This window comes from Streptomyces sp. NPDC013187 (assembly GCF_042899705.1).
In the GTDB taxonomy this organism is placed as follows: Bacteria; Actinomycetota; Actinomycetes; order Streptomycetales; family Streptomycetaceae; genus Streptomyces; species Streptomyces hawaiiensis_A.
The window spans coordinates 1-56454 of record NZ_JBIBAF010000014.1 but is presented as its reverse complement, the minus strand read 5'-3'; the positions used below and the strand labels follow the sequence as shown (position 1 = coordinate 56454).

Genomic DNA, 56454 nt, shown 5'->3' with positions numbered 1-56454 from the left:
GCCGTGGCGGCCTTGAGGTCCTCCCCCGTGTGCAGCGCGCGGGCGCGGGTCAGACGCAGCTGGGCCACGAGCCGGTCGTCCAGCTCTCCGGCGGCCACGTCCGGTTCGGCCAGCAGGGAGTCGAGCAGCGCGATGCAGTCCTCGACGCGTCCCAGGTCGAGGCTGAGCTGGGCGGCGTTGCTGTAGGTGCAGTACGCGTCGGTCCGATTGCCGTGTCGCAGGTCCAGCTCCGCCGCACGCGTCAGGTGCCGCAGCGCCTCCTCGGGCCGGCCCAGGTGCATGCAGGCCTCGGCCAGGTCGGCGTGCAGGCGGGTGGCGCCGACCGCGTCGGCCGGCCAGTCGGCGGCCAGGCGCAGGCCCTCGGCCAGATCGTTGTACGCGGCCTGGGGGTCCTGCAGGACGAGCCGGATCCGGCCGCGCAGTCCGAGCGTGCGGGGCAGGTGCCAGGCGGGACCGTGCGCTTTCAGCCGGTCCAGGAGAGCATCGGCCTCGGTGACCGCGGCGGGCAGGTCGCCGGAGATGGCGTACGTGGTGGCCCGCAGCATGTGCGCGCCGGACACCTGCCCTGCGATGTCGTGCCGGGCGGCGAACGCGCGGAGCAGTTCCGCCTCGGCGAAGACCGGCGCGATGTGCTCCTCGCTCCGGGTCGTCTGCAGACGCAGGGCGAGCGCGGTCGCCCGCAGCCGCAGCAGGCGTGCCTCCTGGTGCGGGGTGAGGCCGGGCGTCTCCTCGTGCGTGCGGACCATGGACGCGTGGGCGTCGGTGAGGGCGGTGGCCTTCGCCTCGGGTCCGCCTGCGCCCTCCGCGAGGATCTCGGCGTTCGCGAGCAGGACGCCGGCCCGGGCGAGCGCGGCGTCGCCCGGCGCGCCGGCGTCGTCGTACAGGCCCGCGGCCTCGTCGTTGAGGGCGGCGGCGTCGGTGAACCGGTCCTTCTCGTGCGCCCGGTTCGCCTCTTCGGCCAGCAGGTCCGCGCGCAGCCGGGCGACCGGTCCCACGGCCGGGTCGTCGGGGTGGGTGTAGTCGCGGGCGGTGACGAGGGTGCGCAGCCGCGCCCAGCAGGCCCGCGCGTCCGGGTGGCCCTGCTCGTCCAACGCCCGTGCGCGCAGGATGAGTTCGGTGAGCGACTCGGGGACGGCGGGCGCCGTGCCGACGGCCGGCCGGGCAGCGGGGGCGGCCGGGGTCACGTCGTCGAGGCTGCGGGTGCGCAGGGTCAGCTCCAGGGTGTCCAGGAGCGGGGCGCGCTCCAGGCGCTCCCTGCGGCGGTCGGTGTGGGCGGAGGTTCCGTTGCGGGCGTCGAAACGGGCGGCGAGGTCGTCGGCGCGGCCTCGCACCTCGGCGCGCAGGCCGGCGGCGGTCCAGGCGCGGCCCGCGTATCCGGCGGCGGGCAGCTCGCCATGGCCGAGGAGCTCGACGCGCTGGAGGAGGACCTCCACGCCGGTGAGGAAGTCGAGTTGGTCGAGGGGCGAGTCGACCTCGTCGAACAGGTTCCGGTTCTCGGCGAGCAGCTCCAGGCCGCGGGCCTCGTTGCCGGTCAGCGCGCAGAACTCCAGGTGCCGGCCGACCTCCCCGGACATCGAGGGGGTGCGGCGGCAGCCGCGGTAACCGGCGAGGTGCAGTTCGCGGGCCCGGTCGGCGCGGCCGGTGCGCAGCAGGGGCAGCAGCGCGTACGACAGGGAGCGGGCGGGCTCCTCCTGGCACGACTCCTTGCCGGCCAGGACGGGCTCCCAGGCGCGCAGTGCCCCCTCGTCGTCGCCCTCGGTGAGGTGGTGGCGGGCGCGCCGGCAGATCTCGCATGCCTCGCAGTCGCTGAGCCGGGTGCGTGCGCGGGCGGCCCACAGCTCGTAGGCGAGGGTGGTGTCCTCACCGACGTGTGCGGCGAGCTGGTACGCCTCCCCGTAATAGGGCTGGAGGCCGAGGCCGGCCTTCTCATAGCGGTCGCGCATCTCCGTCAGCCACTGGCGCAGGCTGCTCAGCGGTATCTCGGGCAGGGCGCGCAGGGCGTTGGACACCCACTTGAACCGCCAGAACAACAGGTGGCGCAGGGGCTCGTCGAAAACGTCGGGCTGCTCGTCGAAGAGGGTGAGCAGACGCGCGAAGACGACGGGCGACTTCCGGGGTTCGGAGCCGTAGGTGTACGCCTCCTGGAGTTCGAGGAGGGTGCGGAAGAGCGGCAGGGGCTCCGCGAACTGCTCCGCGGCGTCGACGAGTTCCTCGGCGGTGACGGTGCGGGTGCGGCCGTAGGGGCGCCGTTGGTTCTCCTGGAGCGCCTGGTACAGCTCGTCGGTGTTCTGGGGGTGGGGTGCGGTGGGCATCGTCAGCTGTCCTTGCGGAGGGCGTGGGCGAGCAGGTCGAGGAAGGAGCGGTTGATGAGGCTCGATTCGGCGGGCCGGAGCGGGCGCCGGGACAGCATCGCGGCCTGCCCGTACAGGGCTTCGGCGCTCGTGCGGGCCAGCTCGGGCTCGTCGATGGCGACGGCGGTGCGGACCAGCGGGTTGAGCTGGTTGAGGATCAGCTGCGCGCGCGGTGCCTCGTGGCGCAGGGCGCCCAGGATGTCGCCCCACAGGCCGCCCTCCTGCTCACGGGCGAGCTGGGAGCGGGTGCGTTCGTGCCGGGCCTCACGGCTGTCGATGAGGAGGGCCGGCGCGGAGACGGGCTGGAAGGTGCGCAGGGCGACGTCGCAGTCGAAGACGGACAGGGCGTCGCGGGCCTGCGCGAGATAGGCCGCGGCGGCGAGCTCCGTCTCCCGGTCCACGGGGTCGAGGTGGGCGGTGAGGGTCGCCGGGTCGAGGTCGGCGACACTGGCTTCGGGCCTGATCTCGGGCAGCCGGTGGACCAGTTCACGGTCATAGGTGTAGCCGCCGTTGACCACGCCGAGCCCGGCGGCCGAGGCGATCGCGGCGACCTGGCGGAACTCCTCCACGCTCGACGTCACCAGCACGGTGCGGTGGGTGCGGGAGAACTCGTCGAGGGTGCAGTGCCCGTCGGTGGTCTCGAACGGCAGCCAGGGCAGCAGCATCCGCAGGATCTCGTCGTCGTGCACGGCGAGGGACTTCACGGCCAGGTGGTGGGCCTGGAGGAAGCGGCCGAGCAGGTCCGGGTCGCCGGCGGCGGTCCGGGCGATCCAGTCGCGCAGCCGCTCGGCGAGGGCGTCGCGGACGGCGGCGAGGGTGGCGTCCTCGTAGAGGGACTCGCGGGACGCCGTCGGGCGCAGGCTCTCGGCGTCGACGACACAGCGGACGAAGAACGCCCAGTCGGGCAGGATCTCCTCGGCCTGCTCGGACAGCAGCATGCCCTTGACGTGCACGCGGTGGCCGTGGCGGCGCCCGGCCGGCACCGTCTCGGGCAGGATGCAGGCGATGCCCTTCAGGCCTACGGCCGGCAGGTCCAGCTCGATGGTGTCCAGCGGCTTGAAGCCGAAGACCTCCTCGCCGTACGCGGCCAGGGCCCGGGAACGTGATCCCGGTGTGGGGTAGGTGCGCGCCCAGGGGGCGGGCTCGGGATTGACGGAGGTGCCGGAGCGCTCCGAGCCGCCTGTGCCGTCGTCGAAGGTGACCGGGTGGCGCAGCAGGGAGCCGAAGTGGCGGGCCAGCGCGTGCACTTGTGCCGGCCGGGTCCACTCCCCCGCGTCGGCGCGCGGCGTCAGGGTGACGGTGGTGCCGGGACGGGGGCGGGCGGACGCGGGCAGGGTGCGGACGGTGTAGCTGCCGTCGCCGCGTCCACGCCACTCCACGGCGGGTGCGTCGGGGATACGGGCGGAGCGGCTCAGGACGTGGATCTCGTCCGCGACCAGGAAGCAGGAGAGCAGGCCGATGCCGAACTGACCGATGAAGTCGCCCCGTTGCTCGGCGATGCGGTCGGCGCGCTTGCTGCTGCGGCCGATGGTGGCGAGGAAGCCGTGCACATCGGCCTCGGTGAGACCGACGCCGTCGTCCTCGACGCGTACCACCGAGCCGTCGGCGTGCAGGCGTACGCCGAAGGCGCCGGCGGGAGCTGCCGGTTCGAGGGCGTGCCGGGCGGTCAGTGCGTCCACCGCGTTCTGCATCAGTTCACGCAGGTAGACGCGGGGGCTGGAGTAGAGGTGGTGGGAGAGGAGGTCCACCAGGCCGCGCAGGTCGACCTGGAAGGTGCGGTCGGTGGCGGCGTGGTCGGTGGCATGGTGACGCAGGGGCATGGGGCAGTCCGGGGTGAAGGGAACGGCGGGGTGGGCGATGGTCCGCGGGACCGGCCGGGGACGGCCGGGGCGGGGCGGCCGGCGGCTCAGAAGGCCTTGCGGAAGCGCGCGTACACCTTCTGCGGGTCCGCCATGAAGGTCCACGGCCACTCGGTGAACACGCCTTCCAGCTCGCGGAAGACATTGGAGGCGGTGCTGCTGCCCGCCAGCGAGAGGGCCATGGCGAAGATGTTGTAGTCGCCCTGCCAGCCCAGGCGGCGCTCGTACGCGTGGTGCAGGATGCTGCGCTCCGCCGCTTCCCTCAACTCGGTCCGGATCCGCGGGTGCTGCAGGCAGTCGCGGTTGTCGGACTCCACCCAGTCCTCGATGTGTGCCATGGCGACGGCACAGCCGAGCCGGTGCCCGTCGGGCGCGCCGGCGAAGGCCTTCCGGGCGAACTCGAGGGCCTGGCCCGGCTCTCCGCCCCAGCGGGGCTGGAGGTGCGACACCCACTCCAGGTGGAGGTCCAGGTTCAGCGGATCACGCCGCAGACCGGCTGCGAGCCGGGCCTCCTGGACACTGTCGTCGACGGACATGCCGCGTCCCGAGGTGAGCAGATGGCGCCACGGCGTGACCCAGTCGGGCCGCAGCTCGGCGGCCTCGAGCAGGTGCTCCTCGGCGATGCGCAGCCGCTGGTGGAAGACCTGCCACTGCTCGCGGCTGACGTCCACGGCACGGGCGGACGTACGCGCCTCCCAGCCCCAGGAGACATGGCGCGCACCCGAGATCAGCAGGGCGGTCGCCCGGAGTTCCTTGTCGTCCTTGTCTTCCTCGGCGGCCCGGACGATCCATTCCTCCAGACCGTCCACATCGGTCAGTTGCCCCAGGACGGCCTGCTCGCGGCCGAGGTCGAAGGGGGCGAGGGCCGCCTTGACCGCCGCCCAGTCAGCGGCGTCGGCCGCTTCCACGAGGGCGAGCACCCGCGCGTCCCCGAGCGCGCGCAGCGTGTACACCCCGTTCTTCTGCCTGCGCGGGGCGGGCAGGACGTGCGGATCGGCCGCCGGTCTCTCCGCACCCCTGCCGAACAGCTTGCCGAACATGCCGCGCCCTCCCCTGGTACCGCGTGATCTTCCGGTGCAGCATAGGCGCACCCACCGACATCTCCTCCACCGGGTTTTCACCGGCACTTCACGAGGGGGCAGGCACCGCGCCCGGTCCTCCGCCCGGTCAGCCGACCGTAGTTGCGTGCGTCCTCCGGTCTCGGGCGCGGTGGCGCCGATCGGCCGCGGTGTTCGCTGCGGGCCTCGGGCGCGGTGGCGCCGATCGGCCGCGGTGTTCGCTGCACCGATGACGTTCCCCGACTTCCTGGCGGAGCGTTCCTGGAGGGCCAGGGCTGGGGCTGCGGCGGCCGGAGTCCTGCCCTCGCCCCTCAGGTCAGCTGTCGGGGACGCGCAGGACCAGGACGGCGACGTCGTCGTCGTTGCCTGCGGGGCGGACACGGCGCAGGAGCAGGTCGGTGAACGAGGCGAGGGGCCGGTGGGCCAGGGCGGCGGCGTGCTGGCGCAACCGGTCCAGTCCCTCGTCGAGGGTGCGGCGGGGCGCTTCGACGAGTCCGTCCGTGTACAGCACCAGCGTGGAACCGGGCGGGAGCTGCGCGGTGGCGTCCGGGCGGCGGGTGCCGGTCTGGGTGCCCAGCAGGATGCCGTGGCCGTCGGTGAGGTAGCGGGCCAGGCCGTCCCGGCTGATCAGCAGCGGCGGAGGGTGGCCGGCGTTGGTCCAGGACAGCTGCCATCCGTCGTCGGCCGGTTCGATCCGGGCGAAGATCGTCGTGGCCATGGTGACGTCGGTGATGTGCTGGATCGCCTCGTCGAGCCGTTCGACGATCCTGCTGGGAGGCTCGTGCTGGGACCAGGCGTAGGCACGGAGCATGTTGCGGACCTGCGCCATGCCGGCCGCCGCCTCCAGGTCGTGGCCGACGACGTCTCCGATGGCCAGCGCGGTGGACGCGTCGGACAGGGAGAAGGCGTCGTACCAGTCGCCGCCGACCTGGGAGGCATCGGGGGCGGGGAGATAGCGGACGGTCATCTGCAGGCCGGAGACGCCCGGCATCTGCGGCAGCAGATGGTTCTGCATGGTCTCGGCGACCTTGCGCTGGCGCTGGTAGAGGCGGGCGTTGTCCAGGGCGAGGCCGGCCCGGCGCGCGATGTCCTCGATCAGGGGGAGGTCCACGGGCGTGAAGGCCGCCGATTTCTCGTCGCGGCCCAGGGTCAGCGCTCCGAGGACGGCGCGGGTGCTGCGGATGGGCGCGATCGCCGCGGAGCGCATCCCGGTGACGTCGAACAGGCGGCGCTGCTCGACCGCGATGCCGGAGTCCGGTGCCCCCTGATAGGTCTGCGGGCCGGCCAGGTTGGAGGCGACCCCACGCAAAGCCCTGGACAGGGGCATCGGGGATTCCTGGGGGATCGGCGGCATCGGTCCCTGCAGGTCCTCGTGGTGCGTGAGCGTCTCGCCGTCGGCGTGGACCACGACGGTGCGCCACACCTCGTCGCGCTCCGTGATCAGGTCGACGACCGCCCAGTCCGCGAGGCGGGGCAGGACCAGGGTCACCAGCCGCCGCAACGCCTCGTCCACGTCGAGCGTGGAGGTCAGCTGTGTGGTGGTCTCGGCCAGCAGGGCGAGTCGTGCCAGCTCCGGCAGCGGCCCCGCCGCCGGCTCCGGCTCCGGCTCCGGCTCGGCGGCCTCCGCGTGGCCGGGGGCGTGGAAGACGACGAGCGTGCCGTCGTGCCGGCCATCGAGGTCGTACGGCGTGATCAGCCAGGAGATGCGCAGCACGGTGCCGTCGGCGCGCGCGAAGTAGTCCTCGTCGGCCTGAGCGGTGCGCCCGGCGTGGAAGGCCTGCCGCATGGCGCACTGGGTTCTCGGCAGGGGCTGCCCCTGCGGGCCGCGGTGCAGCAGGTCGTGCGCGTCATGTCCGATCAGGTCGGCGGCGGGCCGGCCCAGCAGGCGCTCGGCGTGGGCGTTCACGGCGAGGATGCAGCCCTGCTCGTCCACGATGTAGGCACCGGCGCCGATGGCTTCCAGGGATGCGGTCGGCGCGACGGACGCTGTCGGCACGGACGGCCCGTGAACGGTCTCCGTGTACTCCGGCCCCGTCATCGCGGCCTCCCTGCTGATCGGGCCGGCGTCCCGGTCGCCGACGTCCCCTGCTTGCTTGCTTTCCCCGTATGCCCATACGAGGGAAGATTCCACGTGACGGTGCGACGTCGCTGCTTCTGGAACGTCGTGCGGGCCTTTGATCTGCGGTCCCGGGAGAGCGAACCGTCCGGTCGAGGGCGGGCCGGGCAGGGCGTGGCCGGCCGCTGAACGTCCTCAGCTCAGGTCGAGGTCGGCGTGCAGCAGGTCGTGGTCCGAGTACGAGGTCGGATGCACGCGGTGCCTGAGCGGGACGATGCCTCGCAGGAACACGTAGTCGAACTTGCTCTGCCAGTCGGTCGTCGTCCGGCAGCTGCCGGTGGGCGCCGGACGGCACTGCGGATCGGCATCCGTGGCCAGCGCCCAGATACCGGACAGCTCGGGGGCCTCCGGCACGGCGTTGAAGTCGCCGAGGAGGATCGCGCGGTCGTGCCGGGCGACCTCCGCTGCGAGCACGCGGGCCTGCTCCGCCCGGACCGCCTCCTGACGCCGCTGGGCGAGATGGGTGTTGAAGACCCGGACGGACCGGCCGTCGACGGTGGTGGTGACGGCCATGTACCCGCGGTCCTCGGAGCCGCCGTCGGGATACTCCACGGTGACCGGGTCCGTCATCGGCGCGGCCGACAGGATCGCCTGGCCGAAGGCCCCCGGGCTCCACGGTGTCCCCCCGCAGCGGCCCCACTTGCGCAGCACCGATCCGTACTCGACGTGGTAGGCCAGCCCGTGCAGGTTCTCCAGGTACTCCCGGATCCACTCGACGTCACGCACGCATGCTTCCTGCAGGCCGATGACCTGGGGCGCGTAGGCGGCGATCTCCGCGGCCTTGTCGACGTCGCTCGCCTCGCAGGGGTTGCAGATGTTCCACGTCATGACCCGGTTCGGAACGACGTCCCTGGCGGCTACGGCGGGCTGGGCCCCGGCGAGGAGGGCGCCGTCGGGTGCACTGGGTCCGACGAGCACCACGCAGATCGCCAGCATGACGCCCGCGAGCAACCGCGGGCCCCTACGCCTGTCGAGCACCATCGCCTCCTCATGGTGGAGATGTCCGGCCTCTGACGCCTCCAAGCACGAGGTTATGGGACGGGATCGTCGGCAACCCAGGTGTTGCGTGATCTCGTCCCGCGGCCCCTGCTCACCATCGCTCGGTCCACGGGACCGAAAGGCGCGGCGGCTCGCGCCACGCTCGGTGGTCCTGGCGCCTTCGACGGTGAGGGGCAAGGCTGTGCGTAGGGTGGCCGGACTGGTGATCGATGCGGGCGGTGCGACATGGAGTGGCAGAAGTTCGCCGAGGAAATGGCCGTGCTCGCGCGGACCCTGCTGAAACAGGACTCCGTGCAGCAGACGCTGGACGAGATCGCGGCATCGGCCGTGAGGCTGGTGGACGGCTGTGACGCGGCGGGGATCCTCGCGGTGCGCAAGGGCCGTGCCGTCACGCTGTCCTCGTGCGGCGACATGGTCCAGGAGTCCGACCGTCTGCAGGGTGAGCTGGGCGAGGGGCCGTGCTTCGACCTCGCCCGCCGCGCGGAGGACGAGCGCGTGTTCCGGGTCGTGGACATGACCCGGCCCCAGCCGGACTGGCCCCGGTACGCCGAGGCCGCGCGCGAGCTGGGCATCGGCAGCATGACCGGGGTCCTGCTCTACACCCACGAGGAGGACTTCGGCGCCCTCAACCTGTACGCCCGCCGCCCGGGCGCCTTCACCGAGGACATCGCGACCGCGGGCTGGCTGCTCGCCTCGCACGCCGCCGTCGCCCTCGCGGACGCCCGCACCATCGACCAGCTCGAGCACGCCCTGGAGACCCGGCACGCCATCGGCGAGGCCATGGGCATCCTCATGGAGCGCCACGGGATGAGCGACGAGGACGCCTTCAGCGTGCTGCGCAACATCTCCCAGCACCACAACGTCAAGCTGCGCGACGTCGCCCAGCGAGTCCGGGACAAGCGCTCCGGCAACCAGCCCTGAGGGCCCCGAGCGCAACGCGATCAAACACCCCATGCAGCGAGGCCAGGTCATACGACGCCACCTCCTCGACCTGGACCGACGGTTTACTGCGCGGCAACGGCGAGTACGGCGCCGTCTGCTACGGAGTACCGACGCTCGAGAAGATGATCTTCAACCACCACCGGTTCGTTCTGCCCAACGGCAGCCGGGACGTCATGCCGCCCTTGATTGCGGGCCACCTCGAGTCCGCCCGTGACAAGGCCCCGGCAGGTGACTACTCCGGTGCCACCTCGGCCTTCGCCCACGGGTGGAACCTGCGCTGGACGCAGACCTGCCACCCCGGTTACGAACTGCGGCCGTCCACCCCGGGCATGACCACGGTCAACGGCTTCGGCCGGATCACCGACTTCCGCACCGGCGAGGTCACCCACACCTGGACCGACAGTCACGGCACCTCGAAGCGGCACGTCTTCGTCTCCCGCGCCGATCAGGTCATCGTCCACGAGGTGCTGCCGGCCACCGGCCGCACCGTCGACACCACGATAAGCGTCAACACACCAAGCCTCTGCAGACCGCGCCCGCGGCGCTGACCCCCGACCACGCCACCCTGCTGGGCCGCATCGCCCCGAAGCACCAGGCGATGTACGACCGTTCCAGCCTCGACCTGAGCGTCTCCACCGCCGACCGGCAGCTGTCCACCAGTGCCCTGATCGCGCGACAGAAGAGCAACTCCTCCACGATCGACCGCGTCCTGCTGGAGCGCATGCACGACTCCGGGCGCTACCTGTTCGTCAGCTCCAGCGGCGTCCTGCCACCACGCCTGACCGGGATCTGGAGCGGCACCTGGAGCGGTTGCTGGGCCGACGACATCACCACCGACGCCAACATCAACATTCGATCTGGAGAGAACGGGCTGTCCGCGGACGTGCAGGGCAATTCCACGGACAACCGCGCGAAAGTCATCCAGTGGCCCGCCGGCAGCGGCTGGAACCAGGAGTGGTAGCTCGTAGGGCTGTGACGGGTGTCACGCATCCATCTCATATTGATGGGATGGATCTTCCCCTCGTGCTGCGCAGCAGCCCAACCCCAGACCGCTTAACGCGCCTTATCTGCCACTTTAATCAAGCCTCTAGACGGCCCGAGTGAAAACCATCTATAAACATCCCATCTCTTCACGAGCGACGCACAGCTGTCGTGTCGGCGTGACAACTCCCGCTACGGGACCAGCGCGAGGAATCCAACGATGAGACTCGGAACCGTTCGTTCTGTGCTCAACCGTCTCCGTCGTCTCCGCCATGGCGCTGCTCAGCGCCTGCGGCGGCGGCTCCACCACCGCCGCGTCGTCGCGCGACAAGCCGCTCGTGGGTGTCGACTACCCCCGCTCCGACACCGACTTCTGGAACTCGTACATCAAGTACACCCCCCAGTTCGCCAAGGACCTGGACCTGGACCTGAAGACCACCAGCTCCAGACCGACCTGACCGCCCACCCGGACATCAAGGGCGTCTACATGCAGTCCAGCTTCGCCCCCTGTCCGGCACGCTCCAGGTACTCAAGCAGCGCGGTCTGCTGGTCGACCCGAAGAACAAGAAGCACGTCTTCGTGGTCTCCAACGACGGCATGTCCGAGGAGCTCAAGTCCATCGCCGCGGGCAAGATCGACGCGACCGTCTCCCAGCCGGCCGACCTCTACGCCAAAACGCCTCCTGTATTACCTCAAGGCCGCGATCGAGTCCTGGTCGCCCTGACCATCTCCCGGATCACGGGCGGCAAGGTCCAGGAGTGAACCGGGCGGCCGTCGCCGCCGACACCGATGACCGCCTCACCCTTCCCGCCGCAGGGGGCCACGCGCCCCACCCGCCCCCACAGGAGTTGCTGCCATGTCCTCCGCCGTGCCCTCAACCGCCCGCATCATCGCCCTGGACGTCCTGGACGTCCGCTTCCCCACCTCCGAGCATCTCGACGGCTCGGACGCGATGAACCCCGAGCCCGACTACTCGGCCGCCTACGTGGTCCTGCGCACCGACGTCGGCGACGGTGCGGAGGGCCACGCGCTGGCCTTCACCACCGGCCGGGGCAACGACGCGCAGGCCGCCGCCATCGCCACCCTCACCCCGCACGTCGTCGGACGGTCGGTCGAGGAGGTCTGCTCCGACCTCGGCGCCTTCTCCCGCTCCCTCGTCCACGATCCCCAACTGCGCTGGCTGGGGCCGGAGAAGGGCGCCATCCACATGGCGACCGGCGCCGTCGTCAACGCCGCCTGGGACCTCGCGGCCAAGCGCGCCGGAAAGCCCGTCTGGCGCTTCCTCGGCGAGATGTCCCCCGAGGAGCTCGTCGCGCAGGTGGACTTCCGCTGGCTGTCCGACGCGCTCACTCCCGAGGAGGCGCTGGAGATCCTGCGCCGCGCCGAGCCGGGCCGTGAGCGGCGCATCGGCCTGCTGATCGACGGCGGCTACCCCGCGTACACCACCACCCCGGGCTGGCTCGGGTACTCCGACGAGAAGCTGGCCCGGCTGTCCCGCGAGGCCGTCGCCGACGGCTTCACCCAGATCAAGCTGAAGGTCGGGGCGTCCCTGGAGGACGACGTCCGGCGCATGCGCGTCGCCCGCGAGGCCGTCGGCCCGGACATCCGCGTCGCGGTCGACGCCAACCAGAGATGGGACGTGCAGCCCGCCATCGACTGGATGCGCGAGCTGGCCCCCTACGACCCGTACTGGATCGAGGAGCCCACCTCCCCCGACGACATCCTCGGCCACGCCGCCGTCCGCAAGGCCCTCAGCCCCATCAAGGTCGCCACCGGCGAGCACATCGCCAACCGGGTCGTCTTCAAGCAGCTGCTGCAGGCCGGCGCGGTGGACATCGTGCAGATCGACTCGGCGCGCGTCGGCGGTGTCAACGAGAACATCGCGATCCTGCTGCTCGCCGCGAAGTTCGGCGTGCCGGTCTGCCCACACGCCGGCGGAGTGGGCCTGTGCGAGATGGTGCAGCACCTTTCGATGTTCGACTACGTCGCCGTCTCCAGCACCACCGAGGACCGCGTCATCGAGTACGTCGACCATCTGCACGAGCACTTCGTCGACCCGGTGCGCCTCACCGACGGCCGCTACCTGGCCCCGACCCTGCCCGGCCTGAGCGCGCAGATGCACCCGGAGTCCCTCAAGGAGTACTCCTACCCCGACGGCCCGGTCTGGTCCTCCCGTGTCTGAGTTCCTGCCTCTCGTCGACCCCCACCACCACGTGTGGGACCTGGACCGGCGCCCGCAGCCCTGGCTGGACGAGCCGGGTCTCGAACCGATCCGCCGCGCCTACGGCGTCGAGGACCTGCGGCGGGAGGCGGTCCGGCCGATCGCGGGCCGGTGGCTGACGAGGACGGTGCTCGTCCAGTGCATCGCGTCCCTGCCGGAGACGGCGGAACTGCTCGCGCTCGCCGACAAGGACCCGCTGGTCGGCGCGGTCGTCGGGTGGGCGGATCTCGCCGGGGCCGACGTCGGGGACATGCTCGACGTACTCCTCGCCGGTACCGGGGGCGCGTACGTGCGGGCGGTGCGGCACGTGGTGCAGGGGGAGCCCGATCCGGAGTGGTTGCAGCAGCCGGTCGCCGAACGGGGCCTGCGCGCCGTTCAGAACCGGGGCCTCGGCTACGACGTGCTCATCCGCAGTCATCAGCTCCCGCAGGCCATCCGCCTGGCCCAGCACTTCCCCGAGCTTCCCCTGGTCCTGGACCACGCGGGGAAGCCGCCCATCGGCCCCCAAGCCCACCGCGACACCCTGCCCGACTGGCAGCGGAAGGTGCGCGTGCTGGCCGGCTTCCCGCAGGTGCGGTACAAGGTCTCCGGGCTGATCACCGAAGCCGACCACTGCGAGTGGACCATCGCCGACATCCGGCCGGTGTGGGACACCCTGCTGGCCGCCTTCGGCCCCGACCGGCTCATGTTCGGCTCCGTCTGGCCCGTCTGCGTCCTGGCCGGCGGCTGGGCACGCTGGGCGACCACCGTGGAGGAGCTGCTGCACGGTTTCTCCGAGTACGAGAAGCAGGCGCTGCTGTGCGACACGGCGGCCGGCTTCTACCGGCTGTACGAGACGTAGGAAGAGGCCCCTTCATGCTGCTGACCGAACTGCTCCACCCCGGCATCCTCGAAGCGCTCGCGGGAGCCGGGCACGGTGCCCGGGTCCTGCTCGCCGACGGCCACTACCCCGCCAGCACCGCCGTCGGGGAACGCGCGAGGACCGTCCACCTCAACCTCTCCCCCGGCGTGCTCGACGTCACCACCGTCCTCGACGTCCTGCTGCGGGCCCTGCCCGTCGAAACGGCCCACGTCATGGTGCCGCCCGAGACAGAGCCCGAACCGCCTGCCATCGCCGAGTACCGCTCCCGGCTCGCGCCCGTCCCCGTCCAGACGCTCGGCCGCTTCGAGTTCTACGACGCCGCCCGCTCACCCGACCTGGCCCTGGCCGTCGTCACCGCCGACATCCGTACCTACGCCAACCTGCTGCTGACCATCGGCGTCCGCGCTGAAAGGACCCTGACCACGCGATGACTCTCGCCGTCCGCTATCTCACCGCCCGCATGAGCCGGGCACCGACGTCGAGAAGGACGTCACCGCCGCGGGCCGCGCCCTCCTCGAAGGCATCTCGGGCCGCACCCTGCGCGCCCGCATCTGGCACGGCCTGGTCGACGGACCCTCGCGGAGCACGAGGCGACCACGCCGCCCTGGCCGCTCGGGACGCGGCACTCGGGCACGCGGCGGCACTGCTGCACGTCAGCAACACCGAGCAGTGGTTCCGGGAGCACCTGGGCTCCATGAGCGGTCGCCCGAAAGCGGCACGGCAGGCGGACTCGCCTCTTGAACAGGGCCGCCCGGCGCCGGGTGCGAACCGTCAGGACGACCCGGACGACCGGCCCCGACGTGACGTGCTGCCCCGGACACCTCCAGGGATCTTCGACCGGTCCTGCCGGTACCATCAGCGTCACATGTGACGGCCCTCCTGCCGGTTTCGCGTAAGGGGCCTGTAGAGCGAGGCGCTCACGGAGGGAGCTCAGGTTGTCCCTGACGGACAAGGCCATAGAGCAGATCCGTGAGCTCATCCGCTCAGGTGCGCTTCCCCCGGGCGCGAAACTGCCCCCGGAGCCGGAGCTGGCGGCGCAGCTGGGGCTCTCGCGCAACCTCGCCCGCGAGGCGGTCAAGGCTCTGTCCGTCGCCCGGGTGCTGGAGGTCCGACGAGGAGACGGCACGTACGTGACCAGTCTCCAGCCGAGTCTGCTCCTGGAGGGCCTGGGCGGCGCGGTGGAGCTCCTCCAGAGCGACAAGGGCGCGCTGCTGGACCTGATGGAGGTGCGGCGGCTGCTCGAACCGCTCGCCACCGGGCTCGCCGCCCACCGGATCACCGACGAGCAACTGGACGATGTGAAGCGGCACTTGGACGCCATGCGCGAGGCGCGCGACGACGTCGAGCAGCTCAACGCGCACGACGCCGCCTTCCACCGGGCGGTCGTCGCGGCCACCGGCAACGAAACCCTGCTCACCCTGCTCGAAGGCATCTCCGGCCGCACCCTGCGCGCTCGCATCTGGCGCGGGCAGGTCGACGACCGGTCGTCGACGCGGACCCTGGCGGAACACCAGGCGATCTTCGACGCCCTGTCCACCCGCGACCCCGCCCTCAGTCAGGCCGCCGCCCTGCTGCACGTCAGCAACACCGAGCACTGGCTCCGGAAACACCTGCAGTCCCTCGACCTCCAGGCCTAGCGCATCCCCGGAGCGGGGACCGGACTCCGCGCCTGGGTGGGGTTCGGCCGCATCTGGGCAGCGGGGCGCGCCGCGTCCCCCGGTACGCGGAGTGCTCCTCCGGCCAACCGGTCGTGTGGGCCGCGTTCGACGAGGGCCACATCGCCGCGCCACAGGACGGGGCCGCCGGTGACAGCGGCTCCCGCGCGGCGCGTCATGTCCACGACTGCTCCGCCACCGAGTCCAGCCGGATGAGAACGGCGGTGTTCCCGCGCGGCAGCGAGACGGTGAGCCGCCCCGCGCCCGCCTCCCACTCCACGGCGGCATCGGCTGTCGGGGGGTACAGCACCGTGGGCTCGACCTGAGCACCACGCAGGTGGGGAATGGCGAGCGTGCGGTCGGTTTCGCCGGAGCCGTTCCGGCCGTGGCCGCTCGGGGCGGGTGCTCCACCGTTGTCCGGTTCCCTCCTGCAGACGGAGAGGAACGTGGCCCCTCGGCCCCGAAGTCCGTGAGCGACCCAGTCGTCCTCCCAGCCGGGAAGCCCCAGAGGCCAGAACGGCCTGGCCCGGCCGAGCTGCGGCCGCAGCTCCTTGTACACGGAGATCGCCGAGCGGACGAGGCCGGACTGCGCGGGGCTCATCAGGTTGAGGAAGCCGGAGAGGTGGACCCGGCCGAGCAGGGCCCCGGTGAGGGTGAGGGCGATCTCGTCGAGGGTGTGGTCCGGCTGGGGGTAGGCCCAGACCGCGGCCTGCTCCGGTGTCACGGCGGTGGCGGCCGCGGCGGCGATGGGCGGATAGCGCAGGAGGTCCTGCTGGTCGCTGGTGGACTGCAGTTGGGCCACGGCCAACTGCGCGTAGTCCATGCGCAGGCCGCCCGATCCGCAGTTCTCCAGGACGAGACCGGGATGCCGGTCGAGGAGCGAGGCCATCCAGTCGAGGTGGGCACGGTGGTGCCCGAGCAGACCGGCACCCGCGCTCTCGCAGCCGTTCTCCGTGCCGGGACCGATGTTGATGTTGTAGTCGAGCTTCAGGTAGCCGACGCCCCACTCACCGACCAGCCGGTCCACGACCTGGTCGAGATGGGCGCGGGCGGCCGGGTGACGCAGGTCCAGGTGGTGCCGCCCGTGTTCGGTGACGCGCACACCGCCGCGCCGGAAGAACGCCTCGGGAGGCAGAGCGCGGGCCAGGGGGCTGCGCACACCGACGACTTCGGGTTCGAGCCAGAGCCCCGGGGTCATCCCGTGCGCTCGGATGGCGTCCAGGACCTCCGGCAGACCGCCCGGGAAACGGCGAGGAGCGGGCTCCCACGCGCCGACGGCGTCCCACCAGCCCTGGGCGTCGTCGTCGTACCAGCCCGCGTCGATCACGAACACCTCGGCACCGGCCGCACCCGCCGCCTCGATCAGCGGCAGGAGCCGTTCGGTGGTGGGGTCGCCCATCAGGGTGTTCATGTAGTCGTTGTAGATCACCGGCAGCGCGCGGTGGTCGGGGTGGTCGCGGCGGATGCTCCGGCGGTAGTCGGTGAGTTCCCCGAAGGCCGCGTCCAGTCCGCCGGTCTCCGTGTGGACGAGAACGGCCGGGACGGTGTGGAACTCCTCGCCGGGGGCCAGGGTGTGCCGCCACTGGTGGTGCGCGTCGTCGGGGCCGAACAGGGCCACATAGGCGGCTCCCTCGCGTTCACCCGTCTCGAAGCGCCAGCCCGCGCTGGACTCGATCTGCCAGAGCCAGGCGCGGCCTTCCGCGTCGGTGAGGCCGGCCACGGGAAGGTGGCGGCCGGTGGACCAGCTCCCCTGCGAGTACCGCTCGAAGCAGCCCCGGCCCTCATGGCCGTGGGCGGAGCGGCTCAGCGGGACCACCCGCTTGCGGAACTGGTCCTGCCGCCACCGGCATTCGGCGAGCCAGTCGTTGTCCGCCCAGTGCAGGGTCAGGCCGTCGAGGCCGCCCTCCGCGTCGACGACGCCGCCGAGGGCCAGCGTGGAGACGCTCTCCAGCCGCAGCGCAGCGCCGCCCTCGTTGACGAGGCGTACCCGGGCCCGCAGGCAACCGCTGCCCGCACGGGTTTCCAGGGTGACGTGGGCGGCCAGACCGGTCCCGGGATCCGTGAGCCGGATCGTCGTACGATCCACGCCGCCGCGCCGGACCGTCTCGTGCCCCCGGTAGGTCAGGCGCTCGCCGATGGCCGTCTCGATGAATCGCTCCCCCGACCACATGCGTCCGTGGCCGGTGGCCGTGACCTCGACGAGGGGCACCAGGCGGGCCCAGTCCTGACCGGGTCTTCCCAGCCTCACCGCTCCGGTGGCATCCATGACGGCGTGCAGGCCGGATTCCGGATGCGACCAGACCCAGGAGCCCTCGGCCGTTTCGACGGTAGCGGTCAACGCGATTCCCCTTCCGGGATGATTCGGTCCTGCGGCGGTCTGGGTGGGGCTGATCTGGGGATTCACCAACGGCGCAGGGGCCGGGCCCCCTGCGGCGGATGTACCGGAGAGCAGATTGCGCACTCACGGTCTCTTGACGCCCGCGTTGTGACCGCTCACAATCCTCGCATGTTTGTGACCGGTCACACAAGGTCGGGCAGCTCCGCCGACGCCCCTCAGCAACAGCAGAAGGCCGCGAGCATCCGCGATGTCGCCCAGGCGGCGGGCGTCTCCTACCAGACCGTTTCGAGGGTCATCAACGGCCACCCGAACGTCCGGGAGGAGACGCGAAGGCGGGTGCGGGAGGCCATCGCCGCACTGGGGTTCAGGCGCAACGCCACCGCGTTCGCGCTGGCCAGCGGCGTGAACCGGTCGATCACCGTCCTCACGTCGAACACGCTGCTCCACGGTTACGCGGCCACCCTGCAAGGCCTGGAGGAGGCGTCCCGCGCAGCGGGCCACACGCTCGGCGTGCGGGTCCTGACTCCCGAGGACGACCTCGACCGCACGATCGCTTCGGCCGCCGACGCCGGTGGCGGCCTGGTGGTCATCGGCTTCGACCGCCTCGGCGCGGCCGCCCTGGACCGCGTACCGGCACACGTGCCGTGCGCGGCGGTGGTGGAGGCTCCGCCCCGGGGGAGCTCACCGGGTCTGCCCGCCGTGTGGGCAGACGACCGCGAGGCGGCCCGTGCCGCCACCGAACACCTCTTGGCGCTGGGGCACGACACCGTCCATTACGTGGCGATTCCCGCCTCGACCGGGTCCCGGCACTCGATGGGACCCCGCGCCGAAGGCTGGCGCCAGGCCCTGGTCTCGGCCGGTGTCGCCGCTCCCGAGCCGTCCGGCAAGGGCTGGGACGCCCAGGCCGGATACGAGGCCGGGAAGAAGCTCGCCCGGAATGCGGAGGCCACCGCGATCCTCTGCGGCAACGACGACCTGGCGCTGGGAGTGCTGCGGGCCCTGCACCACGCGGGCCGGCGGGTTCCGGAAGACGTCAGCGTCATCGGGTTCGACGACGCTCCGCACTCCGCCTACGTGACACCGTCCCTCACGACGGTCCGCATGGACTTCCAGGGGCTGGGCCGCGCCGCCTTCGGTCTGCTGCGCACCCGGCTCGACGCCGATCAGCGGGCACCCGCGGCGCTTCCGGCCGCACCCGCCCTCGTGCTCCGGGAGAGTTCCGGCCCGCGGCGCACATGAGCCGGCCCGCACACCCGCGCCCCACGTCTTGTTCCGCCCCCCTCCGGTTCCCCGCAGTCATCGCCCCTCTCCACAGCACCGCGCCGCCTTCCCGCTCCTCACGACCAAGGATCTCGCCATGAGAAGAGCCGTCTCCGTCCTTGTCACCGCCTGTCTGCTCGGCCTGACCGCCACCGCCTGCAGCGACAGCACCGCCGGCGGAACCGGCGCCGCTCCCGAGGGATCCGTCGACCCGACCGCCGACCTCAAGGGCGTCGAACTCACCATGTGGACGGCCCAGAACAGCGTCGGCCAGCCCAAGCAGGCCATCGAGGCGTTCGAGAAGGCCACCGGGGCGAAGATCAACACCGAGGTCATCCCCGACCCCTACGAGTCGAACGTCCCGACCAAGCTCGCCTCGGGCGTCAAGCCGGACCTGATGTTCTGGCAGCCCACGGGCAGCACACTGCCGTTCATCCAGCCGCAGCAGAACCTGCTCCAGCTCGACAACGAGGACTGGGTCCCGAAGCTCGGCAAGACGGAGCAGGGCCTCGGCCAGGTCGACGGCCACCGCTACGCGGCCATCGTCACCAGCCCCGCGGTCCTCGGCGTCTACTACAACAAGGGCGTCTTCAAGAAGGCCGGCATCACGACGATGCCGAAAAGCTACGACGAGCTCCTCGCCACCGCCTCAAAGATCAAGTCCAGGACGGGCGTGGCCCCCTTCTTCGAGGTCGGCGGCGACAAGTGGCCCCTGCAGTGGCAGGTCCAGGTGCAGATGACGGATCTGCCGCAGACGTTCTGGGACAAGCTGAACAAGAACAAGGCCGACTGGACCGACAAGACCGTCGTCGACGCCATCACCACGTACAAGACGAAGGTCCTCGACGGCGGCCTGGCGCAGAAGAACTACAAGACGGCCACGTTCGTCGACCAGGGCAAGGCGATCATGGACGGCAGCGCCGCGATGGCTCTCAACGTCACCTCGCTCCAAGCCCAGATACAGGCCACCTCCAGTACGCAGGAGATGGACGAGAAGCTCGGCTGGTTCCCCATCGCCAACAGCGCCGCCAAGGCCGAGTACTCGCCCGACCAGACCAACGGCGTCGTCGCCTTCAAGACCGGCGACACCGAGCGGCAGAACGCCGCCAGGCAGTTCCTGTCCTTCTGGCTGGGCAAGGACTACCCGGACTACATCAAGGCGAACAGGCTCGTCTCCGTGCAGCCGTCGGTGCCCAACCCCGACGGTCTGCCGCAGACCGCGATCGCCCAGGCCGAAGCGCTGTCCTCCGCCACCGGCGTCTTCCAGGTCAAGGCACTGACCGCGCCCGACATGCACCTCGCCCTCGCCGACATGATCTACGGCAAGAAGTCGCCCCGGCAGGTCGCCCAGGCCGCCCAGGACCAGTTCGAGCAGGTGCTCAAGGCGCGTGGCGTCTCCGGCTTCTGACCGGCGCCCTTTCGTCAGCCCTCTCCCCCGGGCCGCCGTCGGCGGTGCGCCCGGGGCCCGCATTCGGAGGTGAGAAAGTGGCGGACACCGCCACCAGGGGCGCCATCGACGCCATGCGCGCGAGCCACCGGAGCGCATCGCCCCGCCGCACCCGGCGCGAGCGCCTCCGCAGGAAGGCCGACCAGCCGTGGTGGTTCGCGCTTCCCGCGCTCGCCGTGTTCGGTGCGTTCTTCCTGCTGCCGAACCTGCTGAACTTCGTCTACCCGTTCACCGACTGGTCGGCGTTCCACCCGCAGATCGGCTTCGTGGGCCTGTCGAACTTCGAGACCATCCTCGACGACGGCTCGATGGCCCGCGACATCCGCATCACCCTGGAGTACGCGGTCCTGGTGGCCGTGTTCCAGAACGGATTCGGTCTGGGCCTGGCCCTGCTGCTGGAGCGGGACACCCGCTTCAACCGCTTCTTCAGGGCGGTGTTCTTCCTGCCCGTACTGATCTCCGCCCTGGCCGTGGGCTACATCTTCCGGGCCCTGCTCGCGCAGGACGGAGCACTCAACAGCGTGCTGTCCGCCCTCGCGGGGCACCAGGTCGACACGCCCTGGCTGGGGTCGACGACCTGGACCCTGGTCGTGGTGACCCTCGTCCACGGCTGGAAGTGGATGGGCCTGGCCATGCTGATCTACCTCGCGGGCCTGAAGAGCATGCCCGGTGACGTGCTGGAGGCCGCCCGGATCGACGGGGCCGGCGCCTGGCGCACCTTCTGGTCGATCCGGTTCCCGCTGCTGGCACCCGCGGTGACGTTCAACGTGACGACCGCCCTGATCGGCTCCATGAACACCTTCGACATCGTCCAGGCCACCACCGGGGGTGGTCCGGGCAGCGAGACAGAGGTCTTCAGCATCTACATGTTCCGCATCTTCGGTCAGGGGCTGTACGCCCAGGCGTCCGCGATGAGCCTGGTGCTCTTCCTCGTGGTCGTCGTCCTCGCCGTGCCCGTGATCGTCGGCCTGCGCCGGAGGGAGATCAACCAGTGACCACCGCCACCGTGTTCGCTCCCGCCCGCCGGCGCGCCCCGCGCTGGTTGCAGCCGGCCGCCGTCCTGCTCATCGCGGCCGTCACCATCGGCATCCCGCTCTGGCTCGTCGCGGTGACCTCCGTGAAGCCCCAGTCGGAGGCGATCAAGCCCAACCTCTCACTGCCGCACCGGGTGCAGGCCGCGGAGAACTACCAGCAGACCTTCGACCAGGGCAAGGTCGTCCAGGGCTTCGTCAACAGCCTCCTGGTCGTGGTCCCTTCCGTGGTCCTCGTGCTGCTGCTGGGCGCCGGCGCCGCCTGGGTCTTCGCCCGCCGCAAGGGGCGCCTGGCCGGCACGCTGTACGCGTTGAGCATCAGCGGCCTCCTGCTGCCGCCCGCCGTCATCACCATCGTCATGGAACTGCGTCAACTCGGCCTGGCGGGCACCCAGCTGGGCATGATCGCGGTCTACACGGGGATGTACCTGTCCACGTCGATCTTCTTCATGACCGGCTTCATCCGGAACCTCCCCGAGGAACTGGAGGAGGCCGCGCGCATGGACGGCGCCGGTCCGGCCCGGGTCTTCTTCCAGGTGATCCTGCCGCTCCTGCGCCCCGTCATCGCCACCGCCACGATCATGGTGATGCTCTTCGCCTGGAGCGACATCTTCTACGCGTTCTTCGTGCTGGGCGGCGGGGACAAGGCCACGCTCCCGCTCAACCTCTACCAGGTCGCGAGCGCCCAGCTGTACCTGAACAACTGGCACCTCATCTTCGCCTACGTCGTGATGATGAGCCTTCCGATGGTGGCCGTCTTCGTCATCGCCCAGCGCCGGATCGTCGCCGGCATCACCAGCGGCGCCGTCAAGTAGCGCGCGCCCACGCTCTGCGGGGCGCGACTCCCCGCGCGCCCCGGCCCTCACCCTCCGGTGCGCCCGGTCCGTCCGGGCTCCCGAATCCACTCACCATCCTCCCGCGGCGACACGGGAGGCGGAGGACGCACATGCCCCGAACCGAGCACACCTCACGCAACACCGCGCGCCTCATGGGGGCGGTCGCCTGCGCCGCCGCGCTGATCGGCACGGCCGTGACCGCTCCGGTCGCCCATGCGGCCACCCCGCGGGTCACCGTCGACCTGGGCAGAACCACCGGTGACGTGATGCACGGCGCCAACGGAACGCTGTACGGGCTCAGCGACGACGGCGTCCCGGGCGACGAGCTGGTGGCCCCGCTGCACATGACCACGGTCGTGCAGAAGGCGCCGGACGGTGCGCAGCACCCCAACGGGGACGCTCTCGCGATCAAGAGGGGCTACGACCGCAACGGCGGCGGCGAGGTCCACATCTACATGCAGGACGTCTACGCCCAGTGGCCGTACGAGAACCTCGGTCTGGACGACTACCTGGCCAAGGTCGACACCATGGTCCGCAAGGTCGCCGCACGCCCCGACCGGGACGACTTCGTGTGGGTGCCGTTCAACGAACCGGACGGCAACTGGTATCCGGACCTGGGCAGTTCCGACAGCGCCAAGTACGCGAGCGCGCTGGGCAGGTTCCGGAGCGACTGGCGCACCGTCTACGAGAAGATCCGCTCGATCATCCCCGACGCCCGGATAGCAGGGCCCAACGAGACCCACTACGACGCCAGGCTCATGGGTGACTTCTACCCGTGGGCCAAGGCCGCCGGAGTGCTCCCGGACGTCACCACCTGGCACGAGCTGGGCCCGGACTCCCTGAAGGACTTCGAGTCCCACCTCGCCGACTACCGGGCCGTCGAGGCGAAGGCCGGCATCTCCGAGCGGCCGGTCGGCATCAACGAGTACGGCAACCGGCGTGACCAGTCCGTGCCCGGCCAGATGGTCCAGTGGATGTCGATGTTCGAGCGCAACAAGGTCTACGCCGACCAGGCGTACTGGAACATCGCGGGCAATCTCAACGACAACGCCGCGCAGACCAACATCCCCAACGGCACCTGGTGGCTGCTGCGCTGGTACGCGGGCCTGACCGGCAAGACGGTGCAGCTGGACCCGCCGCAGCCGAACACCATCGACACGGTCCAGGGCATCGCCTCACTGGACACCGGCCGCACACAGGCCCAGGTACTGCTCGGCGGCACCTCCGGCGACGTCGAAACGGTGATCCGCAACGTCCCCTCGCGCTTCGGCAAGAAGGTCAACGTCACTGTCGAGCGCATCGGCTGGAGCGGCTACGAGGGCGCCGCCGAGCCCAGTGTGGTGTCCCGTACCACCCGTAAGGTCGCCGCGAACGGCAACGTCACCGTGCCCTTGACGAACCTGGACGCCATGTCGGCGTACCGCGTCACCGTCAACCCGGCCGGCAGCGGCTCACCCACCGCTGCGAGCCTGCCCTGGTCCGCGTCGTACGAGGCGGAGAACGCCGCGATCACCAGCGGCACGGTCTACTCCCAGGGTTCGCTGAGCAACCCCTACGGCTTCGCCACCTCGGGCACCAAGGACGTCGGCAGCTTGAACCAGCAGGACAGCAAGGTCACGTTCACCGTCGACGTTCCGAAGACCGGCACCTACGACCTGGACGTCTTCTACGGCAACCAGTCCGGCGGGCCCGCCACCCAGACCCTGACGGTCGACGGCGGCGCGCCGAAGACCCTCACCTACGGATCGACCTTGAACTGGACCTACCGCGCCACGGCGAGCACGCCCGTGTCCCTGACGGCCGGCAGGCATACCCTGACCCTGGGCAAGGGAACGAACGAGGTCACCCTCGACAAGATCGACCTCACCGCGTCCCGGACCGCGGACTCCGTCTACCCCGCGGCCTACGCCGACATCAGCGGGTCCCCGTCGTACGACTACGGCGCCTCCGGCATCAGCGGCGCGGGTGCCCTGGTGCTGGATCGCGGCGACCGGGCCGCCTTCGACGTCTACGCGCCGTCCGACGGCTACTACACCGTGCACGCCGACTACGCCGCCACCGGCGAGGGCACCCTGAGCCTGGACGGCGCCACCGCCGCCACGGTCCCCTCCACTCGGGGCCGGGTCAGTGACAAGTCCCTGCTGCTGTACCTGTCGCAGGGCAACAACCGCATCACCGCCGCCGTCCCGGGCGACGGCAGCCTCACCCTGCGCGACCTGCGCGTCACCGGCGCGGTCAGCACCTCGGGGGTCACCGCCTACGAGGCCGAGGACGCCACCCCCGCGGGCACCGCGTCGGTCTCCGGCAACTCCTGGGCCTCGGGCGACAAGTACGTCGGGCACGTCGGCCGGGGCGCCGGCAACACGCTCACCTTCCAGGTGAACGCCCCCTCGGCCGGGCGCCACGTCATGAACGTGCGCTACGCCAATGCCGAGGTCGCCGGGTCCGGGAACTACAACACCAATGTCATCTCCCGTGCGGCGGACATCACCGTCAACGGGACCTCCCAGAGGGTCATGTTCCGCAACTCCTACAGCTGGTCCGACTTCTGGGACCTGCCGGTCCCGGTCACCCTCAAGGCCGGCCCCAACACCATCATCTTCGGCAACGCGACGGCGTACGCACCGGACATCGACAAGGTGACCGTCGCGCCCCTGAACGGCTGACGACACCGCAGGCACTGTGCAGGCTCTTGGCCCGGACCTGGTGGGTGAAGACCAGGTCGTGCGTGGTCAGGGTGGCATCGCCGGACGGCCCTGGCGGATGTGTGACGAGCTCGATCCGGGCGAGGCGGAGGCGCGCGGCATCCACGCGCCCGTCCGCGCCCTGTCCGACAGCCCGCCCGGGGCGAGTGTCATCGCACCCGGCGATGTCCTGGGGACCCGGCTGACCCCTGAGACGGGCGGCGGTGCCTGCTGTGGCCTCGACGGGGCCGAGGGGCCCAACATGGCCTGCACCCCTCTCGTGGGCGGAGGTGGCGGACAAGGCGGCGCCGGTTCCCGCATCGGGCCGCATACCCCGAGACGTCCTCCGCGACGACCCGCTCCCACTGCTCCCCGACCATCTGTTCCGGGCCGACCGGGGAACGTTCCAGCACACCTTGGTCCGGCTACCGGCAGTTCGCAGCACGTGGCTGCTCACCGTCCTGGAAAACCTCACGCAGCCTTGGCCGATCTCTTCCAGTGACTGCGGCGGCAGGTCGTGAACTTCCCGTCAACCACGGGGCCGGGCCGGGACCGCTCGACCAGCGCGCGCCAACGTGCGGCCTCCTCCCTGTCACCCGGTCCGCCTGTCCATATGCCGGTCAAAGGTCCCACCATGCGGACGCGTTGGCCCCGACGATCTTGGTGCGGGCAGGATGCCTCTCATGACTGAGGAGATACGCAAGGCATACCTGCTGGGCGCCGAGCGGGCTGTGCACCTGCTGGCCGCGGAAGACGTGGCGCGTCGCTGGGACGAGGAGTCAGTGCTGCCGGGGATGACGGTGGGTGGACTTGCTGGTCACCTTGCGCGCAGCGTCCTGCAAGTCGAATGGTTTCTCGACGGCGAGACAGTCGGCGCGGAGCCGGTATCGCCGGTGAGCTACTACGCGCGGCTCGTCGGCACGTCTTTGCCTGACTCCGCCCTCAACGTCGGCGTGCGTGCGCGGAGCGAGGAGACGGCAGCCGCCGGCCCCGCCGCCGTGGCCGCGCAGGCACGCGCCGCATGGCAAAGGCTGGCACCACGGCTGGGTCAGGAGCCGGCCGATCGGCGAGTGGCCGTCCTCCACCGGCCTGGAGAGGAAATGCTGCTCGATGGCTACCTCCGAACCCGATGCGTCGAACTGGCAGTGCACCTTGACGACCTGGTTCTGAGCGTGGGCGCTCAGAACCAGACACCTGAAGCCACGCTCGCCATCGCGGTCGATGTCCTTGTCGCAGCCGCCCGTGAACGGCACGGCGATCAGGCCGTGCTCCACGCGCTCGCCAGGCGTGAACGCGACGCCGACCAGGCTTTGCGGGTGCTGTAAGAGCCCTCAGCCGTCGCCTTGTTCACGGTGGGCACCGTCGCGAGGGCGGCGCTCGGTCGAGCGATCGTCGGTCGAGACATGTATGAGGGCGGGGCATCCTGTCCGGCTCGGGATCGCTGGAGTTCCCCGGAAGGTCCACGGCTCCCCGATGCCGCGTTCGGCGGCCTCGCCCGGCTAGCGGTTGACGGATCGCATCCCTGCCTCGTCATACCGCTCACCCGCCGCTTCCGGCAGCTGCGCGTCGATGCGGGCCAGGTCGTCCGCGGTCAGGGTGACGTCGACCGCGGCGGCGTTCTGTTCCAGGTAGGTGCGCCGCTTGGTGCCCGGGATCGGCACCAGGTCCTCGCCCTGGGCCAGCACCCAGGCGATGGCCAGCTGTGCCGGGGGCACATCCTTCTCCGCGGCGATCTCCTTCACCTTCGCCGCCAGGCGCAGGTTCGCTTCCAGGTTGACGTCCTGGAAGCGCGGGTTCTCTCGGCGCCAGTCGTTCGCGTCCAGCTCGTCCGGCGAGGTGAAGCGCCCGGCGAGGAAGCCGCGGCCGAGTGGCGAGTACGGCACGAAGCCGACGCCCAGCTCCCGGCAGGCGGGCAGCACCTCGGCCTCCACGTCCCGTGACCACAGCGAGTACTCGCTCTGCACCGCGGTGATCGGGTACACGGCGTGGGCGCGCCGGATGGTTTCCGCGCTCGCCTCACTCAGCCCGATGTGCCGTACCTTGCCCTCGGCGACCAGCTCGCCCAGCGCGCCGACCGTCTCCTCGATCGGCACGTTCGGGTCGACCCGGTGCTGGTAGTACAGGTCGATGTGGTCTGTCCCCAAACGCCGCAGGGAGCCGTGGACCGAGCTGCGGACGTGCTCGGCGGAGCCGTCCTGCCGGCCGACCGTGGTGATGTCGCCGGGTACGGCGTCGTCCATCCGGTAGTTGAACTTCGTCGCGATCACATACTCATCGCGATGCCCCCGGATCGCCTCGCCGACGAGCGACTCGTTCGTGAGCGGCCCGTACATCTGCGCGGTGTCGAGGAAGTTCATTCCGAGCTCGAGGGCGCGCCGGATGGTCGCGATTCCCTCCTCCTGGTCGGCGGAGCCGTAGAAGGCGGACATGCCCATGCACCCCAGGCCGATGGCCGACACCTGAAGATCCCTCAGACTGCGTTTCTGCATGCCTGTCCCAGCCTTTCCCTGCCCGATCGTCGTCGTCCGGACGTCACGAATCCCTCATCCGTCCAGCGGCCGTCCCACTGCCCGGCATCCCGCGACGGGCACCGGGTGGGACGCGACTCGTGCGCCGCGGTCACTACCGACGCTACGACCTGGAGCGCACTCCAGCGCAAGTCGACCCGTCCAGGCGTGCCGACGGTGAATGACCTGGGCCCGTCCCCGGAATTGTGGCTTCCACAAGGCGCATACGGTCTCGTCCTGATGAGATCACCGGATGCTCGGCTTCCTCGTTCGTCTCCTGCCCTTCTGGGTCCGTGAGCCCCCGCTCATCGTGGTCGGATCGGTTTTCGGCGTACGCATCATGTATCCCCCGCCCAGGCCGGGACCGGGCCGCGTCCCGGCCCGGACACCGCGGAGAAGGAGCCCAACGCGTGGGGTCAGGCCATCGCCGCCGTGGCCGTGTTCGGGGCGCTCGGGGCCGCGGTGTGGGTGGCTCCGCAGGTGATGCCGTCCGAGGACAGCACCTCCCAGCCCGCCTCGTGCTCGGACGGCGAGCAGGAGGAGCTGCCTAAGGCCTACAAGAAGACGCCCTGGCCTGTGAGCGGTGATGAGCTGTGCAAGGCGCTCAACCGGCCAGACCTGGCCAAGCTCCTCGGCACGCCCGGAGAGATCGCGACGACGGCGTCCGGCAACAGCAACACCGCCCCCCTCACTGATGGCAAGGTCGCCCAGCCGGAGGCCGAGGTCAAGTTCGACACGTACACCGTGAATGTGTCGGCCACTTACAACGACTTGACGACCCACCAGTACGAGAAGCTGATGAAGACCGGCGGTGAGCGGGCCGTCGAAACGGTTGCGGTGCTCGGCCGGCCTGCGCTCTTCTCCTCGGACCACACCATGAGGTTCGAGATCGACCTCGGCAGTGGCGGATCCGGCGGACCGGTCCAGCAATGCCCACTGGCCAGGACGCTGACCGTGGCTCTCGAGCGTGACGACCGGGGCGGCTGCTACGACATCACCGTGTGGAGCGAGTCCGGAGCGGTCCCGGACGACAGCGTTCTCCTCGGCATCGCGGAGAAGGTCCTTCCGACGATCCCCGAGCGCGCTGCGCGATGACACGCCGAGAAGTGAGTGCGCACCCCGCCGCCAACGCCGTCCCACAGCTCACCCACGACCGGTAATCCTGCCCTGGCGCCCGGAGTCATCCTCGAGAGGGAGGCACCGGGAAGAGCATGCAACTACTGGTGGCATGGGCGAGCAAGCGGTCCGTCGCGTCGAACAACTGGGCTTGCGCGAGGGCGGTTTGACGGCCGCTGCTGACAACCGTGCCGATGGCACGCACCGTGCCCGTGTCCACGGTGATCCGCCGCAGGAACTTCACGGTCAGATCGAGCGAGGTGTACGCCACGCCCTGCGGAAGGGTGGACTGGACAGCGCAACCCGCCGCCGAGTCGAGCAGGGTGGCGAATATTCCGCCGTGCACGCTGCCGATCGGGTTGTAGTGCTCCTCCCCCGGCGTCAGCGAGAAGACCGCCCTGCCGGGCTCCACCTCGTCCAGGGTGAAGTCGAGGGTGTAGCTGATGGGCGGCCCTGGCAGCCGTCCCGCCTGCAGCTCACGCAGGAAGTCGATGCCGGCCATACGGCCGGCGGCTTCCGCCAGTATCGCGGGATCGTCCCACTGATACGTACGTGTTCGTCCCACGGCCTGACACCTTCCCCGCTGACTTTTTCAATTGAAGCTAGCCTGGCGCTCACCTGACTGTCAATGGCGAAGCCAGGGCCTTACGATGTCAGGATGGAGTGGCTTGAGGCGAGCACGGAGAACTGCCCCGTCCAGCGCACGCTCGACGTGGTCGGGGAGAAATGGACGCTGCTGATCCTGCGTGACGCCGTCAATGGAGTCCGCCGTTTCGACGACTTCCACCGCCACATCGGCCTGTCGGAGGCCGTCCTCAGCGACCGCCTCCGAAAGCTGACCTCGGCGGGGATCCTGAGCACTGCCCCCTATCGGGAGCCCGGGAGCCGCGTCCGCAACGAATACCGCCTGACCCGCAAGGGCTGGGACTTGTGGCCCGCCCTCATGGCGCTGAGCCAGTGGGGCGAGGCATACACACTCGGTCCCGAGGGCCCCGTACTGGACGTACGCCACACCGACTGCGACGCTCCGGTCCGGGTCGTCGTGGAGTGCTCCGCGGACCATTCCACGCTCACCCCCGGGGACGTCACCGCCCGGCTGGGAACCGGCGCCCGACCTCGGCCATGAGCCATCATCACCGCACCACGGGGGTTGAGCGGCGGTGAACGCCGGTCGTCGGCGATCAAGAAGACCTCGCCATCATCTGCCGGTCGTAATATTACGCGCGTAAGGCAATTGATTTATGGGCATGCGCGGCAATGGCCCCGCGGAGCGAAGGGAGGGGAGCCCTGTGGCGCGCTACACCAAGGAGCACAAGCAAGTGACGCGGCAGCGGATCATCGAGAGGGCCGGCCAGCGGTTCAAGCTGGACGGGATCGACGGATCCGGTGTCTCCACGCTCATGTCGGATGCCGGGCTGACCAACGGAGCCTTCTACGCCCACTTCGAGTCCAAGGACGACCTGGTCGCGAACGTCGTAGCGGACCAACTGCGTACGCAGGTGGAGCGGTACGGCACGCTGAAGCCCGGCCGTGCGGGGCTCGAGGACCTTGTTCGCGAGTACCTGTCGCCCGAGCATCGGGACCACCCTGGAGCCGGCTGCCCCTCCGCCGCCCTGCTCGACGAGATCGGCCGCTGCGAGGACGGGGCCAAGCAGGCGTACACCGACGGCGCGAAAGCCATCGTGCATGAGATCGCCGCACGCCTGACATCCGGGGACCCGCGGTCGGCACGCGGCAAGGCGATCGGCCTCTACACCATGCTGGTGGGGACGTTGCAACTGTCCCGTGCGCTCTCCGACCGAAAGTTCGCCGATGAGGTCCTTGAACAGGGCATCGAGAACGCCCTCACGTTCTTGCGGTGAGAGTGCCGCCCCCATAGACGAAAGGCCGGTCGACGGCCGCCTGAGGCGTCCCATGCACGAGGGCACCGAGCTCAACGGTGCAACCTCGCTCAACGGCTCGCGGTTCCCGCCGCACTCCGCGCCTATTACCTCGCGAGGAACTCGAGAGCCGTGTCCACGAACTGCTGGTGGAACTGGAAGATGCCGCCGTGGCCGGCGTCCGGATAGATCACCAACTCACCGTTCGGCACTCTCTGCGCCAGGTCGTACGAGTTCTTCGACGGCACCATCCGGTCGCTCTCACCGTTGGCGACGAGCACGGGCTGACGGATGACGGAAAGATCCTGGGGCCGCTCCAGCCCCCAGCGGTGAATGGCCTTGAGCTGGGCCCTGTACGCGGCGAGGGAGATGGCCTTGTCCCGGTCCTCGGTGCGCTCCTTCAAGCGGGCCAGGAACTCCTTGCCGGCCCGACGCCCGTTTGCGGTGCGGGTGAAGAAGAGGTACTGCTTCGGGTCCTGCAGGGTGAACAGCGCTCGGACGGTGTCGATGTGGGACAGCCGGGTCACGTTCTTGATGCCCTCGCCACCCGCAGGACCGGTGCCCGTGAGGATCAGCCGGCGGACCAACTGGGGGTCGGTCTGCGCGACCAACTGGGCGATCATGCCGCCCATCGAGAAGCCGTGGATGTCCACGAGCTCGAACCCGAGCGCCCGGATGAACGTGACGGCGTCCTTCGCCATCTCCTGGATGGTCTTCGGGGTGGAACCGCTGGTGGCACCGACCCCTCGGTTGTCGAACGTGATGACCCGGCGGTTCGCCGCGAAACCGTCGACGACGCGGGGGTCCCAGTTGTCGAGGACCCCTGCGAGGTGATTGAAGAAGACCACCGGCGTACCGGTCCTGGGGCCGAGATCGCGGTAGGCGAACGTCAGCCCGCCGGCGGTCACGGTGCGGTTCGGCGCGAGCCTGTACGACGTCACCTCGTCGCCTCGTACACCCTGTGCGTCGTTCATTGTCGCCTCTCACATGCCGCTGCTGCGACGACTGCGGTTGCTATCTGCAGTCGACGATCGAAGACCGTGAAGGCGGGGACCGTGCGTGGCCGGGTCCTTCGGTGACACGTCGACCATTGAAGTATGACCGTAATTCTATGAGGGGGTAAGCGGTGAGCAGTGAACGGAAGGGCCTGAAGCCGGCTCGGCGTCAGTCGCTGTCGGGCACCATCGAGACCACGACCTTGCCGGCCTTGGTGCGGCCCTGCTCGACGTACGCCATCGCCTCGAGCGTCTGGTCGAAGGGGAAGGTGCTGTCGATGACCGGGCGGAGCTTCCCGCTGTCGTAGAGGGCGCCGAGTTCACGCAACTGGGAGCCGTTGGCCCGCATGAAGAAGAACTCGTAGCGCACGCCCAGCGCCTTGGCCCGCTTGCGGATCTTGCGGCTGAGGGTGTTCATGACCAGGCCCAGGACGGAGGGGGCGCCGAGCTGCCTTGCGAAGGCGGCGTCGGGCGGGCCGACGACGCTGACGGCCAGGCCGCCGGGCTTGAGAACGGTCAGCGACTTCTCGAGGTTCGCCCCGCCCACGGAGTCCAGCACCAGGTCGTAGTCCGAGAGCACCTTCGAGAAGTCCTCCTTGGTGTAGTCGACGACCACGTCGGCGCCGAGGCTCCTGACCAACGCCTCGGCCCTGGCGCTCGCGGTCGTCGCCACCGTGGCGCCGAGGTGCCTGGCGAGCTGGATGACCGTCGACCCGAGTCCCCCGGCACCGGCGTGGACGAGCACCTTCTGCCCCGGCTTCACGTGAGCACGCTCGACGAGGATCTGCCAGGCGGTCAGGGCCACCAGCGGCACCACGGCCGCCTCCTGAAGGGTGAGGGAGGCGGGTTTGAGTGCGACGTCGTCCGCGTCGATCGCGATGAACTCCGCAAAGGCTCCGATCCGCAGGTCGCGCGGACGGGCGTAGACCTCGTCGCCGACCTGGAAGCCGTGTACGGCGGAGCCGACCTGTGTCACGACGCCTGCCACGTCGTGGCCGAGCACGAACGGGCGCTTGTACTTCAGGAGCTGCTTGAACTCGCCGTTGCGGACCATCTTGTCCAGCGGGTTGATGCCGGCGGCGCTCACCCTGACCAGAACGTCGCGGGCTCCGACGGTGGGCTCGGGCACGTCGGCGGCGCGGGCGCCGTCCTTGCCGTACTTCTCGACGACGAATGCCTTCATGTCGGCCGCCTTTCTGCGTGAGTGTCTCGGTGGTCGGTGTGATCTTGGGACGGGTCCCCTGTGCGCCTGCTTCTCGTCTGCGGCCGGGTTGACGTGCCGATCATGACAGTACTAGCTGAGTATGGAAAAGTAAACTCAGGAGAGGTTAGAATCACCCTCATGGATGCGAGGACCGAAGCTCTGCAGGACGCCGGCGTGGACCCCCGTCTCGACCGGGACACGTCGAACTGCTCGATCGGCCGGACCCTTGAGGTCGTGGGCGAGAAGTGGACGATCCTGATCCTGCGCGAGGTCTATTACGGCTCGTCCCGTTTCAGCGAGTTCGAACGCGTCCTCGGCTGTCCTCGCAACCTCCTCGCGGCGCGACTCAAGATGCTCGTGGAGGAAGGGATCCTGGCCACCGAGACCTACAAGGAGCCGGGCTCGCGGAGCCGGCCGAAGTACGTGATCACACCCAAGGGTATGGATCTGGTCCCGGCCGTGATGGGACTCCTGCAGTGGGGCGACCGCTACCGCGCCGACCCGGAGGGCCCGGCCATGCTGTCCCGGCACCGCGGATGCGGCGCGCACGTCGACACCCGGATCCGCTGCGAGCGGGGGCACGCCGTACAGCCGGAAGACATCGAGAGCGTCCCCGGCCCCGCTTTTCGTCTGAAGCCCGCCGAGTGAACGGAGCACGGTGGTGCCATGGGCTCGCGACGGGCCCAGTCCGCCGGGGTGCGTTTTCGTCCAGAAGCAACCAGGTCCCGGCAGCTCCAGCCCGTCGGCGCGGAGACCGTGAAGCCCTGCGGGTCACTGGTCTGGAGGGTGGGTGAGATGGTTTCCGGCACGGCCGTCGAGTGCCTTTCGGCACGGGGAGAGGTGTGGTGGCGACGGGGCTGGGCGGCGGCGCGCCGGGCCTTGAGGAACGTCCATGAGGGCGGCGTGACTGACAGCGCCCACCGGGCTGCCGGCCTGGTGGGCGCTGTTGTGTGACCGACGATTGAGCCACCCGGTGCGTGAGCTGGTTCAGGCGTCGGTGTCGTCGTGGCCGAGGTAGCCGCCCAGTTCGCGGGAGGCTTCGGCCTGGGCGAGGAGTTCCCTGGCCTTGGCCGTGGCGCCTTCGATGGCGTCGGCGCCGGCGAGGAAGCGCAGCGGCGGCTCGGTCTGGTCGGCGATGGTCAGCAGGGCGTGGGCGAGCTTGGCGGGGTCGCCGGGCTGCTGACCGTTGATGCTCTTCCACGCCTCGACCGTCGCGGTGGTGCGCTCGGCGTAGTCGTCGATGGTCGGCTCGGGCCAGGTGGTGGAGGCGTCCACGAGCAGCTCGGTGCGGAAGAAGCCGGGCTCCACGATCGTGGTGCGGATGTTGTACGGCGCGATGTCCTGACGCAGCGATTCCATCCAGCCCTCGACGCCGAACTTGGAGGCGGCGTAGGCGGCGTTGAACTCTGCGCCGACCAGGCCGGCGATCGAGGAGAGGGTGATGACGTGTCCGTCGCGCTGAGCACGCATGACGGGCAGGACGGCGCGGGTGACGTTCATGGGCCCGTAGAGGTTGGTCTCGATCTGCCGGTGCATGTGCTCCGGGGAGATCTCCTCGAAGAACCCGGCGTAGAAGTTCCCGGCGTTGTTGATCAGGACGTCGATACGGCCGAACCGGTCGACAGCGGCCTGCACGGCGGCCTGAGCGTCATCCAGGCTGGTGACGTCCAGCTTGGTGGCGAGCAGGTTGTCCTGCGGGCCGCCCAGGGTCGTCTCGACCTCCTCGGGGCGACGCCCGGTGGCGACGACCCGGTGGCCGGCCGCGAGGGCCTGGCGGGCGATGTCGGTGCCCAGACCGCGTCCGGCACCGGTGACGAGAATGACCTTGCTCATGAGGGACTCCTTTCCGGGCTGTGTGCGGGCCCGGGTGGATGGGGGTGGTAGATGGGTCGCCTGAAGCGGGGAGGCCGGGCTCGGAGGTGCTCAGGCTTGCTCGGTGGGCATGATCCACAGCTCGCCGACGGCGGCGTGGCGGGGACGGGTGACCATGTAGGCGACACCGTCGGCGATGTCCTCGGGGACAAGGACCTCGGTCCCCTCGAAGAAGGGGTTGATCACCTCGTCGCGGATCTCGGGCTTGTTGTGCGTGCCCAGTTCGCTCTCCACGGCGCCCGGCTCCACGACCCCGACGCGCACGTGGCGCTCGGTCACTTCCTGGCGCAGGGACTCCGTGAAGGCGTGCACGCCGAACTTGGTGGCGTTGTAGACGCCGAAGCCCTTGCTCGCCACGCGGCCGGCATAGGAGCCGATGTTGACGATGTCGGCGACCTGGCGCGGGTCCTGTTCGGCGGCCTTCAGCAGGTGCGGCAGGGCGGCGCGGGTGGTGTAGAGCAGGCCCTGGACGTTGACGGCGATCATGCGGTCCCACTCCTCGGCGTCCGCGCCGACGACCGGGCCCAGGAGCATCAGGCCGGCATTGTTGACCAGCGTGTCCAGCCGTCCGAACCGCTCGGTGACCTGCTGCACGGCGCCCTCGGCCTGGACGCGGTCGGTGATGTCCGCTTCCACCACCAGCGCCGTGCCACCGGCCTGCTCGATCTCGGCGGCGAGAGCTTCCAGGCGGTCCTTGCGGCGGGCCACGAGCGCCACCGAGGCGCCCTGCTCGGCGAGCTCGCGGGCGGTGGCGGCACCGATACCGCTGCTCGCACCGGTGACGAGTGCGACCGTGCCGGTCAGCTTCGAAGCCATGGGGGTGTCCTCATCTCAGACGTAGGGTGTGAGGGCAGACTGCGATCAGCGACGGCGACGATCTCCGATGTGCCGTTTCGGCGCGTACGGCTCGAATGATCAGTGCCGTGCAGCAGGCCCGCAGTCCAGGCAACCACCCGCCGACCCGGCCCGGGCCCCTGTACGGGGCACCCCTGTTCCGGGGGTCTGCCAGTACCCCCTTCGTCGACTCCGGCGAGCCGGGGCGGCCGTACGGTGGTCCCATGGACCGCAGCAGTGAGATCCGGGAGTTCCTGCGCACCCGCCGGGCCCGGATCACCCCCGAACAGGCCGGCCTCGCCCCCCATGGCGGCGCCCGCCGCGTGCCGGGGCTGCGCCGCGAGGAAGTCGCCCAGCTCGCCGGGGTCAGCGTCGACTACTACATCCGCCTGGAGCGGGGCCGCACCCAGGGCGTCTCCGAAAGCGTCCTGGAGGCCGTCGCCCGAGCTCTGCACCTGGACGACACCGAACGCGCCCACCTCTTCGACCTCGCTCAGCCCACCGCCACCCGGACGCGCCGCAAGCGCCCCCTGGCCCCCCAACGGGTTCACCGGGTCCTGTACCGGACCCTGGACTCACTCAGCGTCCCCGCGGTGGTCCAGGGCCGACGCACGGACGTCCTGGCCGCCAACCGGCTCGCCCACGCCCTCTACACGGACTTCGAAGCCCGGCCCCGCCGCGAACGCAACTTCGCCCGCTACGTCTTCCTCGACGAAGCCGCCCGCAGTCTGTACGCCGACTGGGACCAGGTCGCCGGCGACTGCCTGGCCATGCTGCGCCTCTACGCCGGACGTCACCCCGACGACCCGCAGCTCACCGAGCTGATCGGCGAGCTGTCCCTGCACAGCGACGCCTTCCGCCGCTTGTGGGCCGACCACGATGTCGTCGCCCACACCACCGGCACCAAACGCCTCCACCACCCGCTCGTCGGCGACCTCACCCTCGACTACCTCGTCCTGGCCGTCGAAGGCGACCCCGACCAGACCCTCACCGTCTACACCCCCGAACCCGCCTCCCCCTCCGCCGAAGCCCTCGCCCTTCTCGCCGGCTGGACCGGCACCTCCGCATCCCTGCCACGGGCACCCGAAGAGACACACGACTTGGCGGACTGACGCCCGCGCCCTTCCGCGACGTGAGCCGGTTCGTTCGGCCTTGCCGGGCGCGGTCAGACGGTTCGGGCCCGGTCCCCACACCGGCGAGCGTGGTGGAGCGCGACCGGTTTCAGGTGGGGCGGCGGATGGCCTGTACGGCGGTGTCGTAGAGGTCGAACAGGTCGACCTGTCCGCCCAGGCGCACCCATTCCTCGTTGGCTGCCTGCAGGCAGATGATCGCTGCTGCTGCGACGGCGCGGGCTTGCAGGGTGCGGCGGTCGGCGTCGGGCAGTCGCGGCTCGATCTGCGGTGCGAACAGGTCCTGCCAGCGGGCTTGCTTCTCGGCATGTCCGGCGCGCAGGGAATCGTTGCCGAACAGCAGGGTGATGAACTCCAGGCGCCCTTCGGCCGTCATGTCGATCTCCTCGAGCACCTGGAACGCCGCGCGCAGCGCCGTCCAGGCATCCTCGTCGGCCGGGCGCTCGGCGAGGCGCGCGGCGATCAGCTCGCCCTGTTCGTCGAGGCCGCTGAGCGCGAGGTCTTCCTTGTTGCGGAAGTAGTTGAACAGGGTCCGCCGTGAGACGCCCGCGGCTGCCGCGACCTCATCGAGGGTCGTGTTGTCGTAACCCTTGGCGGCGAACAGCTCGATGGCGGTCCGGGCCAGCAGCGATCGGACCACGGAGCGGGTCTGTTCCCGGAGGGGTGTCGGTTTCTGAGCCATGCACCGATGGTACGTCGCCTCACACGATGCAGGTACTTGCACTCAGTGCAAAAGCGTGCGTAGAGTGAATGCCATGAGCAAAATCGACTACCACCGCCAGACCGTCATCGTCACCGGCGCCAGCTCCGGCCTCGGCGCCGAATTCGCCCGCCAGCTGGCCCGCCGCGGCGCGAACCTCGTGCTGGTCGCCCGCCGGGCGGACCGGCTGGAGAGCCTGGCCGCCGAACTCACCCGCGCCCACGGCGTCGCGGTGACCGCCGTCGCCCGCGACCTCGGCCTGCCCGACGCCGGCCGCACGCTGCGCGCCGAACTCGAGTCCCGCGGCATCTACGCCACCGGACTGGTCAACAACGCCGGGTTCGGCACCCACGACGCGTTCACCGACGAGGATCCCGACCGCCTGCAGAGCATGATCGCGCTGAACGTCAGCGCGCTGGTCGACCTCAGCCGCGCCTACATCGACCCGCTGGCCTCCGCCGACACCGGCGTCCTGATCAACGTCGCGAGCCTGCTGGGCTTCCAGCCGACCCCCTACCTGAGCGTCTACGGCGCCACCAAGGCCTTCGTCCTCAGCTTCACCGAATCGCTGTGGGAGGAGACCCGCGGCACCGGCCTGCGCGTCCTGACCGTGTGCCCCGGCGCCACCGGGACCGAGTTCTACGACGTCGCCGGCAGCCAGTCCGCCGACTACGGCACGAAACGGGCCACCCCCGAGCAGGTCGTGACGATCGCCCTCGACACGCTCGACCGCCGATCCGCGCCCCCGTCAGTGATCACCAACGGCCGGCCGCTCGCCCTCGTCGGCAAACTCCTGCCACGCCGCCCGATGGTCCGGTTCATGGGCTGGATGGCCCGCCGCCAGCGCACGCAGCACCCCGTCGCCCCCGCCAACAGCTGAGGAACGCCGTGGTGCATGACTCCGAGATCAGCGACCTGACCGACGACACCGGCGCTCACACGGCGCGGATCATCGCGGTCGGACACCGGCCGGGCGGCCGAGGCGAACACCTCCGGAAGGAAGCCACCGATGGCTGATCACGACCTCGTTCTCGTCACCGGTGCCGGCGGCATCGGCCGCCTCGTCACCGAGCGGCTGCGCGCGCAGCACGTGCCGGTCCGCGTCCTGATCCGCAGCGAGGACGACCGCGCGGCCGAGGTGCGGGCATGGGGCGCCCAGGTCGTCACCGGGGACCTGACCCGGCCCGCAACGGTGGCGTCCGCGCTCGACGGCGTCCGCCGGGCGTACTTCGGGCTCAGTGTGTCCCCGGACCACCTGCTGGCGGCGACCGTCATGGCCACGGTCGCGAAGGCGCACGGCGAACTCGACGTGCTGGTGGACATGTCGCAGATGACGGTGTCGCAGATGACCGCCACCAGCACCGCGGAATCCCACCAGCAGCGGCTGCACTGGCTGGCGGAGCAGGTGCTGGACTGGTCGGGGCTGCCCGTGGTGCATGTGCGCCCGACGACGTTCCTCGACAACCCGTTGTTCACCTCCCTCGCGGCGCGGTCGATCCGCGAGAACGGCACGCTGGTGCTGCCGTTCGGGAACGGACGCACCTCGCCAGTAGCTGCCGACGACGTCGCCCGGGTGGTCGCGACCATCCTGCGCGATCCGAGGGAGCACGCCGGGAAGGTGTACGAGCTGACCGGACCGCGGGCGCTCGACATGAGCGAAGTAGCCCAGGAGTTCTCCAAGGCACTCGGCCGCACGGTGACCTATCTGGACGTTCCCCTGCCATGGTGGCGCACAGAGGTACTCGCGAACGCGGGTCTGCCACAGCACACCGAGCAGCACATCGCGACCATGGCGCAGCTGCACCGCGCGAACCGTTACGACAGGGCGACCACCGTTGTCGAGCGCATCACCGGGAAGCGGCCCCTGACCGTCGAGGAGTTCGTCGCCGTCCGCAAGGACTTCTATCTCGGCTGACTTCCGCTGGACTCCCAGGTGAAGGGGGCATGACCGGTCGGTGCCCTTCACGGCGAACCGGATCAGGTCACCGACCGCCCCGTTGTCGAACTTCGGGTACTTCACCCGCACTTCCCGGGTCTTACGGCCGGCGGCCACGAGATGGAAGTACTGGGGGTACAGGTTCAACTCGATGACGCGGACCGAGGTGGTGCTCATGTAGCCGGGGCTCCGTGCGGGTGAGGACATCAGCCGCGACAGCTCCGCAGCCGAGTACGAGCGGAAGGAGTGTCGGGAGAAGGAAGCTCGGCGCCCGTCTGGGCAACGATCATCGGGCGGAACCCTGGACGGGAGCGTGAGGAAACCTGCGCGTCGGATGGCCATGGAGGACTCTCGGCGAGTGGGTTCGGCAGGTCGGCGGGATGGTCCGCGATGGTGACTTCTGACCGGAGGCGGTCTGAGGGCTGGAGGGTGTGGAGACCTAAGACCTGGGCCATCAGCGGTTGCGCGGCATGCCGTACCGCCTGGGCCCGGTGCCAGTCCTATAACCCGTTGACGAGCGCGCCGCCCAGTCCCGACGATCAGGCGCATGTCTGCCGCCCTGGCGCCACTTCGCTACCGCTCGTTCCGTCACCTCTTCATCGGTACGACAGCCAACCTGCTCGGCAGCGCAGTGGGGCCGATCGCCCTGGCCTTCGCCGTGCTCGACGCCACCGGCTCGGTCGGCTCGCTCGGTTTGGTGTTCGGCGCCCACTCCCTCACCAGCATCCTCTTCCTGCTGTACGGCGGGGTGTTGGCGGACCGGCTGCCGCGCGGTCCGCTGCTGGTCGGCAGCAGCGTGATCTGCGCCGTGAGCCAAGCGGTGATCGCCGCCTTGGTCCTCACCCACAACGCCGCCATCCCCCTGCTCATGGTGCTCGCCGCGGTCAATGGGGCGTCAGGTTCCTGCTACCAGCCGGCCGCCCAAGCCTTGCTGCCGCAGACCGTGCCGGCCGAGTCCCGCCGCGCCGCCCTCGCGCTCTCCCGCATCGCAGGCAGCAGCGCCGTGGTAGCGGGTGCCTCGCTCGGCGGCGTACTGGTCGCCGCGATCGGCCCGGGCTGGGGCCTGGCCATCGACGCGCTCAGCTTCGCGCTCGCCGCCACGTCCTTCGCGCTGGTCCGCGTCCAGGCCGCGCCGCCCGCGCCCAGCTCCGGTCTGGTTCATGAACTGCGCGTCGGCTGGCGGGAGTTCACTTCCCGCAGCTGGGTGTGGGTGATCGTGGTGGCCTTCTGCTTCCTCAACGCCGGCCTCACCGCCTCGTTCACCGTCCTCGGCCCGGCTGTCGCAGACAGCACCGAGATCGGCCGCAGCGGCTGGGGCCTGGCCCTTGCGGCGGGCTCGCTCGGCGCGGTCGCCGGCGGCGTACTGTCGCTGAGGTGGCGGCCCCGGCGCGCGATCCTGGTCGGCTGCGCGCTGATGGGCCTGACGGCGACGATCCCGCTGCTGCTCGCGCTCGCCCCCTACACCTGGCTGCTGGTCGTGGCCAACTTCGTGGCAGGCGTGGGCGGCGAACAGGCCGGCGTCGCCTGGTACTCGACCCTCAACGAGCAGATCCCGGAAGACCGCCTGGCCCGCGTCTACGCCTACGACGACCTCGGCTCCTACCTCGCGCTCCCGCTCGCCCAGTTCGCCGCCGGACCCGCCGTACTCCTCCTCGGCCTCCATGCCACCCTCTACGCGGCCGCCGCGCTCATCCTCCTCGCCACCCTCGCCATGGTCGCCACCCCCTCCGTCCGCGCGCTGGTCCCGAAGACCGAAGAACCGCTGCCCGCTTCCGAAGATCCGGTGCCTCGCTGAGCTCGTACATGTGGCGGCGTGGCACTGCCACACCCGCCCCCTCGCCGCCGCGCTCTTCGCGGTGGTGGCGCTGACGACCGTCACCGACGCGGTCCCCCCGCTGAGCCCGGAGCGCCACGAGCCCGGAGCGCCGTACCCCGCGTCGGTCGAGGACGGGGCTACGGCGCTCTCCCTTGCCGGTACGCTGGACCGTCTCGGGTACGGTCGCCTGACGTAAAGCGCCCCGCCCGCTGGCTCGGTGCCGACAGGCAGGGGGCTGACGGTGGGTCGCTCGTCAGCGGTCGCCGCAGGCTCAGCGGCTCGGCGGGAGGACCGGCGGGTTCCCGCAGCTCAGGAGCGATCCCAAGGACCGGACAGCATGGGGAAGCGCCCTTCCGTGAAGGTTCCCGCACACCTGCTGCAGGGCACCACGGACCGCCCCCGAGTTGGCCAAGTCGGCCTATTGACCGCCGACTTCTTGTACACAAACGGTCCGTGACGACCAGGTGGCGGCTTGTGCTCTCATGGAGGGCAGAAGAGAGCCCGCACCGCGCCTTGAGGCTCGCAACCATCGACTCGGTGGGGCTCTCTGCCGGAAATTCCTGCCCTATGAAGGAAGGGACTCCCATGCGTGAGTTTACGGACCTGCCCGAGAAGCCACACCCTCCAAGCCCACGCCACCGCCCGGCCCGGTTAGCGCGGATGGCGCGGTACGGCCTGTCGCTCGCCAACGAGGCCGCACGCGGCGCCGCCTACTCGGCAGGAGGCGCGGGGATCGCGGCACTCATCATCTGGTGGCAGACACACCACTGACGTCTGCGGGTCCCGGCAGTCAGAGGGCCGCCGGGACCGGGGCAGCGCTTTGAACCCGCCGCAGATCAGGGCGAGGCTCAGATCCGGCACCTGGTCGCGTGCGGGCCGAAGTCCACCCGGCCTCGCCCGTGCAAGATCGCCCGCCCTGACCGCACTGCCGGACGGCCACCGCACCGGTCTGATCCACCGCCGCGTCCATGACCTGTACGAGGCGCTCCCCGACCAGCACCCATCACGAACGCACCGTCCGGGAGCCGCGGGACCTGTCATCGCCCCAGCGCAACCCCCGTCGCCAGTGCGGCCGTCACCGGATGCGCCGGTGAGCCGAACAGCCGGGCGGTGGGGCCCGACTCGACCACGTACCCCTCGGACATGACGACCAGCGAGTCCGTCCGGTCGGCGACGAGGCGCAGGTCGTGGCTGACAAGGACCAGGGACAGGCCCCGCCGGTCGCGGAGTTCCGTCAGCAGGTCCATGACGGCCACGGCGGTGTCCGCGTCGAGCGCGGACGTCACCTCGTCGCAGAACAGCACGTCGGGGTCGGCCGCCAACGCGCGTGCGATCGCCACGCGTTGGCGCTGGCCTCCGGACAGCTCGTGGGGGTAGCGGTCGGCTGTCGCGGCAGGCAGTCCGACCTGGTCCAGGAGTTCCAGGACGCGGGTGGGGGCCTCTGCGCGGCCGGACCTGCGGTGCAGGAGGAGGGGGCGGCGCAGTGCGGTGCCGACCGTGCGGCTGGGGTTGAGGGTGCCGAGCGGGTCCTGCGGCACGAGCTGGAGGCGGCGGCGTTGCTCGCGGGATCGGCGGTGCGCTGTCGGAGAGAGGTCGGCGCCGTCGAGGCTGACGGTGCCGGCGGTGGGGCGGTGCAGGCCGACTAGGGTGCGCAGCAGGGTCGTCTTGCCGGAGCCCGAGGCGCCGACTATGCCCAGGCTGCTTCCGGCGGCGAGGGCGAGGTCGATGCCGTGGAGCACGGGGACGCGTCGGCCGCGGTGGGTGTGGGCGGCGTTCAGGCCGGATGCCGTGAGGGTGGGCGGACCGTCGGACGGGGTGCGGGCGGGCGCGTCCCCGGCGCGCGGGCCGGGCGTGGTCTTGGGGCGCGGGCCTGTCAGGTCGACGACGTCGTCGGCGAGGCGGGCGACCAGGTCGGTGTCGTGGCAGGACAGGGCGACGGATATGCGGTGGTTCTCGGCGAGGTGCCGAAGGAGGTCGGCTATTTCGTCGCGCAGTGCGGGGTCGAGTCCGGCCGTGGGCTCGTCGAGGAGGAGGACGGCGGGGCGTCGGGCCAGGGCCCGGGCGAGTGCGACCCGGCGCTGCTGGCCGCCCGACAGGCCTCCGATACGGCGGTCCGGCAGTCCGCCGTCGACGGGCAGCCGTACCTCGCTGAGCTGGGCCCGGATCGCCTCTCGGCTTCCGTCGACGGCGACTTCGGCGAGCAGGCGGCGCACGCTCATGCGCGGGTTGAGGCCGGAGCCGGGGTCCTGGCCGACGTAGGCGAGGCGGTGTCGGCGCAACGTCCGCAGGGCGGGGGCGGGCAGGGTGAGGGGGTCCTGGCCGAGGACGGTCACGGTGCCGGCGGTGCGTTCGGTGTCCGGGGGCAGCGTGCCTGTCACGGCCCTCAGGAGAGTGGTCTTGCCGCAGCCGGAGGGGCCGACCACGGCGGTGACGCGGCCGGGGGCCAGTTCCAGGTCGGCCCGGTCCAGCAGGAGGCGGCCATTCTGGGCGGCGACGGTCAGGCCCGAGACCTGGACCGTGTTCTCCCCTTCCGCTGTCTGGCTGTCGGAGTACCAGTCGGGCATGTGGTTCACAGCGCGGGTACCGCCTTCCGGCCGGTTGCGGGGACGAGGGCGGCGGCCGCCAGGTTGACGCTCATGGCGAGCAGGCCGATGGCGATGCTGGGGGCGAGGACGGCCCAGGGGTTGAGGAGGATTCCGGCCGAGTTCTCGCGAATCATCAACGCCCAGTCGGCGGCGGGCGGTTGGGGGCCGACTTGGAGGAAACCGGCGGTGGCCACGAGGTACACGGCCGCGACGAAGCGCAGTCCGAAGAGGGCGAGCAGGGTGGCTCGCAGGTTGGGCAGTACCTCGCGTACGACCAGGTGCCACAGTCGTTCGCCGCCGACGGCCGCCGCCTCCACGTAGCCGGAGGCCGCTACAGGTGCGGCCGCACCGGCGACCAGGCGGACCGCGTACGGCACACCGAGGACGACCGCTGCCGTGACGACCGCGAGCCGTCCGCCGTCCGGCCAGGACAGGGTGACGAGGAGAATGCCGAGGACGGCGGGCAGCAGCATCAGGACATCCGCGGTGCGTTCGACGATCCGTCCGACGGCCGGGCGCAGGGCGCTGACCGCGCCGAGCACGGCGGCCACGGCTGTTACCAGGACGGCGACGAGCAGGGAGGTCACGACGAGTTCGCGCCCTCCGGCCAGCACCCGGCTGAGCACGTCCCGGCCCAGCTGGTCGCCGCCGAAGGGGGCGTCGCCGCCGGGTTCGGCGTAGGGAGCGGTGACGGGGGCGTCGATCGCGTGCGGGACGAGCCAGGGTCCGGCCAGGGCGAGGGCGGTGAGCAGCAGGGCCGGGAGCACACGGAGTGCGACCCGGCGGCGAGAGCGGCGCACGGCGGGAAGCGGTTTCACGGCAGTGGTGGGCACAGTCATGTGCGGCCTCCGGAGGCCCAGGCGCGTACGAGGTCGGCGAGCAGGAGGACGCCGGTGACGACGGCTCCGGTGACGGCGACGACCCCGGCGATGACGGGGCTGTCCCGGTCGGTGACCGCTCCGGCGAGGACGGAGCCGATGCCGGGGTAGTTGAAGATGGTCTCCACCACGACCGCGCCACCGAGCAGCATGCCCGTGGAGGTGGCCAGGCCGGCCGCGATGGTCGGCAGCGCGCCGGGCAGCAGATGGTGGGTGAAGATCCGGTGCCTGGGCAGCCCGTCGAGCACGGCGGTCTCGATGTGCGGCGCCTTGGCCTCGTCGGCGAGCGCGGCCCGCACGATCCGGACGTTCCAGCCGATCTGCGGGATCGCCAGCGCGAGCACCGGCAGGACGAGCATCTCCCAGGAGGCGGGCGAGCCGTCGGCGTCGGTGAGAGTGACGGCGGGCAGCCAGTCGGTCCACAGGGCGAAGACCAGCACCAGGGCCACTGCCACGACGAACTCGGGCAGCGCGAGCACTCCGGTGGCGGTCGCCGACACGGCGCGGTCGGTCCTCCCGCCGGGCCGGGCCGCGGCCCAGCAGCCGAGCGCGACCGAGGCGACCAGGGTCACCAGCAGCGCGAGTGAGCCGAGCAGCAGGGTGTTGGGGAAGGGACGGGCGAGCAGATCGGCGACGGCCTCGCCGCGCGCCGAAGTGCCGAGGTCGCCGGTGGGCAGGCCGGTCATCCACTCCCAGAAGCGTTCGAGGATCGGGCGGTCCAGGCCCAGCAGGTGACGCCGCTCGGCGAGATCGGCCGCGCTCTCCCCGCGCTCGGAGGTGGCGTTGGCCGCGTCGCCCGGCAGCAGCTCCACGGCGGCGAAGACGAACGCGAGCAGCACGGCGAGCAGCAGGGCCCGGCGCGCGAGCACGCCGGCCACGCGCAGCAGGAGACGTACGACGGCCGGAGCCGGCCGGGGCTCGTCGTCCCCGGCCGGCCCTCGTCGTACGGCCTCGATCAGCGAGCCAGCCATGCCGTCTCTAGCTGGACGCGCCCGTAACCGGGCAGGGTCGGCAGGTCACGCACCGCCGCGGCGGCGAGATCGATGCCGTCGGCCATGCCCCACAGCACATAGCCGGACTCGTCGTACTCGATCTGCTGGAGCTCGTGCAGCACCTTGGCCCGCTCCGCCGCGTCCTTCGTCGCCATCGCCTTCTTGTACGCGGCGTCGAACTCCTTGTTCTTCCAACCGGCCTCGTTCTGGCCGGAGTCGGACACCATGGTTTTGCTGGCGAAGAACACCACGGAGTCGTTGGTGCCCCAGTAGGTGGTGTAGAGGTCGCCCTTGAGCCAGGTCTTCTCCCAGAAGGTGGCCGACTCCTGCTTGACCACCTCGATCTTCACCCCGGCCTCTCGGACCTGGGAGGCGAACAGGGTGGCCGACTCGGCGAGGCCCGCGATGTCCTCGGTGGTGAGCAGCTTGTAGGTCTTCGACAGGTCGAAACCGGCTTCCTTGAGCAGCGACTTGGCCTTGGCCAGATCCCGCTTGCGCTGGGGGATGTCCTTGGCGTAGGCGGGGTCGCCGGTGCCGAGGATGTCGTTGGCGACCGTGCCGTATCCGGACAGCACCTGCTTGACCATGGCCTCGCGGTCCACGGCGAGCCGCAGCGCCTCGCGTACCTTCGTGTCCGCGAACGGCCCGTCGGCGGTGCGCATGACGATCGGCATCGCCATGTCGTTGGGGCGGCGCACGATCTGGATGTCCTTGCGCTTCTCGGCCGTACGGGCCGCCACGGCACCGACGTTGGAGGCCACGTCGATCTGCCCGGCGAGCAGCGCGTTGGCCATCGCCTGCGGGCTTTCGAAGATCTTGACCTCGATGGCGTCGAGGAGGACCTCCCCGCCGTACCAGTCCTCGTTGCGCACCAGCCGGGCGTTGCCGGAGCGGAACCAGTCCAGCTTGAACGGGCCCGTGCCCGGGGCCTTCCCGAGGTCCTTCTCCGCCGTGTCCTTCTTCAGCACGAAGGTCGTCAGGCGGGTCAGCTGAGGCAGTTCGGCATTGGCGTAGTCGGACACCAGGACGACGGTGTCATCGCCCTCGGCCTTGATGTTCTCCGGCTTGATGCCAGGCAGACGGGACGCGCCCGAGGGGGTGTTGCGCAGTCGCTTCAGCGACCAGACGACGTCCTCGGCGGTGACCGGAGTGCCGTCGTGGAACTTCGCACCCTTGGCGAGGGTGAAGCTCCAGGTCTTGAGGTCGTCCGACGCCTTCCAGGAGGCGGCGAGGCGGGCGACGGTGTTGGGCTTGGTTCCGGGGACGGTGAGCGTGTCGTGCACCAGCGAGATGATCAGGTAGTCGCTCTCGTTGGCCTGAGTGCCGTGCGGGTCACGGGTGATGGCCGAGGCTCGGCCCAGCGCGCCGACGCGGAGGGTGCCCCCGCGCCGCGGCTTTTCGCTCCCCTTCGCCGGCGACTTGGACGAGGTCTCGTCACCACCGCCGCAGGCGGCAAGGAGTGCGGCCGCGCCAATCCCGCCGCCGGCCCACAGCACCTGTCGTCTGTTCCAGTTCACGTACGACCTCGTTCCAGTCACATGGGGCAGATTGCTTAGGTGTGCCTATCCTAAGAAGATCCGTTACACAAGCCATGACGCTGCTTTGTTGTGTTTCTGTAGGGGCGTCAAATCGACACACGCAAGCACATCCGGGCGCGATGCCATGGTGACTACGACCTCTTGGACGAGGGTGCCAAGGGCCGGCGACGTCGAGGCGTTCGCCACCGGGCGGGTGCTTGCCCGTCGTCTCGGCCTCCTCATCGGCGGCTCCGCGGGCGGGGTGGTGCACGAGGCGCTGACCCGGATGTCCAGCCTCGCACCGGGCACGACTATGGTCACGCTGATCAACGACGGAGGCGAGAAGTACATGGACACTGTCTTCGACGACGACTGGATGAACGCCCGCGCCCTGATCGACCCGGACGTCGAGCGTGAGATCGACGAGCCGCTGACCAAACCCGCGAGAACTGACACCGATGCCGACACCGCTCACCACCCTCCTCCGGGACAGCCGCGCCCTTGCCACCCTGGCCGTCCCGCTCGCCCTGACCCAGCTCGCCCAGGTCGCCCTCACCACCACAGACACGGTGATGATGGGCCTGATGGGGGCCGAGGCCCTGGCCGGCGGCGGCTTGGCGCTGGTCGTCTTCAACCAGCTGCGCACCATGGGCGTCGGCATGGTCACAGCCGTCGGCAACCAGGTCTCGGCCGCCTCCGCCCATACCGAGGAGGACGAGGAACTCACCGCCACGGCCGTGGAGGAGGTCCGGGACATCGTCCGCTCCGCCCTCGCCCTGGCCACTCTGTCCGGCATCGTCGGCGCGCTCGTCATCCTGCTCATCGGGCAGGCCGTCGCCTTCCTCGGGCAGGACCCGGACGTCGTCGACACGGCCTGGCCGGTACTGCTCGCGCTCGCGCCCGGCCTGATCCCCTGCCTCTGGTTCCAGGCGATACGCCAGTTCACGGTCGGGATGCGCCGTCCGCAAGCCCTGTTGCAGATCACCGTCGCGTCCGTGGCCGTCAATGCCGCCGTCAACTGGGGCCTGATCCACGGCACCTGGATCCTGCCCGAACTGGGCCTGCCGGGCATCGGCGTCTCCACCTCACTCGTGTACGCGCTGACCTGCCTGGCCCTGTACGCGTCGGCACGCCGCGACCCGAAGCTCGCCCCGCTCCTGGACATCCGCATCTGGAAGGCCCGCCCGGCCACCGTGCGCCGCCTGACCGGACTGGGCGTGCCCATCGCCGCCACCTACGGCTCCGAAGCCGGCTTCTTCTCCGTCGTCGCCCTGATCATCGGCACCTTCGGCAGCGCCGCCCTGGCCGCGCACACCGCCGTCAACCAGCTCATCTACATCGTCTTCCAGATAGCGGTGGGGCTGTCCCACGCCGCGTCCCTCAACGTCAGCGGGGAACTCGCCCTGGACCGGATCGCGGCGGCCCGGCGCATCAAGAACACCGCGCTGGCGTGCGCGGCGGCAGTGATGGCGGTGGTCGGCGTCGTTTACCTGGCTGTCCCCGGGCTGGTGCTGCGCCCCTTCCTCGACCCGTCGGCCCCTGAGGGGAACAGCGCGACGGACATCGCCACGACCCTCCTCCTGGTCGCGGCGGTGCTGCAGTTCTTCGACTGCGCCCAGAACATCGGCGTCGGCCTGCTGCGAGGCCTGGACGACACCAAGAGCGGCTTTCGCATCACCCTCGTCGGCTACTGGCTGATCGGCCTGCCCGCCGCCTGGCTGCTCGGCCAGCTCGCCGACCTGGAGACGGTCGGCGTCTGGCTCGGCCTCCTCACCGGCCTCGCGGCCACCGCCCTGCTTCTGCTGCGCCGCTACAACCAGGCGCTGTCCCAACGCGCTGCCGAAGTACCGGCTGTCACTTGAGCCATCCAGCGTTCAGCGCCTCCGAAGGGCCCGCTGAGGGACCAACGGGGCGGTGGCGGCATTCGGACCCGAGTGGCGGCCGACCAGAAGCGCTGACCTCCCCCACCCCTGCATCGTGCCCATAGCGTGCCCTTCAGAGCAGACGACCACGGTCGACAACGGGTGCACCGGTCCCTCGTACCTGCCGCCTGACAACGAATCTGCCCGGACCAGCGGCCCTCTGGCCGCCCAGGCGCCGTCGCTTCCCCAGCTGGAGTCTCGATCGAGTCCCCCCGGCAACGGCTCGTTCCAGCGGTCGTCGAGAGGCAGTCGCAGTCGCCGGTGACGTTATACGCTGCGGGTCTGTGACCGGAATTGATCTTGTCAACGGGATAGTCGGGGCCGTCCTCGGCATCATCTTCGCCACACTGTTCCAACAGCCACTCCAGAACGCCTGGTTCACGATTCGGCGCCGATCTGCCACCGTCGTGCGCAGTCTGACGTACCGTTCGGACGGTGCCGCGCTCTCCTCGTGGTCGACTTTCTCGATCGGGCCGCTCCACACGTCGGCGCTCGTCGTCGAGGGCGACGGCGAGCATGCCATCGCGCCGGAGTCGGTCCGGGTCCAGGTGCTTGAGGGGGAGGTGGTCCTCCCTGAGGAGATGGTGCCGTGGCGGGCGGAGATCGAGGCCGCGGAACAGCAGGCTGAGACCTCCGGCACCCGGGTGCGGATCTGGAACGGCCCCCGATACGCCGTCGAGGGCCTGGAGATCTCCCGCACCACGCTCGAGGAACACGCCGAAGTCCGACTGCGGCTGCGTCCCACCGATTACTTCACCTTCCTCGCAGCGCAGCAGCTCGACCGCAGGCTTCCCGACGGGGCCACCCCGCGGGAGCGCTACCTCGACCCCGACCGTCCCCTGGACGCCCCCGCCTTCCTGCAGTGCAGCTTCGGCGTGAACGTGGCCGTGGTCACCGCCGACCACCTGCTCGTCGTCAGCCGGCGAGCCGACAATGTGCGCTCAGGGCCTGGTCTGTGGGGCTCCTCGGTGAACGAGGGGCTCTCCCGGCACATCGACTCGGCCGGCCGCAACGCACCCGATCTCCACGAGGTCGCGCGGCGCGGCATGCGCGAGGAACTCTCCCTCGAGCCGCACGAGTACACGCTCACGATGCTGGCCTTCGTCCTCGATGTCGAACGGCGTCAGTGGAGCGCCCACTTCGTCGCACACCTCACCGGTCTGGACGGCGACGTCCTGCGGTCTCGCATCTCACGCGGCGTTGCCGACCGGTGGGAGCACCAGAGCATCGAGTACGTGCCGTTCCGTCCGGCGGACGTCGTTCGCTACCTCCTGCGGCCCGACCGCGTCCGTCGCTGGGCCCCGGTCGCCCCGGCCCTGTTCCACCTGGCCCTGGTGCACACCCACGGTCGCAGCGCTGTGGAACGCGCCGAGGCCCAGGCTGTCCGGCGACTGCGCTAGGCAGCGTCTGATGGCATCTCCCGCGTCACCGCGCACAAGATGACATCGACTGGACGGTGTCGGTGGACTCCACGGTCGTCCGGGCCCACCAGCACGCGGCCGGAGCACTCAAGAAGGGGCGGCCCACTCCGGCGAACCTCCCGATCACGCGCTCGGACGCTCCTGCGGCGGGCTGAGCACCAAGGTCCACCTGGCCTCAGACGGCCACGCACTGCCCCTCGCCTTCGCTGTCACCGCAGGCCAGGTAGGTGATGCACCCGCCTTTGAGACGGTGGAAGACAAAACCAAGAAGCCGTTGCCATACCGATCACGGAGAGTGAGTCGAGGGCAGCCCCCCGTGCAGCATCCCTCGCCATCCGGTTCGACGCCGCCACGCCGAGAAGGGAACAGCTTGAGCAGGCGCTCGGAAGCCGTCCGGTCATCGACATGGCCCGTGGCGTACTCGTGGCCGGCGACGGGCAGGCCGGTACCTGCCGAGCTCCAGGCACACCTGGCGGTTGCCGTGTGGACATGGCAGGCAAGACACGAGCACAGACGCCACGAGTAGCCGGAGCAAATCCCTGCCGGCTGAGCCGCGGTGGCCGAGCCGGCTCACATCGTCTCGCGACCTGCGCCAGGTAGGGCGGCTTGCTCCGCGACTCTTCGGGTACAGCGATTGAATGAGCGGGATGCCCGCTGCCCGGAGTTTACTGAAAGAGACACGTTCGTGACCCACCTCGGCGGCCCCGGCGACGATGATGCGACGGGACCGTGTGATGGCCCTGAGGCCGTCGCACGGGAGATCGCCGATGCAGTGGATTATCTGACGAGTCTCTGGTCGATGGCTGCTCAGGAAGCTGCGTTGCGGTTGTCATTGCATCAGTTGCGGGCGTTGCGCGCCTTGGAGGCAGCGCCGAATCTGAATCTCACGGCCTTGGCCGAGCGTCTGGACATAGGGCTTCCCACCGCCAGCCGCTTGTGCGACCGTCTGGAGGCAGCCGGCCTGCTGGAGCGGACGCATCACCCTCGTAGTCGCCGAGAGGTACGGCTGGCTGTCACCGCACAAGGCCAGCACGTCCTCGATGATGTGGCGGCGCGGCGTTCTCGGGCGCTTGCGGCAGCTTTGACCGCTATGGCACCCGCTGAGCTCATGGCTCTCAGGCGTGGGATGAAGGCGTTCCTCGCTGGTCAGGACGTTGCTCGGCCGCATATCTCAGGCCCTGAATACCTCTAAACCGTAGTGCGGCTCAGAGGGTGGAGGGTCGGGCTGTGGGTCCTTTGAGCCTGACGGTGGATGGTGGGCGTGACCGCTGCGATCATTCCGAGGAGCATTCCACCTGGACGCATTGAGCCCGGTCACAGCGAGTGTCCGTTTGTAACTCAGACAGGGTGAAGTCGCGTAGTCCGCTTCGCCCTCTCTACGTTGATGTCGCGCCTTCGCCCTCTATACGTTGATGTCGCGCCCTTTCCAGTCGAGGCAGACCACAGCGGCGTCGGCTGTGAGGTCCTTGCTGCCGAAGTGGGTGATCAGGCCGGAGACCACGGAGCGTGCTGTCTCGTGGGGAGGCGTCAGTCGGGTGGCGCTGAGGGTTTGCCGCAGGGCTCGTTCTCCGAAGAGTCCTCCGTCCTCGGCGCGGGCGCCGTGCACACCGGTACTGACCACGATGAGACGGTCGCCCGGCTCGATCTGGAACGTCTGCTCGTCGTAGGGGGTCTCTTCGAACATGCCGAGTGGGAGCTGAGCCTCCAGTTGGATCTGTTCGATGGTGGAGCCACGCTGGCGGAAGAGCTGTGGGGACCCGGCGTCGACGGCGCGGACGGTGCCGGTGTCGAGATCGAAGTGCAGCAGCAGGGTGGAGGCGTAGACCTTGCCGCCGTACTGGGCGTAGATGGCTTGGTCGGCCAGGCACGCCTGGTCGGCGAGGCCGATGCCGGCGCGGCGGGCGTTGCGCAGCGCGCCGACGGCCAGGCTGGTGAGCAGGGAGGCGTCTATCCCCTGGCCCATGCCGTCGGTGACGGTGATGGTGAGGTGATCTGCGCTGGTGGACCAGTCGAAGTTGTCGCCTCCGATGGCGTAGGCAGGCTCGAGGTGGGCCCCGATGACGTACTCCTGGCGGGCGCACCCGCGACCCGGGAGGAGTTGCCACTGCATCTCGGCGGCGAGGGTGAGCCGGCGGGTGCGGCGGGCTTGCAGGTACAGATCGGTGTCACGGCCGGCGGTGGCGACCTCGTGGGCGAGTGCCGTCGCGAAGACTGCGAGTTGGAGCACCATGGCCGGGTCAACGGTGTCGGAGGGCAGGCGGACACAGAGCACGCCCAGCCGGTCGCCTCGCACAGTGAGGGGCAGGTGCACCAGCCCGGAGGCCGGGTCTTGAGTGATCTCGACGACTGGCGTCTGGCTGATGAAGGCGCGCCCGGCGGGACCGTCATGGGCAGGGACCGGCTCGCCGGTTTGTGGTAGGTGGGTGACCGGCTGCAGGAGCGTCAGCCCATAGTCGGCCAGCAGCAGGGTTACCTCCTGGGCTGCGACACGGTCGGCCAGCAGGCGGCCGGCCGTGGCGACCAGGAGGTGCGGCGGAGCAGCGCGCAGCAGACTCTCCACGGACGCGACCGGTTCAGAGGTGTTCATGGCATCCGCCTCTCCGCTGGTGGTTTCCACGCTATCGCGGTGGGGCCTGCGGTAGATCGATCGAAGAGAACAAAAGTGCGACGGTGGCCGGCCGGTTTCCTTGCCGCAGCGGGTGGTGTTGCGGTCGAAGGTTTCAGGGCCTGCCGCACAGCAGGAGACAGACGTCGTCGTCGCGCTCGGATTCATGGAGCAATGGCTTCAGTAGTGATTCGGCGGCTGCGTTCAGGTCGTTTTCCAGTTCGGCGGTGCTCAGCCCGGTCAGTGCCTGGCTGAGCCGTTGGATTCCGGGGTCGATGCCCTGGGCGCGGCGTTCGACCAGGCCGTCGGTGTAGAGGGCGAGGGTCGAGCCGGGCGGGAGGACGACGGTGTGGTCCTGGTACTCGTAGGGCAGAGGAACGCCGAGCATGATCCCGGGTTTGTGGTCCAAGATCCGGACAGTGCCCTGGGGGTCGCGCACGAGGGCGGGCGGGTGCCCGGCGGATGCCCACAGGACCGTGGGGTCGCCGGGGCGGAAGCGGGCGATGATCGCGGTCGCGTACAGCTCGTGATGCTGGTCGCGGACCAGGCGGTGCAGGCGGGTCAGGATGCCGGCCGGGGTGTCGCTTTCTATGGCGTAGGCGCGTAGCGCGGTGCGCAGTTGTCCCATCATGACGGCCGCACGCAAGCCGTGGCCGGTGACGTCTCCTACGGCGGCCAGCAGGCTGCCGTCGGGCTGTACGAAGGCGTCGTACCAGTCGCCGCCGATGTTGAGGCCGTGTGTGGCCGGCAGGTATCGGGCCGCCAGGAGCACGTCGGGGGTGGTGGGCAGTTCGGTGAGCTGGGCTCGTTGGAGGGCTTCGGCTGTGTCCCGGTGCTGTTCGTAGCGGCGGGCGTTGTCCAGGGCGATGCCGGTGCGGCGGGCCAGTTCGACCAGCATGACGGCCTCGTCGGGATCGAATCGGGTACCGGCTGCGGTGAGGGTCAGCACGCCCAGGAGGCCGTGGCCGAGGAGCGGAACGCACAGCAGGGCATGTTCGCGGTCCAGGGCCGAGGGCGGCAGGTCGTCGACGCCGGGCAGACCGCCGGGGTGGGCTGCGGCATGCTGAGGCCGTCCGGTGCGTGCGGCGACCACGGCGGCGGCCGGACGGTGACCGTGGGGCGTGGTGGGGTCGTCGTCGAAAAGCCAGACATCGACGTGGCGGGCGTAGCGGGGGACGAGGAGTTCGGGTAGCCGGCGCAGGATGTCCTCGTGGTGGAGGGATGCGGTCACGGCATCGCTGGCGTCGGCGAGGAAGGTCAGCAGACGGCGTGCGTTCTCCGCCTGAGCCCGTGCGGCCTGTTCTGCCTCCAGCAGGTCGCGCTGGCTGCGGTCGGCGGCGTCCAGCTCGGCGTGGAGGGCCAGGACGCCCTGATTGGTCTGGTGGAGTTCGTCGCGGTGGGAGCGGACCTGTTGTTCCTGTGCGTCCAGGCGGTCAAGGAGCTCGGCGGTGTCCTCGTCCGCGGCCAGTAGCGCCTCGGCGATCTCTGCGGCGTCCGCCGGGGTGGTGGTGTCCGTCGTCACGGGGTCTGGGCATTCGATCGAGAGCCGCCACGGGCTGCAGTCAGGCGGTCTGCGGTCGGCTTGGCGCACGATGACGTCGATGCGGCCGCGCCCGTCGGTTCCGGCGTGGGTGCGGAGCAGTAGCTCCCAGCCTCCGCCGTGCTCGAGGCACTGCCGCAGTTTGCCGGCCACCGCCGTCAGAAAGCGGGCGCGGTCGATCAGGGGCACACCGGCGGCGGTGGTGAGACGGGCCACGGCCGTGCGGGCGTGGGCCGCGTGGGTGGCCGAGGCGATCGTCCAGGTGTCAGGGGTGGCGTTCATGGGTTTCTGTCCAGCCGTCGGGGGCCAGTATGGCCACGCTGGTGTCGTCACGCAGGGGGCGGGCAGCGCTGCCGGCGTCCCGCACGATGGCCGCGGCCACTACCGCCGGGTCGTGTTCGAAAAGCGCGGTGTCCTCGGGCGGTACCCAGCGGGTGGGCAGCCCGTCGCTGTGCAGGAGGAGGAGACTGTCCCGGCGCCATGGCAGGTGCTGCACGGGCACCCTGGCGGGGAAATGGGCGCCGACGATGCCTGGATGTGAGACCAGCGGCTGCCAGGCCTGGGCTGTGCGCATGCGAGCACCGACGTTTCCTACGCCGGCGAAGCCGAGCTCGTCGGTGTCCGTGTTCAGCTGGGCCACAGCAACAGCGGCGCCACGGGTGGTGCGCAGCGCCCTGTCCAGGTGCCGCAGGATCTGCGCAGGCGGCAGGTGTGCGATCCGGTGCAGTTCGTCGATGGCGGCGGTGGATGCTGTGGCGGCCTCGGCGCCGTGTCCCAGGCCGTCAGCGAGCATCAGCGTCAGACAGGTGCCTGAGTTGGCCTGCACCCAGCTCCAGGCGTCACCGGAGTGCTCGGCCCCAGCCAGAGGGAGATTGATCCCGCCCACCCTGTGCCGCGGCCCGCCGGTCCGGGCGGTGACCGGTTCTTGATCGATGCGTGCCATGACGATCGTGCCCCGGCCCGGGGCGCTGTGCAGGTCGAAGGCGCTGGAGATCCGCACGCAGGTCCCCAGGCCGGCTCCGAGGGATGAGACAGCGGTGGTGTATCCGTCTCGGAGCGCTGCGACGACGTCGGTGATGCCCGGTCCGTGATCGATGGAGACGAGTTGCACGGCTGCGCTGCCGGAGCCGGCGTCTGTGGTGGGGCGTTCCTGGAGATCGATCACGACGCGGCCGCCGCCGGCGTGCTTGAGCAGATTGGTCGCCAGTTCGGTGGCGACCAGGGCGGCGACCGCCGTGCGGTGCGGGTCGAGGCGGGCCCGGACGCCGGCGGCTTCGGCTGCGACGCGAACGTCCCGCACTCGTGTGGAGTCGTGCACCGGGATGTCCCAGACCCTGCTCATCCGTGATCCGCGCGGGGGTGGGGCATGGCGGTGGCCCATGCGGTGATGGTGATGGTGGTGCCCTGGCCGGGGCGGCTGTCGATGCTGAAGTCCTGGACCAGGCGTTTGGCTCCGCTCAGGCCCAGTCCCAGCCCGTTGCCGGTGGTGAAGCCGTCGGTCATCGCCTGCTCGATGTCGCGGATACCGGGCCCGGAGTCGGTGAAGGTCAGGCGCAGCCCGCGCTCCAGCGCGGTCATCTCGAGTTGGCCGCCGCCTCCGTGGATGAGAGTGTTGCGGGCCAGCTCGCTGGCCGCGGTGATGAGTTTGGTCTGCTGCACCAGCCCGAAGCCGAGGTCGGCTGCTCTCTGCCGGACCTGCTGCCGCACCCATGCCAGATCGATGTCCGAGCCGATCGGCAGCCTCGTTGTGTCCGTGTCAGGAGAGGTCTGCATAGTGCGCCCTCCGGGTATGCGGCGGATCGGCGGAAGAGCCGTGCCCGAGCAGGCTCAGAGCCTGCTCGACGTCCAGGGCGGTGACCAACCCCGGCAGGGCCAGGCCCAGCTCGACCAGCGTGATCGCGACCGCCGGGCGCATCCCGGCCAGGACGGTTCGGGCTGCCATCAGGCGGGCACTGGAAGCGATCTCGGCCAGCACGCGGCCCAGGAACGAGTCGACGATGTCCACACCGGAGATGTCGATCACGACACCGGTGACCGGGCTGCGGGCGACGCGGCGGGTGATGTCGTGCTGGAGCTGCTCGGCTGTTCCGTCGTGCAGCTCCCCCTGCAGCGTGACCAGAAGGATGTCGCCGAGGGCCAGCACAGGCACCCGGGTCGTGTGGCCCCGCTCCGATCCGGTCACGGCAGGCTCACACCGGCCGGTGCGCCGGGAGCAAACACGATGTCTTGCTGGCGCAACGCGTACGCCAGAGCGTCGGCGAGTGAGGATCGGGTGAGCACCGTGCCGAGGTCGATGCCCAGGTGGACGATGGTCTGCGCGATCGCGGGCCGGATGCCGGAGACGATGCACTCGGCGCCCATCAG

48 protein-coding genes and 5 pseudogenes (1 of these 53 only partly in view) are annotated in these 56454 nt (G+C 70.3%); 30 read left to right on the top strand and 23 right to left on the bottom strand.

Going from position 1 to position 56454, the window contains the following annotated elements:
- From ACFY5B_RS28065 to ACFY5B_RS28045, 5 genes are all read right to left on the bottom strand, one after another.
- Positions 1–2312, bottom strand: partial view of a hypothetical protein gene (locus ACFY5B_RS28065; protein WP_389974204.1) — the 5' portion only. 628 nt of this gene lie to the left of the window's left edge; only the first 2312 of its 2940 coding nucleotides appear in the window; its start codon is at positions 2310–2312; its stop codon lies off the left edge, out of view.
- Positions 2313–2314: 2 nt separating this feature from the next.
- Positions 2315–4171, bottom strand: a complete 1857-nt coding sequence (locus ACFY5B_RS28060) for an HSP90 family protein (protein ID WP_389974201.1) — start codon at positions 4169–4171, stop codon at positions 2315–2317.
- Between the two features lie 86 nt (positions 4172–4257).
- Positions 4258–5250 carry a hypothetical protein gene (locus tag ACFY5B_RS28055; protein WP_389974198.1) on the bottom strand — a complete coding sequence of 331 codons (993 nt, stop codon included), beginning with the start codon at positions 5248–5250 and terminating at the stop codon, positions 4258–4260.
- A 334-nt stretch (positions 5251–5584) separates the two neighbouring features.
- Positions 5585–7306 carry a SpoIIE family protein phosphatase gene (locus ACFY5B_RS28050; RefSeq protein ID WP_389974195.1) on the bottom strand — a complete coding sequence of 574 codons (1722 nt, stop codon included), beginning with the start codon at positions 7304–7306 and terminating at the stop codon, positions 5585–5587.
- 213 nt (positions 7307–7519) lie between these two features.
- Positions 7520–8365 carry an endonuclease/exonuclease/phosphatase family protein gene (locus ACFY5B_RS28045; protein WP_389974192.1) on the bottom strand — a complete coding sequence of 282 codons (846 nt, stop codon included), beginning with the start codon at positions 8363–8365 and terminating at the stop codon, positions 7520–7522.
- 243 nt (positions 8366–8608) lie between these two features.
- On the opposite strand from ACFY5B_RS28045, the gene ACFY5B_RS28040 reads away from it, so the two are divergent.
- From ACFY5B_RS28040 to ACFY5B_RS28000, 9 genes and pseudogenes are all read left to right on the top strand, one after another.
- On the top strand, positions 8609–9304 hold the full coding sequence (locus ACFY5B_RS28040) for an ANTAR domain-containing protein (RefSeq protein ID WP_389974189.1): 696 nt from the start codon (positions 8609–8611) through the stop codon (positions 9302–9304).
- Entirely contained in the window at positions 9301–9873 is a 573-nt protein-coding gene (locus ACFY5B_RS28035) for a glycoside hydrolase N-terminal domain-containing protein (protein WP_389974697.1), read from the top strand. Before ACFY5B_RS28040 ends, ACFY5B_RS28035 begins: the two co-directional genes overlap by 4 nt.
- Positions 9874–9923: 50 nt before the next feature.
- Positions 9924–10286, top strand: coding sequence for an RICIN domain-containing protein (locus tag ACFY5B_RS28030; protein WP_389974186.1), 363 nt, complete (start codon positions 9924–9926; stop codon positions 10284–10286).
- 292 nt (positions 10287–10578) lie between these two features.
- A pseudogene (locus ACFY5B_RS28025) lies at positions 10579–11015 on the top strand (substrate-binding domain-containing protein); the annotation flags it as partial.
- Between the two features lie 147 nt (positions 11016–11162).
- Positions 11163–12488 (top strand): L-fuconate dehydratase, encoded by a 1326-nt coding sequence (locus ACFY5B_RS28020; RefSeq protein WP_389974183.1) that lies wholly within the window; start codon positions 11163–11165, stop codon positions 12486–12488.
- Entirely contained in the window at positions 12481–13368 is an 888-nt protein-coding gene (locus tag ACFY5B_RS28015) for an amidohydrolase family protein (RefSeq protein ID WP_389974180.1), read from the top strand. Before ACFY5B_RS28020 ends, ACFY5B_RS28015 begins: the two co-directional genes overlap by 8 nt.
- Positions 13369–13382: 14 nt before the next feature.
- Entirely contained in the window at positions 13383–13820 is a 438-nt protein-coding gene (locus tag ACFY5B_RS28010) for an RbsD/FucU domain-containing protein (RefSeq protein WP_389974177.1), read from the top strand.
- Positions 13821–13899: 79 nt separating this feature from the next.
- A pseudogene (locus ACFY5B_RS28005) lies at positions 13900–14098 on the top strand (GntR family transcriptional regulator); the annotation flags it as partial.
- Between the two features lie 226 nt (positions 14099–14324).
- A complete protein-coding gene (locus ACFY5B_RS28000) occupies positions 14325–15026 on the top strand; it encodes a FadR/GntR family transcriptional regulator (RefSeq protein ID WP_389974174.1) in 702 nt (233 codons plus the stop codon).
- A gap of 193 nt (positions 15027–15219) precedes the next feature.
- Here ACFY5B_RS28000 and ACFY5B_RS27995 read toward each other — a convergent pair whose 3' ends face one another.
- Positions 15220–17310, bottom strand: coding sequence for a glycoside hydrolase family 36 protein (locus ACFY5B_RS27995; RefSeq protein ID WP_389974694.1), 2091 nt, complete (start codon positions 17308–17310; stop codon positions 15220–15222).
- 240 nt (positions 17311–17550) lie between these two features.
- Between ACFY5B_RS27995 and ACFY5B_RS27990 the strand changes: the two genes are divergently transcribed.
- From ACFY5B_RS27990 to ACFY5B_RS27965, 6 genes are all read left to right on the top strand, one after another.
- Positions 17551–18621, top strand: coding sequence for a substrate-binding domain-containing protein (locus ACFY5B_RS27990; RefSeq protein WP_389974171.1), 1071 nt, complete (start codon positions 17551–17553; stop codon positions 18619–18621).
- 118 nt (positions 18622–18739) lie between these two features.
- Positions 18740–20050 carry an ABC transporter substrate-binding protein gene (locus tag ACFY5B_RS27985; protein ID WP_389974168.1) on the top strand — a complete coding sequence of 437 codons (1311 nt, stop codon included), beginning with the start codon at positions 18740–18742 and terminating at the stop codon, positions 20048–20050.
- Between the two features lie 77 nt (positions 20051–20127).
- Positions 20128–21084 carry a carbohydrate ABC transporter permease gene (locus ACFY5B_RS27980; RefSeq protein ID WP_389974165.1) on the top strand — a complete coding sequence of 319 codons (957 nt, stop codon included), beginning with the start codon at positions 20128–20130 and terminating at the stop codon, positions 21082–21084.
- Positions 21081–21935, top strand: coding sequence for a carbohydrate ABC transporter permease (locus ACFY5B_RS27975; protein WP_389974162.1), 855 nt, complete (start codon positions 21081–21083; stop codon positions 21933–21935). The genes ACFY5B_RS27980 and ACFY5B_RS27975 overlap by 4 nt, the downstream gene beginning before the upstream one ends.
- Positions 21936–22066: 131 nt before the next feature.
- The gene (locus ACFY5B_RS27970; RefSeq protein ID WP_389974159.1) at positions 22067–24622 is read left to right on the top strand and encodes a CBM35 domain-containing protein; all 2556 of its coding nucleotides are present in this window, start codon (positions 22067–22069) and stop codon (positions 24620–24622) included.
- A 701-nt stretch (positions 24623–25323) separates the two neighbouring features.
- Positions 25324–25965: a maleylpyruvate isomerase N-terminal domain-containing protein gene (locus ACFY5B_RS27965; protein ID WP_389974156.1), complete on the top strand. Its 642-nt coding sequence runs from the start codon at positions 25324–25326 to the stop codon at positions 25963–25965.
- Between the two features lie 174 nt (positions 25966–26139).
- Here ACFY5B_RS27965 and ACFY5B_RS27960 read toward each other — a convergent pair whose 3' ends face one another.
- Entirely contained in the window at positions 26140–27129 is a 990-nt protein-coding gene (locus ACFY5B_RS27960) for an aldo/keto reductase (RefSeq protein ID WP_389974153.1), read from the bottom strand.
- A gap of 450 nt (positions 27130–27579) precedes the next feature.
- Here ACFY5B_RS27960 and ACFY5B_RS27955 point away from each other — a divergent pair, with 450 nt between their 5' ends.
- Positions 27580–28242, top strand: coding sequence for a DUF6215 domain-containing protein (locus ACFY5B_RS27955; protein ID WP_389974150.1), 663 nt, complete (start codon positions 27580–27582; stop codon positions 28240–28242).
- A gap of 85 nt (positions 28243–28327) precedes the next feature.
- Here the strand turns inward: ACFY5B_RS27955 and ACFY5B_RS27950 are convergent, their stop codons facing one another.
- Entirely contained in the window at positions 28328–28828 is a 501-nt protein-coding gene (locus tag ACFY5B_RS27950) for a PaaI family thioesterase (RefSeq protein ID WP_389974147.1), read from the bottom strand.
- A 93-nt stretch (positions 28829–28921) separates the two neighbouring features.
- On the opposite strand from ACFY5B_RS27950, the gene ACFY5B_RS27945 reads away from it, so the two are divergent.
- Positions 28922–29389 (top strand): winged helix-turn-helix transcriptional regulator, encoded by a 468-nt coding sequence (locus tag ACFY5B_RS27945; RefSeq protein ID WP_389974144.1) that lies wholly within the window; start codon positions 28922–28924, stop codon positions 29387–29389.
- A 163-nt stretch (positions 29390–29552) separates the two neighbouring features.
- Entirely contained in the window at positions 29553–30125 is a 573-nt protein-coding gene (locus tag ACFY5B_RS27940) for a TetR family transcriptional regulator (protein WP_389974141.1), read from the top strand.
- Between the two features lie 125 nt (positions 30126–30250).
- On the opposite strand, the gene ACFY5B_RS27935 is transcribed toward ACFY5B_RS27940, so the two are convergent.
- Together ACFY5B_RS27935 and ACFY5B_RS27930 are read right to left on the bottom strand one after the other, a co-directional pair.
- Positions 30251–31117 carry an alpha/beta fold hydrolase gene (locus tag ACFY5B_RS27935; RefSeq protein WP_389974138.1) on the bottom strand — a complete coding sequence of 289 codons (867 nt, stop codon included), beginning with the start codon at positions 31115–31117 and terminating at the stop codon, positions 30251–30253.
- Positions 31118–31307: 190 nt separating this feature from the next.
- The gene (locus ACFY5B_RS27930; RefSeq protein WP_389974135.1) at positions 31308–32321 is read right to left on the bottom strand and encodes an NADP-dependent oxidoreductase; all 1014 of its coding nucleotides are present in this window, start codon (positions 32319–32321) and stop codon (positions 31308–31310) included.
- A gap of 159 nt (positions 32322–32480) precedes the next feature.
- Here ACFY5B_RS27930 and ACFY5B_RS27925 point away from each other — a divergent pair, with 159 nt between their 5' ends.
- Complete coding sequence (locus ACFY5B_RS27925) at positions 32481–32990, top strand: winged helix-turn-helix transcriptional regulator (protein ID WP_389974132.1); 510 nt, start codon at positions 32481–32483, stop codon at positions 32988–32990.
- A gap of 339 nt (positions 32991–33329) precedes the next feature.
- Here the strand turns inward: ACFY5B_RS27925 and ACFY5B_RS27920 are convergent, their stop codons facing one another.
- The gene (locus ACFY5B_RS27920; protein WP_389974129.1) at positions 33330–34175 is read right to left on the bottom strand and encodes an SDR family oxidoreductase; all 846 of its coding nucleotides are present in this window, start codon (positions 34173–34175) and stop codon (positions 33330–33332) included.
- 90 nt (positions 34176–34265) lie between these two features.
- Entirely contained in the window at positions 34266–35030 is a 765-nt protein-coding gene (locus ACFY5B_RS27915) for an SDR family NAD(P)-dependent oxidoreductase (protein WP_389974126.1), read from the bottom strand.
- A 242-nt stretch (positions 35031–35272) separates the two neighbouring features.
- On the opposite strand from ACFY5B_RS27915, the gene ACFY5B_RS27910 reads away from it, so the two are divergent.
- Positions 35273–36160 carry a helix-turn-helix transcriptional regulator gene (locus ACFY5B_RS27910; protein ID WP_389974123.1) on the top strand — a complete coding sequence of 296 codons (888 nt, stop codon included), beginning with the start codon at positions 35273–35275 and terminating at the stop codon, positions 36158–36160.
- Between the two features lie 109 nt (positions 36161–36269).
- Here the strand turns inward: ACFY5B_RS27910 and ACFY5B_RS27905 are convergent, their stop codons facing one another.
- The gene (locus ACFY5B_RS27905) at positions 36270–36860 is read right to left on the bottom strand and encodes a TetR/AcrR family transcriptional regulator (RefSeq protein ID WP_389974120.1); all 591 of its coding nucleotides are present in this window, start codon (positions 36858–36860) and stop codon (positions 36270–36272) included.
- A 73-nt stretch (positions 36861–36933) separates the two neighbouring features.
- Here ACFY5B_RS27905 and ACFY5B_RS27900 point away from each other — a divergent pair, with 73 nt between their 5' ends.
- The 5 genes from ACFY5B_RS27900 (at position 36934) to ACFY5B_RS27880 (ending at position 41401) form a co-directional block, all read left to right on the top strand.
- Positions 36934–37758 carry an SDR family NAD(P)-dependent oxidoreductase gene (locus ACFY5B_RS27900; protein WP_389974117.1) on the top strand — a complete coding sequence of 275 codons (825 nt, stop codon included), beginning with the start codon at positions 36934–36936 and terminating at the stop codon, positions 37756–37758.
- Positions 37759–37887: 129 nt separating this feature from the next.
- Complete coding sequence (locus ACFY5B_RS27895) at positions 37888–38793, top strand: NmrA family NAD(P)-binding protein (RefSeq protein ID WP_389974114.1); 906 nt, start codon at positions 37888–37890, stop codon at positions 38791–38793.
- Between the two features lie 568 nt (positions 38794–39361).
- Positions 39362–40609, top strand: a complete 1248-nt coding sequence (locus ACFY5B_RS27890; RefSeq protein WP_389974111.1) for an MFS transporter — start codon at positions 39362–39364, stop codon at positions 40607–40609.
- A gap of 10 nt (positions 40610–40619) precedes the next feature.
- Positions 40620–40826 carry a hypothetical protein gene (locus tag ACFY5B_RS27885; protein ID WP_389974109.1) on the top strand — a complete coding sequence of 69 codons (207 nt, stop codon included), beginning with the start codon at positions 40620–40622 and terminating at the stop codon, positions 40824–40826.
- A gap of 389 nt (positions 40827–41215) precedes the next feature.
- Complete coding sequence (locus ACFY5B_RS27880) at positions 41216–41401, top strand: hypothetical protein (RefSeq protein ID WP_389974106.1); 186 nt, start codon at positions 41216–41218, stop codon at positions 41399–41401.
- 266 nt (positions 41402–41667) lie between these two features.
- Here ACFY5B_RS27880 and ACFY5B_RS27875 read toward each other — a convergent pair whose 3' ends face one another.
- The 4 genes from ACFY5B_RS27875 to ACFY5B_RS27860 are packed head-to-tail and all read right to left on the bottom strand — an operon-like array spanning position 41668 to position 46602.
- Positions 41668–43203 (bottom strand): ABC transporter ATP-binding protein, encoded by a 1536-nt coding sequence (locus tag ACFY5B_RS27875; protein ID WP_389974104.1) that lies wholly within the window; start codon positions 43201–43203, stop codon positions 41668–41670.
- Positions 43200–44054 carry an ABC transporter permease gene (locus ACFY5B_RS27870; RefSeq protein WP_389974101.1) on the bottom strand — a complete coding sequence of 285 codons (855 nt, stop codon included), beginning with the start codon at positions 44052–44054 and terminating at the stop codon, positions 43200–43202. The genes ACFY5B_RS27875 and ACFY5B_RS27870 overlap by 4 nt, the downstream gene beginning before the upstream one ends.
- Complete coding sequence (locus ACFY5B_RS27865) at positions 44051–45064, bottom strand: ABC transporter permease (RefSeq protein WP_389974098.1); 1014 nt, start codon at positions 45062–45064, stop codon at positions 44051–44053. The genes ACFY5B_RS27870 and ACFY5B_RS27865 overlap by 4 nt, the downstream gene beginning before the upstream one ends.
- The gene (locus ACFY5B_RS27860; protein WP_389974095.1) at positions 45049–46602 is read right to left on the bottom strand and encodes an ABC transporter substrate-binding protein; all 1554 of its coding nucleotides are present in this window, start codon (positions 46600–46602) and stop codon (positions 45049–45051) included. The genes ACFY5B_RS27865 and ACFY5B_RS27860 overlap by 16 nt, the downstream gene beginning before the upstream one ends.
- A 150-nt stretch (positions 46603–46752) precedes the next feature.
- Between ACFY5B_RS27860 and ACFY5B_RS27855 the strand changes: the two are divergent.
- The 5 genes and pseudogenes from ACFY5B_RS27855 to ACFY5B_RS27835 all read left to right on the top strand — a co-directional run.
- Positions 46753–47041, top strand: a pseudogene (locus ACFY5B_RS27855) (cysteine synthase family protein); the annotation flags it as partial.
- A 19-nt stretch (positions 47042–47060) separates the two neighbouring features.
- The gene (locus ACFY5B_RS27850) at positions 47061–48464 is read left to right on the top strand and encodes an MATE family efflux transporter (RefSeq protein ID WP_389974091.1); all 1404 of its coding nucleotides are present in this window, start codon (positions 47061–47063) and stop codon (positions 48462–48464) included.
- A gap of 467 nt (positions 48465–48931) precedes the next feature.
- On the top strand, positions 48932–49924 hold the full coding sequence (locus tag ACFY5B_RS27845; protein WP_389974088.1) for a hypothetical protein: 993 nt from the start codon (positions 48932–48934) through the stop codon (positions 49922–49924).
- A 41-nt stretch (positions 49925–49965) separates the two neighbouring features.
- Positions 49966–50219, top strand: a pseudogene (locus ACFY5B_RS27840) (transposase); the annotation flags it as partial.
- A 411-nt stretch (positions 50220–50630) separates the two neighbouring features.
- Positions 50631–51137 carry a MarR family winged helix-turn-helix transcriptional regulator gene (locus ACFY5B_RS27835; protein WP_389974085.1) on the top strand — a complete coding sequence of 169 codons (507 nt, stop codon included), beginning with the start codon at positions 50631–50633 and terminating at the stop codon, positions 51135–51137.
- 210 nt (positions 51138–51347) lie between these two features.
- Here the strand turns inward: ACFY5B_RS27835 and ACFY5B_RS27830 are convergent, their stop codons facing one another.
- The 6 genes and pseudogenes from ACFY5B_RS27830 to ACFY5B_RS27805 form a co-directional block, all read right to left on the bottom strand.
- Positions 51348–52532, bottom strand: coding sequence for a PP2C family protein-serine/threonine phosphatase (locus tag ACFY5B_RS27830; protein WP_389974082.1), 1185 nt, complete (start codon positions 52530–52532; stop codon positions 51348–51350).
- Between the two features lie 133 nt (positions 52533–52665).
- Positions 52666–54372 carry a PP2C family protein-serine/threonine phosphatase gene (locus ACFY5B_RS27825; protein WP_389974079.1) on the bottom strand — a complete coding sequence of 569 codons (1707 nt, stop codon included), beginning with the start codon at positions 54370–54372 and terminating at the stop codon, positions 52666–52668.
- Positions 54356–55432, bottom strand: a complete 1077-nt coding sequence (locus ACFY5B_RS27820; protein WP_389974077.1) for a SpoIIE family protein phosphatase — start codon at positions 55430–55432, stop codon at positions 54356–54358. The genes ACFY5B_RS27825 and ACFY5B_RS27820 overlap by 17 nt, the downstream gene beginning before the upstream one ends.
- Positions 55429–55863, bottom strand: a complete 435-nt coding sequence (locus tag ACFY5B_RS27815; protein WP_355821999.1) for an ATP-binding protein — start codon at positions 55861–55863, stop codon at positions 55429–55431. Before ACFY5B_RS27815 ends, ACFY5B_RS27820 begins: the two co-directional genes overlap by 4 nt.
- Positions 55847–56272, bottom strand: a complete 426-nt coding sequence (locus tag ACFY5B_RS27810) for an STAS domain-containing protein (RefSeq protein ID WP_389974074.1) — start codon at positions 56270–56272, stop codon at positions 55847–55849. Before ACFY5B_RS27810 ends, ACFY5B_RS27815 begins: the two co-directional genes overlap by 17 nt.
- Positions 56269–56454, bottom strand: a pseudogene (locus ACFY5B_RS27805) (hypothetical protein); the annotation flags it as partial. The pseudogene ACFY5B_RS27805 and the gene ACFY5B_RS27810, both read right to left, overlap by 4 nt.

What these genes read in the sequence shown, in the direction of transcription:
- ACFY5B_RS28060 (WP_389974201.1), bottom strand. Translation starts at nt 4,171, where the DNA reads ATGCCCCTGCGTCACCATGCCACCGACCACGCCGCCACCGACCGCACC.
- ACFY5B_RS28055 (WP_389974198.1), bottom strand. Translation starts at nt 5,250, where the DNA reads ATGTTCGGCAAGCTGTTCGGCAGGGGTGCGGAGAGACCGGCGGCCGAT.
- ACFY5B_RS28050 (WP_389974195.1), bottom strand. Translation starts at nt 7,306, where the DNA reads ATGACGGGGCCGGAGTACACGGAGACCGTTCACGGGCCGTCCGTGCCG.
- ACFY5B_RS28045 (WP_389974192.1), bottom strand. Translation starts at nt 8,365, where the DNA reads ATGGTGCTCGACAGGCGTAGGGGCCCGCGGTTGCTCGCGGGCGTCATG.
- ACFY5B_RS28040 (WP_389974189.1), top strand. Translation starts at nt 8,609, where the DNA reads ATGGAGTGGCAGAAGTTCGCCGAGGAAATGGCCGTGCTCGCGCGGACC.
- ACFY5B_RS28030 (WP_389974186.1), top strand. Translation starts at nt 9,924, where the DNA reads ATGTACGACCGTTCCAGCCTCGACCTGAGCGTCTCCACCGCCGACCGG.
- ACFY5B_RS28020 (WP_389974183.1), top strand. Translation starts at nt 11,163, where the DNA reads ATGTCCTCCGCCGTGCCCTCAACCGCCCGCATCATCGCCCTGGACGTC.
- ACFY5B_RS28010 (WP_389974177.1), top strand. Translation starts at nt 13,383, where the DNA reads ATGCTGCTGACCGAACTGCTCCACCCCGGCATCCTCGAAGCGCTCGCG.
- ACFY5B_RS27995 (WP_389974694.1), bottom strand. Translation starts at nt 17,310, where the DNA reads ATGGATGCCACCGGAGCGGTGAGGCTGGGAAGACCCGGTCAGGACTGG.
- ACFY5B_RS27990 (WP_389974171.1), top strand. Translation starts at nt 17,551, where the DNA reads ATGTTTGTGACCGGTCACACAAGGTCGGGCAGCTCCGCCGACGCCCCT.
- ACFY5B_RS27985 (WP_389974168.1), top strand. Translation starts at nt 18,740, where the DNA reads ATGAGAAGAGCCGTCTCCGTCCTTGTCACCGCCTGTCTGCTCGGCCTG.
- ACFY5B_RS27970 (WP_389974159.1), top strand. Translation starts at nt 22,067, where the DNA reads ATGCCCCGAACCGAGCACACCTCACGCAACACCGCGCGCCTCATGGGG.
- ACFY5B_RS27965 (WP_389974156.1), top strand. Translation starts at nt 25,324, where the DNA reads ATGACTGAGGAGATACGCAAGGCATACCTGCTGGGCGCCGAGCGGGCT.
- ACFY5B_RS27960 (WP_389974153.1), bottom strand. Translation starts at nt 27,129, where the DNA reads ATGCAGAAACGCAGTCTGAGGGATCTTCAGGTGTCGGCCATCGGCCTG.
- ACFY5B_RS27945 (WP_389974144.1), top strand. Translation starts at nt 28,922, where the DNA reads ATGGAGTGGCTTGAGGCGAGCACGGAGAACTGCCCCGTCCAGCGCACG.
- ACFY5B_RS27935 (WP_389974138.1), bottom strand. Translation starts at nt 31,117, where the DNA reads ATGAACGACGCACAGGGTGTACGAGGCGACGAGGTGACGTCGTACAGG.
- ACFY5B_RS27930 (WP_389974135.1), bottom strand. Translation starts at nt 32,321, where the DNA reads ATGAAGGCATTCGTCGTCGAGAAGTACGGCAAGGACGGCGCCCGCGCC.
- ACFY5B_RS27925 (WP_389974132.1), top strand. Translation starts at nt 32,481, where the DNA reads ATGGATGCGAGGACCGAAGCTCTGCAGGACGCCGGCGTGGACCCCCGT.
- ACFY5B_RS27920 (WP_389974129.1), bottom strand. Translation starts at nt 34,175, where the DNA reads ATGAGCAAGGTCATTCTCGTCACCGGTGCCGGACGCGGTCTGGGCACC.
- ACFY5B_RS27915 (WP_389974126.1), bottom strand. Translation starts at nt 35,030, where the DNA reads ATGGCTTCGAAGCTGACCGGCACGGTCGCACTCGTCACCGGTGCGAGC.
- ACFY5B_RS27910 (WP_389974123.1), top strand. Translation starts at nt 35,273, where the DNA reads ATGGACCGCAGCAGTGAGATCCGGGAGTTCCTGCGCACCCGCCGGGCC.
- ACFY5B_RS27905 (WP_389974120.1), bottom strand. Translation starts at nt 36,860, where the DNA reads ATGGCTCAGAAACCGACACCCCTCCGGGAACAGACCCGCTCCGTGGTC.
- ACFY5B_RS27900 (WP_389974117.1), top strand. Translation starts at nt 36,934, where the DNA reads ATGAGCAAAATCGACTACCACCGCCAGACCGTCATCGTCACCGGCGCC.
- ACFY5B_RS27895 (WP_389974114.1), top strand. Translation starts at nt 37,888, where the DNA reads ATGGCTGATCACGACCTCGTTCTCGTCACCGGTGCCGGCGGCATCGGC.
- ACFY5B_RS27890 (WP_389974111.1), top strand. Translation starts at nt 39,362, where the DNA reads ATGTCTGCCGCCCTGGCGCCACTTCGCTACCGCTCGTTCCGTCACCTC.
- ACFY5B_RS27880 (WP_389974106.1), top strand. Translation starts at nt 41,216, where the DNA reads ATGCGTGAGTTTACGGACCTGCCCGAGAAGCCACACCCTCCAAGCCCA.
- ACFY5B_RS27870 (WP_389974101.1), bottom strand. Translation starts at nt 44,054, where the DNA reads ATGACTGTGCCCACCACTGCCGTGAAACCGCTTCCCGCCGTGCGCCGC.
- ACFY5B_RS27865 (WP_389974098.1), bottom strand. Translation starts at nt 45,064, where the DNA reads ATGGCTGGCTCGCTGATCGAGGCCGTACGACGAGGGCCGGCCGGGGAC.
- ACFY5B_RS27850 (WP_389974091.1), top strand. Translation starts at nt 47,061, where the DNA reads ATGCCGACACCGCTCACCACCCTCCTCCGGGACAGCCGCGCCCTTGCC.
- ACFY5B_RS27830 (WP_389974082.1), bottom strand. Translation starts at nt 52,532, where the DNA reads ATGAACACCTCTGAACCGGTCGCGTCCGTGGAGAGTCTGCTGCGCGCT.
- ACFY5B_RS27825 (WP_389974079.1), bottom strand. Translation starts at nt 54,372, where the DNA reads ATGAACGCCACCCCTGACACCTGGACGATCGCCTCGGCCACCCACGCG.
- ACFY5B_RS27820 (WP_389974077.1), bottom strand. Translation starts at nt 55,432, where the DNA reads ATGAGCAGGGTCTGGGACATCCCGGTGCACGACTCCACACGAGTGCGG.
- ACFY5B_RS27815 (WP_355821999.1), bottom strand. Translation starts at nt 55,863, where the DNA reads ATGCAGACCTCTCCTGACACGGACACAACGAGGCTGCCGATCGGCTCG.